Consider the following 51,923-nt stretch of genomic DNA (forward strand, 5'->3'; position numbering starts at 1 on the left):
AGACTGGATCAATCCCCGCTAGGCGTGAGCACCCTGGTCGGCCAAGTCGCCAACAGGCGCGTCTTCGAATGATTGGGCGAACGCTCCCTTATTCGGAAATGCCTGCTAAGCAGTTGATATCACTACAGGTGAATTCGGCCGTTTTTTCTAAACGCGGCTTGAAATCGTTGAATAATCAATCTGATTTTGATTCCGCCATTCGGAGGTTCGATCCCTCCCGCCCCAGCCAGCACTAAGCTGCTGAGTTCGTTAGGTAAGCGGTCTATTTCCGCCAAATTGTTGGGTGCGTTTGGAAATGGAGCTTGGCAAGCTCGGTCCAAAATCGAACTAAGCGACCTCGCGCATCAAATCCACCATGTTGGCTTATCTCCGTTGCTTTCATCCAACATACACCGCGCGAGCTACTCGGGCAGGTCTGTTACGCCCTCATCGAAGAATAGGATATTACGGCGAACAAATCGGATCACCAGTCGAAATGATGCAATCGTGCGCAATGGGCGCCGTGCTTCAGTTCGCCCAGCGGATAAGCTCGGGGGGCGAGTGGCTCCCCCGCTACCAAAGCTCCGATTTTGCACGCCAAACTACGATTTCGTACGATTTGCTCTCGAGTCAGGCGCGGGTCTGAACTTTACGCCACGGATGATTCTGTCGGTGCTCATGCGCCCATCGGCATAGGCTGCCTTCGATGACATCCGTGCTAGTCGCGGTGTCGCAGCGCATTTACCAACAGGTCGAACGCTGCCGATGATTGTCGGCTCAGCGGGTAATAGAGATGGTACCCCGACCAAGGGACGCACCAATCTTCAAGCACTCTCGTGAGATTTCCCTTTAAGATGTGGGGCAGTGCGACGTCCTCAGGCACGTAAGCAACGCCGAAGCCAGCCACCGCCGCGTCGCCCACTTCGAAGATGCTATTGAAGACCAGTTGGCCCTCGACGCGCACCTTCACTTCATGCCCATTGTTTTCGAGTTCCCATGCGTACAGCCCGCCATAGGTAGGAAGCCGAAGATTTATACATTTGTGGTCGACAAGATCACCAGGGACCACCGGTGCGGGATGATTTGCGAAGTATGACGGTGAGCCGACGACCGCAAAGCGAACGTCGGGGCTGATGCGGACAGCAATCATATCCTTCGCGACCTGTTCACCGAGACGCACACCGGCGTCGTAGCGCTCGTCGACGATGTCGACGTTTCGGTTGTCCAGCGCAATCTCTACGTTGATGTCCGGATACTTTGCCAGAAGCTTTGCCAGCTTTGGCCAGAGAAAGGATCGAACCGGATGGTCGCCCGCAGTGATCCGGATGATTCCGGCGGGTCTATCCTGGTGTTCGCTCAAGTTCGCGAGCTCCGTTTCCAATTCGTCGAGTCGGGGAGCAACCGTTCGCAGCAGGCGTTCCCCGGCTTCCGTTGGATTGACGCCTCTGGTGTTGCGGGCTAGGAGCCGAACCCCAAGGCGTCCTTCGAGTCCGCGGATCGTGTGACTGAGCGCAGATTGCGAGACGCCGAGCTTCGCCGCGGCCCTCGTGAAACTGCGTTCGCGACCGACTGTCTTAAAGGCCCTCAGATCGTCCAAGTAGCCTCGTTGCATGACCGCCTCAGAACTCGCCAGGCCGTTGAAGAAGACGGGGCGCCATGGGCGGCGCGCCGTCGGGGTTAACCCATGTCGCCGAATTTGAGTTTCGACAAAGGCAGACTTCGGACGCGCTGGCCAGTGAGGGCGGCGATTGCGTTCGCCACTGCCGGCGGCACGCCAGGCAAACCGGGCTCTCCGATGCCACCCATGGGAGCGCCGCTTTCGACGATGCGCACATGCACGCGCGGCATGCGGTCGGGCGGAAGGATGGGATAGGCATCAAAGTTGCGCGCCTGCGGCACGCCCTTGGCATAGACCACTTCTTCCAATAGCGCCGATGAGAGGCCAAGTGCGACGGCCGAGTTGACCTGCGCCTCGATGATGGCGGGATTGACGATCCGGCCGGGATCGATGGCCACCCAAACATCATGCACCGTGACCGCACCGCCCTTGAGCGAAACCTCCGCGATGGTGGCAACCTCGCTGCCAAAAGGCGAGGCCATGGCAACACCGCGCGCACGTTTGCTGCCATCCGTTGCGGCGAAAGGACCGCGCTTCCATCCGCCCGAGAGTTCACCGACGGCTTCAAGGAGCCGCTTGTGCCGCGGCTTCTCCGCGAGCAAGCGGAGCCGGAGCTGATACGGATCTTGCTGACCCGCATCGGCAAGCTCATCGAAGAACGTCTCGTAGAAGAAATCGTTCATGGAGTGGCCAACGGAGCGCCAGAAGCCGATCATGGCCGGATCATCCACGACGACGTGAGCAATCCGGCGGTTCGGGATGGCATAGGGTTTCTCGGCGATGCCCTCGACCGCAGAACGATCCGCAGCATCAGGTTTGCGGCCGAACCAGCGGCCTACTGGGCCTTCGCCGACAGCCTCCGCTTCAAGTGCTACGGGCAGCCCGCTCGCATCAAGGCCGCCCCGGAAACGCACAAAACCCATCGGCCGCAGCGCGTCGCGCAGGAATTCTTCCTCCCGGCTCCAGATGACCTTGATCGGTCTGCCGGCCGCCTTGGACAGCAGAATGGCCTGGGTAGAGGGGCTGGCCGCCTCGTAGAGAAAATGCCGGCCGAAGAAGCCGCCCAGCATCGGCGAATGGATTTTCACCTTCTCGGGCGCAAGACTGGCAAATTTCGCGATAGATGCCTGGAATAGTTCCGGCGCCTGGTTGGGAAACCAGAGTTCAAGCGTGCCGTCGTCGTTCCATCGGGCAAGTGCCGAGGGCGGCTCCAATTGGCCATGTGCCAAATAGGGCGCATCATATGTGGCCGAAATCACCCGCGCTGCGCCGCTCAGAGCCGCGGACGCATCACCTGCGGTTTCCGCGGAAATGCCAGGCCCTGGAGTGGCAGCAAGCAAGGCTTTCCGTCCCTCTGACGAGAATTCCGCGGGCATCGAGCGCCGTGTGCCCGAGGGCGACTCTGTCCAAGTCACCTGAAGTGTCTCGACGGCGCGCCGAGCATGCCACCACCGCTCAGCAAGCACGGCGACCGCGCCCGGCAGCCGGTGAATGGAATGCACCCCAGGCATCGCATTCACCTCCGCCTCGTTAGCGAAGGCGGCAGGCTCGAGCCCAAGGCGCGGCGCATGCTGGACTGCGCCATGCAGCATACCGTCGACTTTCACGTCGATGCCATAGGTGACCTTGCCGGTGGACTTGTCGCGCACGTCGATGCGCGCGACCGGCTTGCTGATCCAGCGGAAATCCTTCTCCGCTCGAAGCGTAACGTTTTGAGGCACCGGCAATGCGGCGGCGTCACTCGCCAGTGCGCCGTATGCGATCGTGCGGTTGGAAGCCGTGTGGCGCACGCGCCCCGGCTCGGTGGAGAGGCTCGCGAGTGGGACGCGAAGGCGTGCGGCCGCAGCCTGCAGCAGCATCTGTCGCGCCGATGCGCCAACCCGGCGCATCGTTTCATAGCTCGATCGCACCGAAAAACTCCCGCCGGTGAATCGGTTGCCGTTCACGAGCAGATAGTCGGCCCCGGGTGGCGCGCATTCCACGGTGAAGGTGGCGGGATCGGCATCGAGCTCCTCGCCGACGATCTGCGCCAATGCGGTGGAGACACCCTGGCCCCCTTCCACGAAGGGACTGCGCAACAAGACGGTGCTGTCGGCGCGAATCTCCAGGAAGGCTGACACGCGCGGAGCCGCTTTTGCCGCAGCGGCGGCGTTCTGCGCCACCGCCTTGGTGCCGGGCAGTGCCACGCCAAGTACCAGCGCGCCGACCGAGGCACGGAGGAAGCCGCGCCGGGAGAGATTCATCGGCCTGCCGACATCCGCCATAGGTCGGAAATCATGATGCATGCTGCTCATGGCGTGCTCCTCAACCCTGCGCAACCTGGCGGACCGCGGCAGAGATCGCGTTGTAAGTGCCGCAGCGGCACAGATTGACCATTGCGGCCGCAATGTCCTGATCGCTGGGTTTGGGGGTCTGCTTCAAGAGGGCGGTGGCCGCCATCACCTGACCGGATTGGCAATAGCCGCATTGCGGCACCTGGTTGGCAACCCACGCGTCCACGACGCGGCGGCCGACTGCGTCGTCAGTGACGGCTTCGATGGTGGTGATGGATTGGCCCGCAACGCTGCTGATGGGCGTAATGCAGGATCGAGTGGCCTGACCATCGATCAGCACGGTGCAGGCGCCACACTGGGCAATGCCACAACCGTACTTCGTTCCGGTCATGCCGAGCTCGTCGCGGATCACCCAGAGAAGAGGCGTGTCGGCCTCCATCTTCACCTGGTGAGTCTTGCCGTTGATGGTCACTTCCATGAAACTGCTCCTCAAATTATCCTCTTGAGACGCGACGTTTGCGGGCCTTCAGCGCAGGACAAGACGCGCGGTGAGGAGCAATGTCTAACCCGGGCGCCAGCCCTGAATTAGATGGCCGAGTTCGCATGAACTTATGAGCCGATTTGATCAATCAGTCGAAGGACTATCAGCCGCGGTAGCGCAGCGCATCCACCAGAAGAGAAAAGGCAGCCGACTGGTGCCGGCGGCTCGGATAGAAAAGGTGATAGCCCGAATAGGGTGGGCACCAATCCTCGAGAACCCGCTTGAGGCGGCCCTTTGTGAGATACGGTTTTGCCCAGCCCTCCGGCACGTAGGCAAGCCCCATTCCCGCCAGGGCGGCATTCAGGATCTGGGACGTCGTGTTGTAGGTCAGCTGGCCTTCGACGCGCACCCTCAGTTCGCGGCCGCCCCTCTCAAATTCCCAGGCGTAGAGCCCGCGATGGGTGGGCAGGCGCAACGTGATGCACTTGTGGCCGATCAAGTCCTGCGGTTTCTTCGGGAGTTGCCGGTTCTTGAAGTACGAGGGAGCGCCGACGACGGCCATTCGCATGTCAGGCGCAATGCGCACCGCGATCATGTCCCTTTCGACCTGCTCACCGCTTCTCACGCCGGCGTCAAAGCCTTGCGCGACGATATCTGTCAATCCGTAGTCGATAACGACCTCGACTTTGATGTCGGGATAGTTCGGTAGAAGTTTTGCCAGTTTCGGCAGCAGGATCGCATCTGCGGCATATTCGGTGGCCGTGATGCGAATCGTGCCCGCCGGCTTTTCGCGAAGCTCGCGGATGGCCGCAAGTTCGGACTCGATCTCCTCTAGCCGCGGAGCAGCCATTCGAAGCAGGCGTTGGCCCGTCTCCGTCGGCGCGACACTGCGCGTGGTGCGCGTCAGCAGCCGCACACCTAGGCGCGCCTCGAGTTCGCGGATGGTGTAGCTCAGTGCCGATTGTGACACACCGAGCTTGGCCGCTGCCCCTGTAAAACTACGCTCGCGCGCGACCGCCACAAACGCCAAGAGATCGTCTAGCTTCCCGCTCTGCATTTATCGAGCCTGTTTATAAGTCCATGCCGATTATAGCGGCTAGTCGCTGCCGTTGCGCGCGCTAAATCAGCGCGTGACGGCGTGCATCCCGGAACGGGGACCGCCATGACAGTGATGGAGAAGGCGCGACGAAAGCGTCGCGAGACCCGGTGACGACTGAAATTGCTTCCGAAAACCGCACGCTCTCATACCGACCGGCAGCTTGGGGGGCCGTACTTGCGCTGACGCTGTGCGTCTCGACGCTCATCGCGTCGGAATTCATGCCGGTCAGCATCCTGACCCCGATCGCTTCCGACCTCCATCTGACCGAAGGTGCGGCGGGCCAGGCGATCTCGGTTTCCGGCTTGTTCGCGGTCATAACCAGCCTCTGCATTGCGACGATCACCCGGGGGCTCGATCGTCGAGCGCTGCTGCTTGGACTGACCCTTCTGATGCTGTTGTCGGGCCTTCTGGTCGCCTTCGCGCACAATTTCGTCGTGCTCATGATGGGCCGTGCTCTGCTCGGCGTGGTCATCGGCGGTTTCTGGTCGATGTCGGCGGCGACGGTGATGCGGCTGGTGCCCGAGAATCAGGTGCCCCGCGCGCTCGCGACATTGAACGGGGGTAACGCGCTGGCTACCACCATCGCCGCGCCGCTGGGCAGCTTCCTCGGCCAGTACATCGGTTGGCGCGGCGCGTTCTTCCTGGTTGTGCCGCTTGCCGCGATCACCTTCGCCTGGCAATGGCTCACTCTGCCGTCCATGCTCTCCGACCGCGCCAATCGCCAGCCAAGCGCCCTGGGCGTCCTCGGCCGCCCGAATGTTCGCTTCGGAATGGCCTCGGTCGCGCTGCTGTTTGCGGGCCAATTCGCGCTTTTCACGTATCTGCGGCCGTTTCTGGAGAGCGTCACGCGCCTCGAAGTTTCCATGCTCTCGCTCGTGCTCCTCGCCATGGGGGGCGCGGGCATGGTCGGCACGTGGCTGATCGGCCACATGGTGTCGCGCAGCCTGTCGCTGACCTTGATCCTAGCGCCGGTGGCGCTCGCGGCGCTCGCATGCGGCCTGGTCGCGCTTGGAACGCTCGCCGGGCCTACGGCGCTATTTCTGACGCTTTGGGGGATGATCGGAACGGGCACGCCTGTCGCCTGGTGGACGTGGGTCGCGCGCCGCTTTCCGGCTGACGCCGAAGCCGGTGGAGGGCTCATGGTCGCGGTCGTTCAACTCGCAATCACGCTTGGCGCAGCCGGTGGCGGCCTCCTGTTTGATGCCGCCGGTTATCGAGTGACGTTCCTGGCAAGCGCCGGCGTGCTGGTCGCTGGCGCACTGTTCGCCGGTTTGGACGCCCGTGCCGCTCGAGTAAGCGAGCGAAGTCGCTTCACGAGCGACTCTGCCGCGCAATCCGACGCCGGAATGCGGTGCGCGCAACGGCAACGCTCGGCTTAGCCCGAAGGAGAGATACCATGGATTATTCACATCTCGGCAGGACCGGCCTCAAGGTAAGCCGGCTTGCACTTGGCACCATGAACTTCGGCGAGTTGACCGACGAGACAACCAGCTTCTCGATCATGGACGAAGCCCTGAACGCCGGCATCAACTTCTTCGACACGGCCGACGTGTATGGTGGGCCCCAGTCGCCGGAGATGGCGAAGGGGTTTGGTATATCCGAGGAGATCATTGGCCGGTGGCTGGCGCAAGGCGGTCGCCGCGAGAAAATTGTGCTGGCGACCAAGGTGTACCAGCCGATGGAGACTGGTCCGAACGACCGCCGTCTTTCAGCCTACCACATTCGACGCGCGTGCGAGGCGAGCCTGAAGCGGCTGCAGACCGATCACATCGACCTCTACCAGATGCACCACATCGACCGTGCGACCCCGTGGGAGGAGATCTGGCAGGCGATGGGGCAACTCGTCCGTGAAGGCAAGATCACCTATGTCGGCAGCAGCAACTTTGCGGGTTGGGATATCGCCACTGCTCAATGCGCGGCTGCCTCGCGCAACCTACTTGGTCTTGCTTCCGAGCAGAGCCTCTACAATCTCTCTCAGCGGACCATCGAATTGGAGGTGATCCCGGCGGTGCGGCACTTCGGTGTCGGCCTCATTCCTTGGAGCCCGATCGGCATGGGCATTCTAGGCGGTGTGCTGCGCAAGATAGCCGACGGTCGCCGGGCTTCGCCTCTGCTCCAGGCGCGCATCGATCAAATGCGTCCTCGATTGGAGGCCTACGAGGCTCTGTGCGGCGAGCTTGGCGAAACGCCCTCGGAGGTCGCGCTGGCCTGGGTGCTGCACAATCCGGTCGTCACCGCCGCGATCAGTGGACCGCGTACTGTGGAGCAACTTCGTCAGAATCTGAGTGCGCCTTCGCTGAAGCTCGGAGAAGAGACACTGGCTAGGCTGGACGAGATCTGGCCGGGACCGGGCGGCGAGGCCCCGGCTGCTTATGCCTGGTAGAGGCGGCTCAGTCATGGCCGTGGGCATCGAGCAGGGAAAGATCTCGGCAGTGGCGCCGATACTGCTGCCGATCATGGGTGTAGTGTTCGTCGCCTTCCTCATCATAGGCATTGCCATGCCGGTTCTTCCGCTCCATGTACACGATGCTCTGGAGCAAAGCACGTTTGTGGTTGGTCTGGTCGCCGGCAGCCAGTTCGCAGCCTCGTTGGTCTCGCGCCCCTGGGCTGGTCACTACTCGGATACGCGTGGAGCGAAGCGCGCAGTGATCGCGGGTTTACTGGCAGCCTCGGCAGCCGGATTATTGTACGCGCTGTCGCTTGGTTTCAGCGGCTCCCCCACTATTTCGGTTGCCATTCTTCTTCTGGGGCGCGGCGTGCTCGGCGGCGCCGAGAGCTTCATCATCACGGCTGCGGTCAGTTGGGGACTGGCGCTCGTCGATACCCGAAACACGGGCAAGGTCATCGCGTGGGTAGGCTCGGCGATGTTCGCGGCTATCGCCGTTGGGGCGCCGGCAGGATCGGCCCTCTACGACGCTTACGGTTTCGTTGCCGTAGCTGTCGCCACCACGGCAGCTCCGCTGGCCACGTTGCTCCTCGTTGTGCCCCGTCCGACGGTCGCGCCCGTCCAGCACGCCCGCTTCTCTTTCGCTCAAGTTCTAGGCGCTGTGTGGGTGCCCGGGCTGGGCTCCGCACTTGGCAGCGTGGGCTTCGGTGCGGTGACCACGTTCGTCGCGTTGCTATTCGCCAGCCGCGGCTGGGCGAACGGGTGGCTTGCCTATTCGGCTTATGCCGGCGCCTTCATCTTGGCTTGCGTTTTTTTCAGTCACTTGGCAGACGCAATCGGTGGGGCGAAGGTCGCGTTGTTCTGTGCATTGATCGAAGCGCTTGGCCAATCCCTGATCTGGCTGGCGGCTCGCCCTGAGATGGCGCTCGCCGGAGCCGCGCTGACGGGGTTCGGCTTCTCGCTGGTGTACCCGGGCTTCGGCGTCGAAGCGGTACACCGCGTGCCAGCACACAATCGAGGCCTGGCCATGGGAGCCTATACGGCTTTTCTGGATCTTGCCCAGGGTGTCGCAAGTCCGGCGCTTGGTCTGGTCGCGGCTGGGGCGGCGTTGAATGCCGTGTTCCTCACCAGCTCCGGCATGGTTCTATGTGCCGCGGTGGTCGCGGTCTGGCTGATGGCACACCCGACTGCAGACCGTTCAACTGCGAGACTTACGAAGGGAGACAGTGAATGCCCCACGTGATCGTGAAGATGCAACCCGGGAGATCGGAGAAGCTAAAGAGCGCCCTCGCCGAGGCGGTGACGCGGGCGGTCGTCGATACGCTGAAGATCGGCGATGAATCGGTATCGGTCGGCATCGAGGATGTTCAGTCGCAGGATTGGACCCGACAAGTCTACGAACCCGACATCCTCGCAAAACCCGATACCATCTATAAGAAGCCCGGATACGACCCCCGTTGACCTTGACAAGCCCATCGAAGGGCAGTGCGGACGACTTTGCCGCCGGCCTTCACCGGTTACCTCGTCGTCGCTTCGTCGCCGCGTTGACGGCGAGCGTCCTTGTGCTGCACGCAGCCTTCGCTCAGGCTGGCGCGAATGACCCACAAAACGGAGGAACGGCGCTGATGCGGATCCGTTGTCGCTTCGAACAACAGGTCTTCACGGTGACGCTGCTGGAGAATCCGACAGCTCGGGAGTTCGCAGCGATGCTACCTCTTGATCTCGCTATCGAGGATTTTTCGAACAACGAGAAGATCGCGTATTTGCCGCGCAGATTGGCAGAGCAGGGCGGCGGCGGTTCTTTCTCCAAGGAAGCTGCTGGCGACCTTTGTTACTACGTGCCGTGGGGCAATCTCGCTTTCTTTCACGGCGATTACAGATACTCGAGCGGTTCGATCAGGCTCGGCCGCCTGGACGGCGGTCCGCAGCCGCTACTCACGCGTGGCAAGTTCCAGCTGCGCATCGAGCATCTTTCAGCAGGTTAAGGCGACGAGGAGTAGCCATGTTTGCGACAGTCATGTACGGCGCCCGCGATGTCCGCTTCGAAAAGGTGGATGATCCCGAGATCATGAAACCGACCGATGCGATCATCAAATTGTCGGCGACTTGCATCTGCGGATCCGACCTATGGCCTTATCGCGGTTTGCAGCCGACCGATGCGCCTGCCTATATGGGTCACGAATACTGCGGCGTCGTCATCGAAGTCGGCAGCGAGGTCAGGACCGTTCGCCCCGGTCAATTCGTCGTCGGCTCTTTCTGCCTCTCCGACAACACGTGTCCGCACTGCAAATTCGGCTTCCATTCATCTTGCGTGCAGCGCGAATTCATGACGGGCGCTCAAGCGCCTTATGCGCGCGTTCCGCTGGCCGACGGAACGCTCGTCGGTTTGGCAGATATGCCTGGCGATGAACTCATTCCACACCTGCTGGCAACCTCGGATGTTCTGGGCACCGGTTGGTACGCTGCCGACGCAGCGGAAGTCCGGAAAGGTGGGACAGTCGCCGTTGTCGGTGACGGGGCGGTGGGATTGATGGGCGTGCTGGCGGCGAAAGAAATGGGCGCCGAACGCATCATCACGATGAGCCGGCACAAAAGCCGCCAAGAACTCGCCCGAGACTTCGGTGCCACGGACATCGTGGCCGAGCGTGGTGTGGCAGGCGCCGAGCGCGTGAAGGATCTGACCGGCGGCATCGGGGCTGATTCGGTTTTGGAGTGCGTGGGCACGCAAGAATCCATGACGCAGGCCATCGAGTCGGTACGGCCGGGCGGCTCCATCGGTTACGTTGGTGTCCCACACGGTGTGACCTTCGACGGTCAAGCCATGTTCTTTTCTCAACGGCGCATGTTGGGTGGCCCGGCGCCGGTCCGGCGGTTCTTGCCCGATCTGATGGACCGGGTCATGAAGGGAAGGATCCTTCCGGGCAAGGTTTTCGATCTGACGCTTCCGATCGCGGATGTCGCGGAAGGCTATCGCGCGATGGACGAGCGGCGCGCGATCAAGACCATGCTCAAGGTTTGAAGTCGACGATCACGGCGAGCGGAAAGGAAGACAGGATGCAAATCAAACGAAACGGCGAGCAGCCCTCTCAGAAGGGCCCTGAAGACTGGTTTATCGGCCGTGTGCGGATCGATCCGCTGCACACCGCTCCTGCTCCGGCGCGCGTCGCGGGTGCCTTGGTCACGTTTGAGCCCGGCGCCCGGACCGCGTGGCACACCCATCCGCTCGGTCAGACGCTGATCGTGACCTCCGGCTTTGGTTGGGTGCAGCGCGAGGGCGGACCGGTGGAGGAGATCCGGCCCGGCGACGTAATCTGGTTCGAGCCCGGCGAGAAACACTGGCACGGCGCCTCGCCCACAACGGCGATGAGTCACATCGCTATCCAGGAAGCGCTCAACGGCAGCCCGGTGGAATGGATGGAGAAGGTAAGCGAGGACCAGTATCGGAAGTGACGCGCGGCCCTGTCGAGTGCATCTGAAGCATCTGGAGGCAGCGTATGGCCATCGTATTCATCACTGGCAGCACGGACGGTCTCGGCCGGGCGGCGGCGCAATCGCTCCTTGATCAAGGTCACCGAGTAGTGCTGCACGCGCGATCGAGCGACCGCGCCGCAGCGCTCAGAGAACTCGCGTCGCGCGCTGAGGGAGTTGTGATCGGGGACCTGCAGAGCGGCACCGAGACGCGGAGCGTCGCGGATCAGGTCAACGCGATCGGGCGCATGGACGCGGTCATCCACAATGCCGGCATCTACATTGCCCCGAACCGCGGATCGACGCCCGAAGGACATCCCGTCGTTCTGGCTGTGAACACACTTGCTCCGTTCATGCTGACGGGCCTGATCGAGCGCCCCCGCCGATGGGTCTATCTCAGCAGCGGCCTTCACCGCGGAGGAGAAGGGTCTCTAGGCGACCTCGATTGGACGAAGCGCACCTGGAATCCGGCATGCGCCTATGCCGAAAGCAAGCTGCATGCTGTGGCGCTCGCTTTCCTCCTCGCCCGGCGGTGGCCGAAAGTCCGCAGCAACGCGGTCGATCCTGGCTGGGTGCGCACCCGGATGGGGGGTGCGAGCGCGCCGGTCGACATCGACACGGGGCAGCGCACGCAGAGCTGGCTCGCCGTCAGCACAGAACCCGCGGCCATGGTCAGCGGTCGCTACTGGCATCACCTCAAGCCGGAAGAGCCAGCGGCCGAAGCAACTGACGGGGCCTTCCAGAACGAGATGGTCGATCGCCTTCAAGAACTCACCGGCGTAGTGCTTCCCTGAAGGGGTGTCTCGGCGGGTGTGGGGAAAAGAGGTGCGCTCGCCGCTACCAACTCCCACGATGTCTATGGCATCCTGCGATTTGCTACCACTTCGCATCTGATGGTAGCTAGCACCAGACCCGAATCCGGGCGGATATCTGGTCGTCGATAGCTCTGGCTGAAGACCGAGGACCGTAGTACGAGGCGAGTCCGCCGAAGATCACCGTCCCGCGGTTATTAGTCGTTGGCTGCCCAAAGCGCCGCACAGAGGGCTTCAGTCACTTGCTTCGTCTTTGCCTTGCCGCCGAGATCGGGCGTGTGCAACTTTGGATCCATTGTCACGCGCTCTACGGCCCTTATCAGGCGGTCGGCTGCGGGCTTTTCGCCGAGGTGCTCTAGCATCATGGCCGCCGTCCAGAAGGTCGCGACCGGGTTGGCAATGCCCTTGCCGGTAATGTCAAACGCGGAGCCGTGGATCGGTTCAAACATCGAGGGCGCCTCGCGCTCGGGGTTGATGTTCGCGGTTGGCGCAATACCGAGAGAGCCAGCCAAGGCTGCGGCTAGATCTGAAAGGATATCAGCGTGGAGGTTGGTTGCCACGATCGTATCGAGGCTCTGCGGTTTCATCACCATGCGCATCGTCATGGCGTCCACTAGCATCTTGTCCCACGTCACGTCGGGGAATTCCTCGGCGACCTCCGTCGCGACCTCATCCCACATAACCATTGCGTGCCTTTGTGCGTTCGATTTGGTGACGACTGTCAGCAGCTTGCGAGGACGCGATTGCGCCAACTTGAAAGCGTACCGAATGATTCGTTGCACGCCTGGCCGCGTCATCACCGAAACATCCTGCGCAACTTCCATCGGAAGGCCCCTGTGTACACGGCCACCGACCCCGGAGTATTCGCCTTCCGAATTCTCGCGAACGATGACCCAGTCCAGCTCAGGCCCCGACACATGTCGTAGTGGGCTGGTGATACCTGGCAAAATGCGGGTCGGCCGCACGTTTGCGTATTGATCGAGCGGCTGGCAGATCGCCAACCGGAGGCCCCATAGCGTGGTGTGATCGGGGATATCCGGGGCGCCCACAGCGCCGAACAGGATGGCGTCAAACTTCCGAAGTTGGGCCGCGCCGCTTTCAGGCATCATGACACCGTGCCTCTTGTAATAGTCAGATCCCCAGTCGAATTCCGTGAAATTCAGCTGGAAGCCGCCATCCCGCTTGGCGCAAACCTTGAGCGCGTCAATCGCCGCGTCAACAACTTCAGGCCCGATACCGTCACCGGCTACTGCGGCGATGTTGTAGGTTTTCATAGTTTGTCTCTTGTTTGACTTGTCATTCCTCGAAGGGAACGTTGTTGGCTTCAATAACGCGCTTCCAGCGCGCGAGCTCGGTTTTCATCATGTTCGCTAGCTCCTGCGGATTGCGAATCTCGACATTGAACCCCAATGATTTTATTTGCTGTTGGAGGAGCGGATCGTCGGCCGCGTCGGCGAAACTTTTGTAGAGCTTCATAAGCCGGTTCGGATCTGTGTTTCGAGGAGCCAGGAATGCGTACCAGAGCTTTGCATCGACATTTGGAAGTCCAACATCCTTCATTGTGGGAACGTTAGGCATCGCGGCAACATGCGTGTTCGCCGTAACGGCCAGGAATTGCAGTTCCGCGGAGTCGATGAATGGTGCGGCATCGGCGACCGAAACGATGCCGAAATCGATGTGCGCTCCCAGAATGGCCTGCAGCACATCTGGATTCCCGCGGAACGGGACATGCGTGGCTTTGCCGTTGATATCGTTGAGGAGGAGGAGGGATGTCAGGTGGCCAATGGTGCCGACGCCGCCAGAGCCGAAGGTCAGATTTCCCTTTCTTGCACCTGCGATGAAGTCGTCCATCGAGCCGAATTTGAGCCCTGATCGGACAACGAGAACGAGCGGCACACTCCCAATTCCGGCGATCGGTCGAAAGTCGGTTTCGATGTTGTAGCGTGCCGTCTTTCTGATTGCGACTGCGCCGACAGCGGAGGAAGGCAACCCCACGATCGTGTAGCCGTCAGGCTCGGCTTTGGCCGCGGCCGTCATGCCGATCATGGTGCTGGCGCCGGGACGGTAGTCGTAGACAAATGGCTTGCCGACAATGCGGGCTGCCCTCTCGGTGAAGGCACGCGCGATCACGTCCCCTGGTCCTCCGGGTGGATTCGGGATGATGATTTTGATCGGCTGGACAGGATAGTCGTCGGCCAGGAGGGCTCCGGAGGCCGCGAGATAGCAAAGTAGCCAGATAGCCAATGAGAGCAGCCGGCTGATCCGCACGCAAGCACCCTTTTGGGAGGTAACAATTGAGCAGCTACTATTTCGACCGAGAAAAATTTACCTTCGTGCCGCCGCGGCCGCGCTAACGAAGCCGCAGCAGCATTATCTCTGAAATCGCATTCAGAAGGTCGGCAGAATGATTCTGAGGAATTCGGTCGGCTGAAGCGCCTTGATCGCGACTGGTCCTTCTCCCTTCTGAAATTCGAATGCGCTCCGCTCGCCGTGGTGGCTCTTTCCGTCAACCGTCACCGCGCCTTTGCTCAGGAAAAGGATCTCGATGGATGACTGCATGCCCGCGGAAAAGGTGGCGCCCTCATCCAGGCGGATCAGTCCGATACGGGTGTTGCGCTCGGTAAAGGTACCGAGGGTTTTCGTTGAGACACCTTTCTGCTCCGTCGGCATCCAGTCGTATGCCTCAGGATCCATAATGATGAAATTGTCATATCGAGGTTTGCTATACACGGACGGCTTTCCGGTCGCCTCCTCGTAACATGCTTCAGAGCCGTCCTTGTTGTGTCGCTGGCCCTTGTCGTCGACGTATGTATAGATGCCCTCCTTGAATGTGCCTTTCTTCGCAAGCGCCGCGTTGGCAGCTTCTCTTTGGGTGGGGCTGAGAAATCCTTGTCCGCTCGCACCGCCAAACTGGCAGACCATCATCTCCAGGCCTTCTGGTCGATCTTGGGGTCCATAGTGGACGCTTTCGGGGAAATAGCCCACCGAGCCTTCCTTCATCACGACACCCTTGGCGATCGGATACTGGCCCTTGAGGACGTAGCGGACCTGATCGAAGGTATGGCGGTGACGCGGAGTGGACCATCCTCCGCCGCCGGTGCGCCCAACGTTCAGGAGATAATTGTTTGGCGAGTTATCCTCGCCAAGCAGCAAGAATTTTTGGTCGAGAACACCTTCACGCATGCTGCCCACGCGGCTGCCCGGTGCGGTTGAGGCTTCACCTACTCTCATCACTTCCTCCTGTCGTGGTGGTCGACCACCTGTGTCTGTGTTCTGTACTACCCAACACGAGCGCAGGCGTCACGAGCCTGCAAGCCGGGGGTATAAGGCGAGGCTATCGCCTCGTACTGACGCGCCTTCATTTGCTGTTAGGATGCGCAGCGAAAACTCACTGACGACTCTCTGTTCGGCCTTCGGAAGGCCGTGTCCGAGTGTCCCGGTTGCAGGAGCACGCCAAGGCCCCGGCCCAGGCGGATGATGGAGGTCCAAGATGAAGGTTTGCGTATACGGGGCCGGCGCTGTTGGTGGACACCTCGCAGGCAGGTTGGCCAAAAGCGGTCTGGAGGTCTCACTTATCGCCAGGGGAGCGCATCTTGCTGCGATCGAGAAGAATGGGCTTCTAGTCGAAACGAGAGAGGACGTGCTTCACAGTCGGCCGATCGCCACGGACGATCCCAAGCGGCTTGGGACTCAGGATGTGGTGATCGTCACGCTCAAGGCGCCATCATTGCCTCAAGCGGTTGAGGGACTAGGTACATTGTTGCGAGAGGATACACTGGTCGTCTTTGCCATGAACGGAATTCCCTGGTGGTATTTTCACGCTCACGGTGGTCCGCTCGAGGGGACGAGATTGCCTCGCGTCGATCCCGGTGATGTCGTGTGGCGGACCGTCGGCCCCGAGCGGGCCGTTGGAGCCGTCGCGTATACTGCATGCACTGTAAAGGCTCCCGGAGTGATCCACGCCGAGAATCCGCGGAACCGCTTGATCATCGGACGTCCCGACGGCGCGGCCGATCCGCGCCTTCGATCTTTGGTCGATGCCATGATCTCTGGCGGCCTCGAAGCCGAAACGTCCGCAAGGATTCGAGATGCTATCTGGGCGAAGTTGCTCATGAACCTCACGGGCGGGGCGCTCGCTACCCTGACCGGGTTCCCAATGAAGGAGGCGCTCTCGGACCCCGCAATAGCAACGGCCGCAGCCGCCATGACGAACGAAGGCGCCGAAATCGCAAGAGCGCTTGGCTGCGATCCCGGGAATCCAGAGGGTGGTCTGGCTCGTCTCTCCGAGTCGACACATAAGCAAAGCATTCTGCAAGACTTGGAGCATGGTCGACCGATGGAGGTCGATGCGATGCTGCGAGTTCCGCTGGATCTCGCGCGTCTGGCTAACGTATCAACACCGACTTTGGATCTGATCATCGGCCTCGCTGTTCAACGCGCGCGATCGGCCGGTCTATATGCAGGTTAGGACCGTGAATAGCAGATTGCGTCTGGTCGTATCTACGGCCAGACCGTAGCTGCTGGACTGGCGAGCTCTCCGTCCTAATGACGGGCAAACGACGGCGTATCACCAGTCAAGGACCAACCGCCCTGTCATCGATTTTGAAACGCAGGCGGCCATCAGCCGGTTGGACTTGCGCTCATTTGGCAGAAGGAAGGAGTCTCGGTGGTCTGGCACGCCCTCCAAAACGGTTGACAGGCACGCACCGCAAGTGCCTTCGAAGCATGAGGAGGGAATGGTCACTCCTGCCTCAGCGCATGCATCGATGATCGACTGGCCTGGTAGCACTGTTACGTCGATGTTTGACCGCTGGCATCGGACCGTGAAAGCCTCGAACGACCCTTCAGCGCCCTGGCGAGCGCCAGGCTTCGGCGCGAACCATTCGGTGTGGAACGATCTTCCGGCGGCAGTTGCGAATTTCTCCAAATCCAGGAGAAATCCTTCTGACCCGCATGCGTAGACTGCTGCAGCCGTGCCACTCTCGTTGAGAAGAGCCGCGAGATTGGGACGTCCCGTCTCCGAAGTTAAGTAAACGTGTGCGTCACTGAGCTCCCGGAGATGGTCTACGTAAGCGAGATCATCGCGGTTGCGCCCCACATAGTCGAGGCGCCACGGTATTCGTTGGGTACGCGCCGCATCTATCATCGACAGGATCGGCGTGATTCCGATTCCGCTTGCAAAAAAGTGGTAGCTCTCGGCTGGTTTGAGAGGAAAGTTGTTCCGCGGCGATCGCACGCAAACCGTATCTCCTATCTTCATCCGATGAATTGTCTCGGACCCGCCGCGTCCAGCTACTTCATGCAGAACGGCAATGCGCCAGATCCCTTGGTCGCTTGAACCTCCGACCAACGAATACGATCTTATCACGTTACCGGGAAGAACGAGGTCGATGTGCGCACCCGCAGTCCATTCCGGCAGGCCCGCGCCGGTGGATGCACGAAATTCTAGTTCAATAATGCCTTTCGCTAGCCGCCGGATGGCACCAATCTCCAGCACGTGTTCTCCCCGACCCGCTGGGATGGGTGCACCTGCGGTCTCGATCGACCGGGCACGGAATTTTATAGGTAGTCTGGATGGTCCGAGATGCGTCCAAGTGCTCAATTCCGGTTGGCCGGCAAGCACAAAGTCGTCGGTCATCGCCAACAGTTCTTCAGTTGCAACGCGCAGCTGCGCGCGAGCCAGCGCAGCTCCGATGCACCGATGGATGCCATAACCCATCGCGATATGTTTGTTGGGCCTGCGGTCAAAGTTCACCGTGTCGGCGTCTTCGAAAACGGCGGGATCACGGTTAGCCGCTGAGAGCATGAAACCGACCCTTGACCCCTTTGGGATCATTGTGCCCCTGATCTCGACATCGCACGTGGTCCGGCGCCCGATGACCCGCGCCGGGGTCCAGACCCGGAGAATCTCCTCAATCGCTTGCGGAATCAATCTCGGCTCGGTTCTTAGTCGCCTCTGATCGGAAGGCGTTGAAGCTAGATGGCGAATCATACTGCCGAGGGCGTTCGTGGTCGTCCCATGACCTGCTTGAAGAAACAGTCGAATGGTTCCGGCGACATCTTCGTGTGTTAGGCTGCGGCCGCCGACGGGCTCATTCAGCAGGGCACTGATGATGTCGTTGGGGTCGTACGGTGTCTTACGCCGAGTGTTGATCACGCCGTCGATGTACGAATAGATCTCGTCGTTACCTTCCTTGTGGGAGGTTGCGTCTCCAGCCGCGCCTGCATCGATGATCCGGTTTATAGTCGTCTTGATCCTCTGGGCGTCCTCAATGGATAGGCCAAGAAAGATGCATTGCACTCGAATAGGCATGAAAAACGTAAAGGATTCGACGACATCGACTTCCCCCAACGAGACGCATCGTCCGAGCAAGTCGCGTGCACTCCGACGAATAACCGGCTCAAGCAAACGAATACGATCCGGTGTGAAGAACCGATTCAGCAGGTCGCGGAATTGATCGTGTACCGGAGGATCCACCTCGGCCGGAGCGCGTGGCGGACGATCAGGCCCGGTGGCCTCCGGGATTGGCGTCTTTTGGGCGCTTGTGAACGTGCGATAATCCAATGCCGCCTTGGTGATGTCCTCGTACCTGGTTAGGGCATAAAAGCCGCCAAATCGCTCGCTCCACGCGACTGGACATTTCTCGCGAAGGTGCGCGTGAATTTCTGTCGGATCGCCGTGGTGAGCGGGATCGAGGGGATCCCAATCGGGGATTGGCTTTGACATTGTTGTGCTACTTCTTCAGCTGAACTTGTGCAGATGTTCCGGGCTCGGGCGGCCCCCTAAGGCGAGCCTCCGAGCCTCCGTTGTTGATGGCGCGATGACAACTACTCCGCCGCACGGAGTATGGCGCCGGTACTGGTGTTCGGCGTCGTCTCGGGTTCCAGGGCCTCGAGCGACCGTTGATTGGTCTCGATGCCAAAGAGCGCAAAGATCAAAGCCACGGCGACGTACATTCCGGCAATCGCGCCGATCACACCCCCGACCCCGTATCGATCGAAGAGCGTGAGGATAATGAAGGGGGAGGCGATCAGCCCGGCACGTCCGAACATCTGCGCGACCCCCGCGCCGCGGAAACGGTACTCAGTCGGAAAGAACTCGGGTGCGATGCCCGAGCCTAGAAACAAGAATACCGCGGCGCCTGCTGTCAGCAGAAAACCGCACAGCATGATTAGCGGAGGCGAGGTCAAGAACGGATAGATAGAGCCGAGAATGGCGCAGATGATACCGAACATGACAATACCCCAGCGCCGCCCAATACGATCAGCGAGCAACACGACCAGCAGCGATCCAACTGCGAAGCCCGCCATCATGGTGGTGTTATAGGCCAGCGATTTTGTGACGGTCAGGCCCTGCTTCACAAGGAAAGTTGGCATCCAGCCGGTCATCGTATACGAGCCAAACAGACAGGTGATGCTCACGATGATCGCAAGGAGGGTGCGTCCGATTACGGGGCGCGTCAATAGTACGGCCGCGCTGACGTGCCGCGGAGGAGACGTCGGCGCCACGACTATCGGGGGGAGGGGGCCATTTTGCGCAGCTTCCTGCTCGATGCCTTGCAGGACTTTTTCGGCCTCCTCCGCGCGGCCAACCTTTTCGAGCCAACGCGGCGATTCCGGCAGCTTACGCCGTTCCCACCATACCCACATCGTTCCCACGCCGCCGATAAAGAACATCGCCCGCCAACCGAGCGTGGGAATCACGAGCAGAGCGGTCATAGCCGTGACGAAGACGCCGACGCCCGCAAACACCGCAAACCAGCCGATATAGCGACCGCGCTCCTTGGGGGGCACGAATTCGGTGATGAGACCGTATCCCATTACGTACTCAGCACCCATTCCGACGCTCATGATGGCTCGTATGCAGATGAGCGCTTGCATGGAGGGAGCAAATGCTGAAACCAAGGCACAGAGCCCGAAAATCGCCAGGTTAAACTGGTACGCAAAGCGTCGGCCAAAGCGATCGCTTAGCCAACCCGCCATCAGGGCGCCGACCATTAACCCGGCAAACGTGACGGACATAAAAAGCGAATTCAGCTCGAGTGTGGACCAGCCACTCTGCAGCAGCGCCGCGAGGACTGAACTTGAGAGCGTGTTGTCGAAGGAATCGAAGAACACACCCATGCTGACGAGCCACAGCATGCGTCGATGGAACGGCCCGATTGGTAGACGGTCCATTCGCGCGCCAGCGTTGACCGCGGCCGTGAAAGGTATGTCCTGATTGGTTATCATAGAAGTCATTGTCTATCCTCTCCTCGTTTAGGTGAGCGCGTTGGCTCATCTTCTTGTGTTTGCCTCTGATCCAGTCAGGAGTTCTGCTGAAGGAGGTCTTCGGTTCTGTCCACTTCCCGCCAATGTAGAATTTTCGGTGCTGTTCCATATTCCGGTTCTGCTCTCGTAAGCCTCCCATGGAGCGAGGGTTCAATTGCTGTGGGTCAAGCCGCCGTCTGCGGCGATGGTTTGTCCGGTGATGAAGCCTGCCGCTCGCGTCGCGAGAAACATGACGAGGCCGACCAGGTCCTCGGGCATCTGACCGCGCGGTAGGCACTGCTCGCCGAGCACCCGCTGACGGAATTCCGGACTGGGGTTGTGCGTCCGATCGACCTCCGTCGCGACCGCGCCTGGACGGATGCAATTGACCGTGATCCCGAACGGACCGAGTTCGCGGGCCAGCGAGTTGGTCATCCCGATGATCGCGGATTTCGACGTGACGTAGTGAAGATAGTTGGCGACGCCCCGCGGCACGGAATCGGAGGAGATGTTGACGATGCGGCCCCAGCCTGCCTTGCGCATCGACGATGCGACGGCGCATACGGAAAGATAGGTGCCGGTTATGTTGACGCGCATGACCCGCTCCCATTCGTCGAACGGGATTTGATCGAACGGGACCTTGTTGAGGGTTGCAAAGATGGCGGCGTTGTTGATGAGCACGTCGATCCCGCCATAGACGTCAGCCAGAGTGCGCACCATGTTGTCCACGGACGAGCGATCTGCGACGTCCACACGAATGGCCTCGGCCCTTCCTCCCGCAGCCTTGATCTCTCGTTGGACCGCTTCGGCATTTGCTAAATTGATGTCCGCGACTGCCGCAATGGCCCCAGCGGCGGCGAATTGTCTAGCCATCTCGCGCCCGAGACCTTGACCCGCGCCCGTGATGAGCACAACGCGATCGGCGACGCTGAAATCTCGAGCGTGAGCTGGAACGCCGGAATCGGCCGGGGCGCGAATGGAAGTCCTGGCATCCATATTTGAACTCTCTTGTGCTTCAGTTGTAAATTCGAGTGCGGTAGCGTCAGAATGACGAGTGCCTAGCCGAACTGTCTGCGCATCTGGGTCGCAGCGCCGATGAGAAAAGAAAGATCGTTCCCGGTCGACACGTAGCGTGCGCCGAGCGCGATGAGGTCTCTGATCAGATCAGGACGCGAGCCAAGGCCACCTACGCCGAGAGCCTTTTGATGAGTTCGGCAGGCAGCGAGGCAACTCGCGTAAGCATCGCGAACGAGCGGATGGTCGAGCTGCCCCGGGACGCCGAGCGCGCCGCAGAGATCGTTGGTCCCCACGAGGAGGATGTCCACGCCATCAACAGCTGCGATCTCCTCGGCGGCGGCCAGACCCGAGGGTGACTCGATCATCGCGATGATCATCGTCGCCTCGTTCAGTTGTCGGATGGTATCTGCCGCCGGACCTGCGCGGAAATGCAATTGGGGTAGAAGGCCAGCCAGCGACCTGGTTCCGATCGGTGGATACTTCACGGCGCGCACAATGGATCGTGCGTCTTCCGCCGATCCTAGATGGGGCGCGATAATGCCGAGCGCGCCGCAATCGAGTACGCGAGCGATAAGGCTGGCATCGATGCTCGGAACCCGAACGAAAGGCGCTACCCCCAGGCTTATACATGCCAGGCAGATCTGGCTCACGGTGTCGAGGGAGAAGCCATTGTGCTCCAGATCGATATAGACACTGTCAAATCCGGCGGTGCGAGCGATGCTGGCAATCTCAACGCCTCGAACCAGCCGGACCGTCATGGAATAGACGGTCTGCTCGCGCGCCAGCTTTTCTCTGACGCAGTTTCGAAGCTGATCGTGTTCTGAAGCCATTCTCTTTCCGTTCGCAAAGTCGCTCGCGAGGCGAAGCTAAGACGGTCAACGCAAACGCGGATCTTCCGCGCCCTTGAAATATACATGTCTCGGCGAGAGCTTTAAGCGACAGTTCGGAAATGGCGGTTCGGAGATATAGTACCAGCTTATATGGCTGCGATCGCCGATACTTCCGTGCTACGCGCCGGTAGCGCAAAATAGCGATAGCCCCTGGCCTAGGTCGGCGGGCGCATATCGACGCAAAACGCCGTTACATGCGGCAAATGCGCCAAATCGGAAAAATGGGAGGCGAGATGAGGCTGCGCGCCAGTGCTATATCGCGAAAATTCATGCACCGACCGATCTTCGCAGGCGAGCCGGCCCTGGGAGCTCCCTCCACCAAGGGCGTTCGGACGGCAACGATGGTAGAGGCGAGGCAGAACGATCAGGACATACGAGGATAGCGTAATGCGCGGCATCGTTTTTCGAGGAAACTGCACCGTCGAACTCGCGACAGTCCCGGATCCGACCCCGGGGCCAGGCGAAGTGGTCGTCGAGATCAAGGCGTCTGGAATGTGCGGTAGTGATCTTCATTTCTACCGGCGCTCGCCCGATCTCCTACCGCAGGAGCCGATCATCGCCGGGCACGAGCCATCTGGTATCGTTGCAGCAGTCGGTCCAGCGGTAACGGGTCCACATGCGCGCGTGGGCGCTCGCGTCATGGTTCACCACTATCATGGCTGCACCGACTGCGAGCATTGCAGGTCGGGATGGCCACAGATGTGCCAATCCGTTCCGGTGACGGTTTACGGCACGGATCAGCACGGTGCTCACGCACCCTACATGAAGGTGCCGGCGGACACGTTGGTGCCGCTCGACGACCGCCTGAGCTTTGCCGCGGGGGCCGCGATATCATGCGGGACGGGTACCGCGTGGGGCGCTTTCGAGCGGATGGGGCTGACAGGTCGCGATGTGATCGCGATCTTTGGTCAGGGGCCTGTGGGTCTATCCGCGACGCTTCTCGCCAAGGCGCAGGGAGCGCGCGTGATCGCTCTCGATATTGACGATACCCGACTTGCAACCGCCAAGGCGTTCGGCGCCGATTTCGTCGTGAACTCGCGGGAGCGAGATGTCCCCGATGCAATTCGAAGTCTGACCAACGGCCGCGGTGCGACGATGGCACTCGAGACTGCGGGTGCCGCTGCCGCCGGCCAGGATGCGCTTCGCTGCGTCCAACCCTGGGGCACGATAGGTCTCGTCGGGCTGGGGGCCGAGATCAAATTCTCACTGGCTCAGATGCTCCGCAGACAGCTTCGCATCGTCACCTCGTGGACTATGTCGATCCAGGCGCAACGGGCGTGCGCGGAATTCGTGATCGAACGCGGGATCGATCTCGACAAGCTCTTCACCGATCGGTGGAGGCTCGATCAGGCAGAGGACGCCTATCACAGCTTCAACCGTCAGAGCGCAGGCAAGGGCGTGTTCCTGATGTAGTAGTCACAGCAGTGGCCTGTGTATATGTCGCCGCGGCCCGACCGAAGTGTGCGCGACTTTTCCGGGAAAGATAGTTGATGAACCAGCAAATGCAGCCGTCCCAACTTTGCGCTGCCGCGCAGAAATTCCTCTCGCGCGGACAATATGGCCTTTTCATTGATGGGCATGAGATCGCGGCGGCGTCGAACAAGGTGTTCGACACGACAAATCCATCGACCGGCGCCTTGATCGGTTCGCTTGCGGAGGGAGATGAAGCCGACATTGATCTCGCCGTTCGTTCCGCCCGGCGCGCCTTTCATGGCCCATGGAGCCGCTGGACTCCTTATGAACGTCAAGCACTGCTCTACCGCGCGCACGAGGTGATCGACAGATATTTCGAGGAACTTGCCGAGATCGAGGCCGCCGACATGGGCGCGCCTATCTCCCGAGTAAGGGCGTCTAAGACCAGCGTGTTGAAGATGATCCTGTTCTTCGCGTCGCAGGCCGGAAATATCGTCGGCGAGACGCTTCCCAATGGTCTGCCGGGTGAGGTGACGACCTTGTCCTTCAAGGCCCCGGTGGGCGTCATCGGCGGCATCATTCCATGGAATGGTCCGCTGAACAGCCAGTTCTGGCTCATCGGCGCCGTGCTTGCGACCGGCTGCACGGCGGTGCTCAAGCCGGCAGAGGACGCGTCCCTCTCGGTGTTGCGCGTCACGGAGCTTCTTCACGAGGTCGGCCTGCCCTCCGGGGTCGTAAACGTCGTCACCGGATTCGGGGGCGCCGCTGGCGCTGCCCTTGCGCGACATCCCGATGTCGACCGTATCGCCTTCACGGGTTCGACGGCGACGGGACGGAAGATCATCGAAGCATCGACCGTCAACATCAAGAAGTTGCAGCTGGAGCTGGGCGGCAAATCGCCGGATATCATTTTTTCCGATGCGGATCTCGACAAGGCGGTGCCGGGCGCCGTAATGGGAGTGTTCGCGAACTCCGGTCAGATCTGTTTTGCGGGCACACGCGTATTCGTCCAGCGCCCAATCGTGCAGGAGTTCTGCGCACGTGCCGCCGACTTTGCGCGTGCTATCCGGGTGGGATCGGCGCTGGATGCCAACGCCCAGCTTGGGCCACTCATTTCGGGTCGGCAGCTGGATCGCGTCATGTCTTACATCGAGCTCGGACCAAGAGAAGGAGCACGTCTAGTTTGTGGCGGCGAGCGCCTGGGTGGCGCTCTGGCGGACGGCTATTTCGTCACGCCGGCGATTTTCGCTGAAGTCGACAACTCGATGCGCATAGCGCAGGAGGAGATCTTCGGTCCCGTGCTCTCGGTGATCCCCTTTGACACCTTGGAGGAGGCGATCGCGCTAGCCAACCAAACGGATTACGGCTTGGGAGGCGCGGTTTGGAGTCAGAATGTCTCCACCGCTCTCAAGGTCGTCAAAGGCGTGCACACCGGCGTCATGTGGGTGAATTGTTATGGACTGATTGATCCCCTAGTTGGCTTTGGCGGCACCAAGCAAAGCGGATACGGCGCCAAGGGCGGTCGTGCCCATCTGGACACGTATCTCTACTCCAAGAACGTTTACATCAACACCTGAATCAAAACGGTCGCGCACCGCGACCTAACTGTCAGAACCCTCGAAGGAAGTCGGATGCTTGAAAAAATCGCGAAGCCTCAACTAAAGGACCCAGATCTGCTGCGCAGCGAGAACTATATCGACGGCGAATGGGTTGTGGCCGACGGCGGCGCCGTGATGGAAATTCGCAATCCATCGACAGGCAGGCCGTTGGGGACAGTTCCCGCGATGGGACGTACCGAAACGCGTCGGGCCATCGATGCGGCAAGAGCGGCGTTCCCGAAGTGGCGGGCGATGGTCGCGAAGGAGCGAGGCGCGATCATCCGCAGGATTGCGGACCTGATGATCGCGAACGCGGATGATCTCGCGCTCATCATGACCGCCGAACAAGGTAAGCCCCTGGCCGAGTCGAAAGGCGAGATCGCCTATGCTGCCGGATTCCTGGAATGGTTCGCGGAAGAAGGGCGGCGCGTCTATGGGGAGACGATCCCCGCGCATGTCCCGGATCGGCGGGTCGTGGTAACGAAGGAGCCGATCGGCGTTTTCGCAGCGATCACGCCTTGGAACTTCCCTTCCGCGATGATCACACGCAAAGCTGGTCCGGGATGGGCCGCGGGTTGCACAGGAATTATCCGTCCCGCGAGCCAAACACCCTTCTCTGCACTCGCTCTAGCAGTCCTTGCCGAACGGAGCGGCATGCCCCGAGGTGTATGCAACGTCATCACCGGTCCATCCAGCGCCACCGGAAGGGAGCTCACGGAAAATCCATCCGTGCGCAAGCTCTCCTTCACTGGCTCAACCGAAGTAGGTCGCATGCTGCTCGAACAGTGCGCGAAGACAATCAAAAAGACCTCAATGGAGCTGGGCGGGAATGCACCGTTCATCGTGTTTGACGATGCCGATCTCGACGAAGCAGTGAAGGGCGTGATGGCGTCGAAATTTCGCAATACTGGCCAGACCTGTGTCTGTGCAAATCGGATTCTCGTGCAGGACGGTGTTTACGAGACGTTCACTGCCAAACTGAAAGCGGCTGTGGAGAAGCTTCAGGTGGGTGACGGCATGGAGGCTGGCGTAAGTCAAGGTCCGCTAATCAACCACGATGCGGTTCTCAAGGTCGAGGAACACATTGCCGACGCTCGCGCCAAGGGCGCCGCGATCGTAACGGGAGGGAAGCGGCATGCGCGGGGTGGCAACTTCTACGAGCCGACCGTGCTGGCGGATGTGTCACGCGATGCGCTGATCTTTCGCGAGGAGACCTTCGGTCCCGTTGCTCCTCTCTTTCGTTTCAGGACGGAAGACGAGGCGGTGCGATTGGCAAACGACACGCCATTCGGGTTGGCCAGCTACTTCTATGCACGCGACGTCGGTCGGATATTTCGCGTCGCGGAGGCTCTGGAATACGGCATCGTCGGGATCAACGAGGGACTGATTTCTACACCCGAGGTCCCGTTCGGTGGCGTCAAGCAAAGTGGGATCGGACGGGAAGGTAGCAGCCATGGGATCGACGAGTACCTTGAGATCAAATACATGGCCCTCGGTGGGGTCTAATTGACTCGCGTTTGGACAGGGCAATCCACAGCGTTCAGGGCTGACAGTTCAATTCAGGACCCAAGTCGATACCGGCGGCCGCAATCTGACCGACGAGACTGCGACTCGCCTCGGTCAGCGGATTCCGCTCGCGGAATATGACAGCGATATCGCGGTTGAGCAGCGGTCCAGTGATGTCGAGGGCCCTGATCCGCCCCGCCTGGACATCGGAATCTATGGCGGAGGCCGGCAGTAGCGCGAGACTGTCGCTCCCGGCGACAATGGCCTTGATGCAGTTCACCGTCCCGCACTCCGTCAATTGTACCGGAAGGTCAACGCTCTCTGACGCGAGCAGCTTCTCGAGCAGTGTTCTCTGCCTGCCGACCATCTGGATGATCCACGGAAATTTCGCGAGATGCAGCCATGAGGGATTTTCCAATGCAGAGACGGGATGATCCGGCCGGGAGATGACATACAGCCGGTCGCGGAAAAGGACTCTTTGCTTGAGTCCCTCGAGGTATCCGTAGTTTTCCGTCTGGGCGACGATGAAGTCCACTTCCCCGCGCATGAGGCTGAGCAGGAGTTCGAGCTGGATTTTCTCTGCGACGCGGAGAATTGTCGTTGGATGATTGTCTCGCCACTTGCAGATCGCTTGCGGTACGATGGAATTGGCAAGGCTCGGCAGGGTGCCGAAAGCGACGGCAGAGTGTGTTCGCTCATCCGATAGCTTCATCCTGCTTTCCGCGAGCTTCAATTCATCACGGATGAGCCGCGCGTGGGCGTAGAGAACCTCTCCCATCGGGGTGGGCTTGACCCCGATCGGGCTGCGCTCGAGAAGCGGACCGCCAACGCTCTCTTCCAAACGATCGATCGAAACGGACAATGCTGGCTGTGAAATCAGCAGCTCCTTGGCCGCCTTCTTGAGGCTCCCGCTCTCGATGACCGACGCGAAGTAAAGCAGTTTCTTGGGATCCAACTTCTACCTCCGATCCAACCGGACTCTCTTTTTGCTTTTTTGTCCGGAAAGGACACCCGCTCGGTGGCAAATTCCGATCGGCTTCTCCCGTCTGGCGGGGGTATAGCATAAATCTATATCCCCGATGAAGGGACACGTTGGTGAGATAGGGTCGCGGACCGAGCGGCCCCGGCCCCACGCCCCCCTTAAAGCGGCCGGGGCCTTTTGGTCCATCTAGCGCACGCGGGCTTCATCGCGCATCCTGGCGCCGTCTGCCTCGGGGCTGGCCTGAGCAGACCTTTCGCCCTGTGCTGCGGATTAGGTGCGCACCTCCAGACGGCACGGGGCCGACTGGTCCACTCAATGCGATCCTCGCCGTGGCTCAACAATCGCGCGTAAGTCCCGCTCTCGTGTAGCTCGAGCCAGCCGCGCTCGACCGCCATCTTGATGCCCGCACCGAACTCCGGGCCGGTGGCCTTCAGTGTGTAATCCCCCGACGCCCTCGGGCGTGTCGATGTGCTAATGGTGACGCTCTTAAGCGAGCAGCCCCGTGCACGGTCCTCGCTAGCAGCGGCGCTTCCTTATTTGGAAATGCCTGCTAAGCAATTGATATTACTAGAGGCGAATTCGACCATTTTTTCCAAACGCGGCTTGAAATCGTTGAATAATCAAACTGTTTTTGATTCCGCCATTCGGAGGTTCGATCCCTCCCGCCCCAGCCAGGGCAACGTCCTAAATTTCCTTCGATTTCCGCACCACGCTCGGCAATGCCAACGTCAAGACGCCCAAAGGGCAATTTCGACGGCGGGATGCGCTCAAACCGGACTATCGTTGAATGGCCTTGATCCATTTGGCCGATCTTAGCCCAGACTTCCCTACGATGGACTGGAGCGAGGGGTCAATGTTGTCAGTTGGTTAGAGGACCGCGTGTGCACGACGTGTGCACCGCGAGATCAAAGAAAATCTCACTCTAAGTAACATCAGCACACTCTTTCAGGCGTGTCTGAACGTCACTCCGAGTGATTTCTGGTGAAGCCGCACTTGCTGGGAGTTTGAGACACGGCGCGTTCGATCACTTGTGCCGGAATTTCGATCGAGGCTATCACGCTTCCTGTCGACGCATCACGGTAGCCAACCTGACGCGGTAAATGCGCGACGAATTTCCCGCAGTTGTTGAGCCATGGTCGCCTCCGGTACTCAACGTCCTTTGAAATATTCGTAACACCATCCGGGTGGGTGTCGAGAGCAAACCCGCCAGCGAGGATTCAACCAAGCGAGACCGCCTGCGCCACCATAAGGCCAGCACCCAGGATGCAGATTAGGCCGCCAAAAAGCTCAAAGACCGACGGCCCGGGGCGGCCCACCGCTAACAGCGCAAGGATGGTCGCAATGCCGAACCGAATGCCCTGTGGCGTGAGGCTATCCCACCCGATAATATCCCAGCCGATAACTGAAAGAAGAGTCATTTCCTGGCTCCTGTATTTGAAACCTTTGTTGCCCGGATTTCCGCGCACGCGTGGCGGGTGACAGCGTCGAAGGTGCGTCTGGCGGGGGCGACTGAGGCAGAGCGCGTCGAAAGATCGCAGCCGCCCGTGTAGGGCCCTATCGCCAGTCAAGGCTCGTTGACGATGCTCGGTGGAGAATACTTGGCATGGCTCTCGCCGTCCTCGGCGTAGCCACGCTCCCACGCGCCAGAGGCGAGAAAGCCCGCATAACTCAATCCTTCATCCCCGACAAGCCGAGTCGTCGGCCCGAGCCGCTGATTGAGAAGTAGCGTCGCAAAGCAGCGGAGCAGCTCTGATCTTGGCTCGTCCTGTTCAACCCACAGAAATTGCCCTATCTCGCTGACCTCGAGGAAGATATGTTGAAGCGCCGGCGCCGATATCACCGCAAGAAGCGCCGCCGGCGGCTGGCGGCACACCGCCGACGGTTGCGGTAGGACTGAAACAAAAGAGGCCGCCGACCAAGGCGGCCCAACTGCTGTCGCCACCGCTAGCAGGATAACGACTACGATGATGGCGATGCCTTCACCCCCAGGGTGCCCCTGAGCCGCAATAATTGGCCATTCCCTGACATGCAAATCTGCGAAACGCTTGAGCCCGACTTAACCGCAACCTTACGCCGGTGGACGATACGGATATGCGCACCGCGAACGGTCCGCCAGCTATGGGAAATTCTAATCCGAGCCATTTAACCTCCAAGGTTCAACGAACAGTAACGGTTGTCTCAGCAAGGTGTATTCCAACACACGCCCGGGATAGCCGATCCCAAGGTCAACGACCGTGATGCGCGTCACTGGAACTTCGGCCACATGACGAAGGTGCTTCTAAGCATCACCGCGGCGAGCAATGTGGCACCGAAGATCGCGACAGCAAGACATCCGCGCCGGGATTGAATGCGAATCGACGGTGGCGGGATAGGACGTCGCCGCCTTGCTCATTGCACCATATCTGGGGGCGCCATTGAGATCAGGCGGATAGGTGACCTTCATTGACAGCGGAAATTAGCCGCGGTCTTGCTGTAATGCTGATCGATTGGCTATAGAGATGAAGCACTAGACCGGTAAGGTAGCGGATGTGATCGGTCCTCTCGGTCCCGCACGCTCAGCTCCTCTATGCTGCACACGGCGACGCGTACAGGTTCTAGGGAATTCCGACGATTGCGAGCGATCAATAGGTCGAGCTGTGGTCGGTGCGGCTTCTCAACCACGAAAAGCCGGCGAACTATCGCGCCGCAAAGCAGCGAAGAACTACGCAGTTGTTTGATAAGAAACGAAAACGTTCCTGGCACTCGGCCGTTTATTTTGGGAACGAGCTCTGAAAGCTGAGGGTTGTTATGCGACGGAGGAAATTGCCATGCTTGTGTTTTGGTTGCCGATCATAATCTTCGAATCGATGCTTGAAGCAGACCTGAATCAGCGCAAAGCAGGCGATCCATCGGTGATCGAATAGTGAGGGTTCGAGTTACGCTCTGCAATATGTGATTGGGATCACGGCCCCAGCGCGTGACTTGTAAGAGTGTCTCGTCGAACAGTTGTTTGCGGTTCTTCGAGGAACACACTATGAGCATCGTGATTCAAAGACTTAATGGTTTGTGGCACCTCGTCGTCGGGTCGTGCCAGCTCCGAACTCCCTTCCTGGAGACTCAGGACCGGGAGCTGGTCGTTATGTACGCCCGCCGAGTTTACCCTGGCGCCAAAGTTTTCGAACGCGACTGATCCTAACAGCGACGCACTCGAGCGAATGTTGTCTCGTATTTGAGTGACCGGCAATTTCCCAGGAGAGGCCCCCTCTTGGCGGGGTTTGCGGGGCACAAATTTCAATCGGGAAATCTCATGGACACATCGCGAAGTGTCCAGACGAGATCAAGGAGCGACGCTCTCGCGCAATCGGCGGAGCTGGGACCGGAGCCGCTCGCAGCCCAATTCCTGCTCGAACTTGGTGATCGCCTCGAACGTAGGTTCAGCGCGCACGCTCAGCAACCGCGCCATGTCGCGGGTGCAAGCATCTTCCAAGCGGGCAGACTCGTTCAGTGCCTGCAGCTTCGGAGCGGCTTGCGGCGCCGCATTTCCGCCAGAAGGCGGAGCGGTATTGCTATCAATACTCTCAAACAGACGCTGTACTTGTGGACGGAGCCGCTTGCAGGTGACCTCGCGTTGGAAGTTGGTGATCTCGTCCGGCGCTGGATTGGCGCGCAGACGAGCCAGCCTCGCTTCGTCGCGGACACAGGGGTCCGTGATTTCGGGGGCGGGCTGCGCGGGAAGCGGCGGCTTGGGCAGGTCCGCCTTCGCAGCCGGTGGCGCGCTTGGCGGCGTTGGATTGATCACGGTCGGCTTCGGCGCGGCCGGCGCCAGAACTGGCGGAGGGGCCAGGGGCGGCGGTGCCGGCGCGACAATTGTTGCACCCAACTGCGGCACTAAGGAGATGGTTGCGCCGCCGAGAGAACCATAGATGAACGGCTCCTGCCGTCCACCGGTCATGGCGATAACCGCATCGCGGACACGACCAAGTGCGATACGAATGTCAACGCCGGGCTCGGCAAGGTATCTCAGCAGCGCGGTCGCATAGGGACTGTTCACGCCGTCGCCGTCGTAGGAAATCGAGCCGGCTTTTGCGGCGTAGGCCACCAGCGTATCGGCACTGACTTCATCAAGCCTCGCGAGCCCGCCTCTGGTCGGCGCGCGACTTGCGGATCGCAGCTTGGCCGCAAACGGGTTGTCGCGGCAGGCGTCGAGTAGTATCAAACGCAGGCGACGTACCGGTTGCAGCGCCCAGATGATGCGATCGATCGCGATAGCCTCGTCGTCGACGTCGTAGTCGTGGCTCAGCTTGGCATCCATCGGTATCAGATAATTCATGCCGCCGATCTCGATGCCGTGACCGGCGTAATAGACCACCGCCACATCGGCGTTCTCTGCAGTAATGAGAAACTCGCGCACAGTGCGCTTGAAGTCGACGACGCCGAGATCGTTGCGCGAAATGACGACGTCGAAACCGATAGATTTGAACAGCGCTGCGATCGCTTTGGAGTCGTTGCCGGTATTGGGTAGCGTCGGTGCGTTCGTATAGGCGGAGATTCCGACGACCAGCGCCACGCGACGCTCCGCTGCGGCCGCATCGGCGAACATCGCGCTGACGATGAGGCAGAGGACGTGGATCAAGAGCCGGCGCGGTTTCATTGCTGCATCAATATCCGTAACTCCGCGAGGGGCGATGGCGGTATTTGCGCTTTGCCGGCGGCTGGCCGTTCTCCGTCACGGTGACGTTGATGATGTCGGAGAACATCGCCGCATCGAGCGGCACGCGGGCGAAATCGGCGAACAGGAGGCGCAGTTTGTGCTGGCCGATCGGGAGCGTGATCTTCGCTTCGATCTGGCCAGCGCCGAAGTGCAGGTGGTTGAAGTAGTTCAGGAGCGGCTGGTCGAGCGAAGGCAACTCGGCATCGACAAGCAAACGATGATGGCAGGTGTTGGGTTTGTCGTAGCCCGCGGGCGCCACGCCCATGTTCAACAAACCGAATCGGATCACCGGTTCGGAGAAATATAGAAGCCGTTCTTGGGATAGATGAAACCGCGGCGCGACCGTCGCCTTGCCGGTCACGGCTGCTATGCAACATTGAATGTGACGTGTGCATACTCCCGATCGTTAGAGCCGACCGGAGATCACAAGATGAAATCCGCCGTCTTGTCTGTGAGTTTTCTCACAATCCGCAGATTCTTTAGAGAGGCCGCTGCACGATTCCGGGAGGCAAGAGCTTTACGTAGTCTTCCCAAATGTACCGTTTGGAGCAGCAGGCTGTTCAATTGTGTCCGGGCTGCGACGGAAGTCCCGTTGGACGAGTATCGCTCCGGCGAAGGCACGCCGGATGATTGCTGTCGTGATCGCATTCACCTCTGACGAAGAAGTATGAATGATGGCTCTGACAGCATGGCTGTCTCCCAGTGCGGCTTGCCGAGCACGAATGCGAACGGCAGAACGAAAATCTCGTCGCTGACATGCAGGGCCCACTGCCGCCATTCTTCCAGATTGGCGGCTACGACGAGGGATCGCATCCTGCGGGTGGCCTCCTCACACGCCTCGATCAGGTCGGATACGAATGTACCGCGACGATCCATCAGTACTCCCTTAGCGTTCGAGCAATGAAAATAGACCTGAGTCATGTACGCCTCCTTGCAACATCCGGGCGAGGAAGCTCGACCCTGCATGCCGGAGACATACTGCGCCGCAAAAGGGATTGTCCGTGATCATCCGCTACATGGTGCGGTTTGGGAGCCTCGCGGGGCTGTGATCGGTCCGGCCTCAACTCACATTCACGGACGAGGCATGGATCCAACGTCAGCGCTAGGCCGATGGCTGGGGCGTCAGCCGTGCTGCCCCGTCGTTAGCCGAACCTCGGCGGCAGCTGTCGTACCTGCGTCCCCTCGGCCGCGCCCGCCGTCGCTGGAACCGGGCGCATTGCCGTCGGAGATAGCAGCAAAACGCTGCATCATCTTGCAGTGCTTGGAAACGCGACATAGGGAAGAGGCTCGGAAGCCTGTCGATTAGTGGCGGGGCTGAATTGCCCCGCCAGTGACCTACAGAGGGCCGTACGAATTTCTATATTTATCGGCTAGTCTAGGTCGTTACTCCGCGGCCATAAATAGAGCCCACGGCCATTTCTGAGCGATGCAGCGGTGGCTTTAGGGTGGTTATGAACACCACGAAGCACAGCGCTCCGATTGCGAAGATGATAAGACTAAAAATGCAGTTTAGGTTCATCCGTGTTCCTCGCCGCCTTTTTGTCTGGGGCTGCATCATGCAGCCATGAACCCGATGATGAAGAGATTGACCCAAATCTTCCGTGACGGCGCTCACAATGTAGAGCCTCCTCTGCCTTCCCTGAGTCCCGCAGCGTCCATTTGCTTGGCTACTTCGCGATGGTGGCGCGGCTGCATGCCGTGTCGGACGGGATAGTGCTCTGCGACAGTCTTGGCAGCATGCGGGAAATGCCTTGTTACGCTCGACATCGGCGGCCCTCTGCGCTGGTCTTGGCTTACCCTTGCGCCTGCCGGCGGCGGCGGTCTTCGTTGCGTGCGATGGCCGCGAGTATGTCGAGCAGCATTCCCATCGAACACGTGGGCCGTGAGCAAGCCATTGCCGCCCGTGATTTCCGTCACAGATAGAAAAGCCACCCTTCAGTATGGTTCGAGCCACATGTTGTTGATTGCAACCCCTGAGGAGGAAATCTATGAGTGAAATGCGTGAACTGATCGATACGGACCTCGACGCTGTGTGTGGAGGGCATCACGGGCATCACGGGCATCATGGACATCACGGGCTTTTTAGCTTCGGCAATTTCGGCAATATCGTCAATTTCGGCAATATTTTCATACAGGAGAACATTGCCGTGCAGGTTGCTGTGGCTGTCGGCGCTAACGCCACCGCCGTCAATCTGCTCGGTGGTCAGCAGAACTCCGGCTTTATCAGCCGGGCAGCCGCAGTTTAGGCGAGTCGTGATCATGATTGATCTTGAAGAGATCGACTTGTCTGCGGCACCGGGCAGGGAAGACAGAGATTTGTGAGTGCCGTCACGGAAGATTCGGGTCGATCTCTTCATGGTGCGGTTCGCATGAACTAATGGAGCGAAGGTGACCCTGAACCACACTTTCAGTCTCATGACCTTCGCGCTCTTAGCGCTGTGCTTCGTTGCGTTCGTAGCCACCATAAAGCCGCAACCGTTGTATCACTCAGAAACGGCTATGGGTTCGATCTATGAGCGCGCCTTCAGCGCCGGAAGTTCTTGAATCGACCCGGCGGTCAGTCATGACGCCTCCAAGGCGCGCTGCACGGTGCTGGTGCCGACGCCGATCGTGCGGGTGATCGTGAGAATGCCCTTGCTTTCGCTGCGCAGCCGCCTGATGCGTCGTTGGAGCTCGACCCTGCTTCATCCCCCAGCGCTTCTCATCAGCGCTTCTGTGGCCGTCCTTGCGGCTGTCACGGCCTAGCTTCACGCCGTTTGCCTTGGCGCGTGCGAGGCCGGCGTTGACGCGCTCGACGACATGGCCTTCTCGACTTCGGCAAACAAGCCGCACATCTGGAACATCGTGCGCCCGAGGGGGGCGTGGTGTCGAGCGCCTGCTGGTGCAGGTACAGGTCGCACTTATTTCACGGCCTGGAGGTCGCCAGGAAGCCGACCAGATCCTGCAAGCTGCGGCCGAGGCGATCAACGCTCCAGGCCGTGATCATGTTGATCTAGCGGGCGGTGACATCCTTCAGCAGCCGATCGAAGCCAGGACGCTTGTTGTGGCCGTTGGAGCCGCTGACGTCGGCGTCCTCGTAGAGGCCGACGATCACCCAGCCCGAGCGCTTGGCGACCGCCTCCAGCTCGCGGCGCTGGTTCTCCGTGGTCTGTCCGTCAGTGCTGACACGCAGATAAATGCCGATACGCTTCATGGCTTGCTCCAACGTGGAGCTTTTTGATGCTCGCGAACAGCCCGTGAATTCAACGGGCGCCGGCGAAGTGGGGCGACTACGCCGAGCCATCGCCAATGGGGCCGGCAGCGGTCGCGCGGACGAAGAGGGTTGGGACAGCGGGACAGGCGCTGAGGAGGCCACCTGTCCCGCCGCGCTTACCGCGAACAGTAAACTGCTACGGTGCGCTAACTGCCGGATGACAACATATCGGCCTCTCCTCGACTGTGATGCACGGCACTGCGGCAAGTCAAGGCCGGAGCCGACTGTCGGTGATGGGATTCAGCGCCACGCGCTATGGGTCGAGCCCCCAACGCCCAGGGCAAGGACAATGACGACGTCGCGGCAACGCTGTCAGCGGTTGATGGGATCGAGGCTGCTGTCGTGGGTAGTAGGTCGGCGCAAGGGCTTAGGCGGAGGTTTGGGCGTTTGGGCTGCTTACGCGATGATTGAATTCCCGGTGACCGGGATGATGTAGGGCTGCCGGGCACGCGACCAGTTCGTTCGGTCCGGCGAACTGGTCGCGAACTACGAGGCAGAGGCGCAAGGAGGTATCAACCTGAGTGCCCCTGGTCACAGTCTGCGCTAGATTGAGTGCGGTAATGCAGCGTCAATGATCAGAAGTCCGGCGGATGTACCCGAGCCTGCTGATCCTCGAGAAGCCCCGACGTGCATCGTCGGGGCCTTTATTTTGGGTGCAATCATCAGCACGCAATGTCGGCTCTTGGACGCGAAGCATAATCATATGCTTGATCCGAGCCTTACCGGCAATGACCCGAACCTGGCATCTTGTGGCCGACTTCCAAGCGCTATCGGTGCCATTCGCAATCGTCGGATTTCCCTCGCTGTCGTTTGCAAATCCTGACGGGGCCGCTAGACATGTCGAAGTGCCAGCGACGGCATAGGTGCCTTTCAGATTGTCGCCAGCAAAAGCCGAAACCGACATATTGGCGAAGATCAATACCATTGCGATTTTGTAATCGTGTCTCATGGCATTCCCTCCTGTTGCGCGATTTCAATTCAGGCGATGGCCCCCTCAATTCGAGCAAGCGTTGCCCTAGGACAGTCCCCTGCGTCGGTGGGACACCCACGAAAGATGGCACAACAATCATACGTTGATGTCAGCTGAACAAGCGGCGGTAATGTGCGCACGCGCGTCATCACGCCACCTGTTGGGCTGACGGGCGCTGGTATTACGCAACTGGTAGCGGCATTTGCCGCATCGACATGCTTTCCGGCGGCGCGACAGGGACTGGATCAATCCCCGTTAGGCGTGAGCACCCTGGTCGGCCAAGTCGCCATAGGCGCGTCTTCGAATGATCCGGGATCAGCTTGTCGTCCGAGAGCCGCTGTAGGGCGCCACGTGAAAAATCCGTCCTCGGGCATCTACACGAGCAGTGAGGCACTGGCTCGCTTCGAGCCAGATGTTGTTCACAGATACAAAACTCTTTGGATAAATCATCATGATTCGTGAACTCATCGATACGGACCTCGAGGCGGTGGCTGGCGGTACTACCAACGTTGCTTCAATCTCGATCCCGACGTTGACCCAGACTCTTCTTCAGAATAACTCGCTCAACCAGACCGGTGTTGCTCTCGGCGGCTCCGTTGTCCAGGTGGCCGGCCCTCAGACGAACACCGGGGTCCAGGCTGGATCCATCAGCTAAGTCGGCAATGCCCGCGCACTCCACGGGCTGCTTCTCCCGAGGGGTGCGCGGATACTCTCAATCGAGAATTCTCACGGACACAAGAACCCTCGCGCAATGAACTACGGGAAGAGGTCTCGACACGGTGTCGATGCCCGGCAGCCACACAATTGATCTTGCTCTTTCAAGGACGCGCTTTCGTTCGCTACAATCCCAGTCGTAAGACTGTGATGCTGCACATGATGCTTGCGGATGATCGCCCGCCCCGCCGTTAGACTAGCGATGACCGGGTTCAAGCAACTGCCGCTTGGCAAAATCCGCAAACGGACCCGGAACGCTCATGAGCTCTGCGTAGCTTCCAGTTTGCACGACTTTGCCGCGCGAGAGCATGACAATACGATCTGCATTGCGCACGGTGCTGAGGCGATGCGCAATCACAATCCGCGTGATGCTCAATCGTTCCAGCGAGGTGCCGATGATGCTCTGGGTTTGGTTGTCGAGCGCGCTGGTTGCCTCATCAAACAGAAGAATCCGTGGTGAGCGCGCAAGAGCCCGGGCGATCAATAGCCGCTGCCGCTGACCGCCCGACAGCGTATTCACGCCTTCCGCAACCAGCGTATGCATTCCCATCGGCATCTGCGCGATGTCGGCATCCAGCGCCGCCAATCGGGCGGCCTCCCACGCCTTCTCCAGCGGCAAATCAACGCCGCCGCAAATGTTTTCGTAAAGGCTTCCGGTTGCGAGCTTGGTATCTTGCAGCACCACCCCAAGCTGCCGGCGCACGGCGCTGATGTCGAGCGTGTTGAGCGCCTTGCCGTCGAAAAACACCGTGCCGGCTTCTGCGCGCTCAAAACCGAGCAGCAAACGAAAGAGCGACGATTTCCCGCTACCTGAGGGACCGACGACTGCGACGTAGTCACCCGTCGCAATGCTTAGGCTGACGTCATCCAGGACCTTCGGCCCGCCTTGCATATAGCGGAAGACGACGCCGGAAAGTTCGATCTCTCCGGATAGCTCTCCGGGCGATCGCCGTTCCTCAGAGATCTCGGCAGGGGTCGAAATTACGGGCTTCAGTCGGCTGAGGTGAGGAATCGTCACCAGTGATTCGCTGACGCTTGAGGCCCAACTACCTATCGCGGCCGTGGCCTGTCCGAACGCTGCCAGAAAGGCGAGGAATGCGCCGAGATCGAGCAGGACGTGACTGTTTGTGTAGGAGGCAAGCGCATAGATGCTCAAGGTCGCCAGCATCGAAAAGGCGGTATCAAAGGTGCTCAGCGCGTTGGCCGCTTGCTGCGAGGCGATGAAATAGCGCCTCTGTACGGCAAATTGTTGCGACCATCGCGCTAACGCGCGCGCCGTTGCGCCGGCCACGCGCAGCTTGCCGACGCCCGCAATCAATTGTAGCACAAAGCCGCTGGCCTTGCCTTGCAGGTTGAAATGTTTAGTTTCGTAGTAGAGCCGCACGGCGCTCGTGGCAAGAATTGCAGCCGCTCTGATCAGCGTGAGCAGCAGTGCAATGCTGCCCAGTCGGAGGTCATAGTAGAGCATCAGCCCAATGCTGAAGAAAGAAAAGAACGAGGCCGTAAAGCCGCCCAGCACACGTCCGGTGAAGATCCGGCGAGTGGCGTCGATGCCCATGGCGCGATCGACCAAATCGCCGCTTGTATATTCGCGAAACAGAGAGGTGGGCAGGCGCAGCAATCGGTCGATCACCGCGGCCTGCAGCTTATAGTCGAGCAGACCTTCGAGCCTTAACGTGACCCGTCCTAGCATCATCTGCAAACTTGCCATCGCCACAGCGGTGACCGTCAGCGCTAGCGCACAAACAGCGAGCTGATCGATCTCGGTGCGAGGGATAACCGAATTGACCAGGACATTGGTGAGCAGTGGCGGGATCAGCGACAGTAGCCCGATTGCCATAACAGCCAACGCGATGCGCGCGATGCTGCTGGAAACGCCTCGCATCGCAAAGGCGAGCAGATCGCGATATTGGAGCGGGCGGAACGGCAACACTGGATAGAAAGTGATGGCCTCCGGCTTGAGCTCGCCGGCAACGGAGCGATCGACCAAGCGATGTCTTCCGCCCTTTGGGTCGAACACCGTGTAGGTGTTCGCCCGCTTGCGCACCAGAGCCACTGGACTACGTTCCTCTCCATGCCAACCGAGGAGCGGTCCAGCATCGGTCTTCCACCAGACATCGCGCAGGAGCACACGGCGGATCCGCAATTGGGCTGTGCGAGCGATCTCCAGAATGTCGCTGAAGGCCTGTCTTGTAGGTTGAGCGCGCTGCGAAAGCCTAACCGGTATTCCCAGTTCTTCTCCGACAACGCGGCAACTGCGAAGCAGCGGGTCTGTCGGGTCCCATTCGGATTGCGTACGATCGGCTTTTCTGACCACGACATCAGAGAGCCGCTCAAACGAGTCGAGCGTTTGCGACACAATGAGTTCGCCACGGCGGACCAAGCGTTCCCGCTCTCGAATGACGCCCTCTGCGAGGCCGCGCTCGAGATGGGCAATAACAGCCACCTGGAATCGATCAATCGCGGACCAGAGAACCAAGGAATCTGGCGGGTTCGGGTCGAGACGCAATTTGCACCCTTGCTCGCCGGCTTCCACCCACATCCCACCAGTCAAAGGGAAGGGTGGCTGTCCGGGAGCGAAGCTCGAGCCGACGTTCATGACCTTTGCTGTCCCGGTTTCGAGGTGTGCCCACAGGAGGTCCCGCATCGGACCGCGACGGCGCTCGCCCGAGTGCAGTTCAATCGCCTCACCGCTCACCAGCTCGGAAATGGCTTCGTTTGGCGCCGAGCGGACCATGAACGTCGCCAATTGGGCAATCCAGCCAGACACAGGACCAAAGGACGCCGCCCTGCGCGGCACCTCCAAAAGCTCAGTTCCGGGGGGGCCGACGGCGATGATTTGCAACCGGCTACCCGAGGTCTCGCAGGCATTGTGGAGGTCCAGAATGCATTCGCCGTTTTCGACTCGAAACAAATGCTGGCGCGTGCCTGACGGCTGGACTGCAAACAAATCGACGTGACCGGCTGCCACTTGAAGAACGTGCTCTTGGTCGCTGAGAAGCATCGGGCGCCGCGCATCGAGCGCGGTCCGGTGTAACAGACCGATCGGCACCTCGCGTTGATGCCCAACGAAATCCTCCGTGACAAATCGATCGGTCATTCGCGCGCCACCAACTTGGCATAGGAGGCCTGAAGCGCAAGAAGCTCTTCATGCGTTCCGCGCTCAACGATGCGCCCGCGTTCGAGCACGATGATTTCGTCGCAATCGCGTATCGTGCTCAAGCGGTGGGCGATGATGATGCAGCTGCAACCTCTGCGCCGCAGGTTGTCGTCGATGGATTTTTCCGTGATCGGATCGAGTGCAGCAGTTGCTTCATCCAGGACAAGGATCGAGGGATTGCAAACCAGAGCTCGGGCGATTTCGATGCGCTGACGCTGGCCGCCGCTGAAGTTCGTACCGCCTTCGTTGACGTGGCAGTCATAATTGCCTGGTCTGATCGCAAGGTCTTGATGAATCAGCGCGTCCTTGGCCGCCGTCAACAGATGGCGCTCGTCGGTTGTTGAATCCCAGAGCGTCAAATTGTCTCGCGCGGTTCCCTCAAACAGAAAGACGTCCTGGTCGACGTAGGCGACGGAGTTCGCAAAAACGTCCGCAGGGACGTCCGTCAGCCTACATCCGTCAAAACGAATCTCGCCGGACCAGGGTTTGTACAATCCGCAGATCAGCTTGCCGAGGGTTGATTTTCCGCTGCCCGACACGCCAACGAGTGCCACGCGTGAACCGGCAGGGATCACCAGCGAAAGATCCGCCAAAAGCGGCGGCTCGAGCACCGAATAGCCGAAGCTGATGTTGTGAAGTTCGAGTCGGCCGGTAAGCTTGGGCGGCAAGGCATCCGCATGTGCCGGCGGTTGCGGCGCTAGCGGGTACCGGTAGACATCCTCGAGCCGTTCGAGCGCTCCCTTGATGGTTTGCAGGCCGCCGAAATAATTAACGAGGTTGACGAAAGGCTCGGAGAAACTCAATGCTAAGGATTGGAAGGCCACGAGGCTTCCCAGTGTCAGGGAGCCCTGAATAACCCGCAAGCCTCCGACACCAAGAATCGCTGCGATCATGAGGCCCGAGAGCAGGGTCGGGACCATGTCCAATATGATGGCGGAGGCGCCGATCCTCTGTTCGGCGTTGAGGGTTTTGGCTTGAAGACCGGCCCACCGGCCGAAGGCGTCGTCCTCCAATCCACTTGCTTTGATGGTTTCGATGGTCCGCACCATGCTCACGGTCGCCCCGAGCAGCTTTCCCTGATCGAGCGCCAGCCGATAGCTCAGTTCCTGGCGGCGTGAAGCGACAAGCCGCAGGAGAAGAACATTTACCAAAGAGATTGCGACGCAAAGCGCGGTCAGGCTAACGTCGTAGACGGCCATGGCCGCGGCGAACAAGACCACCGACATCAGGCTGAGCGCATTGGCGGCAATGCCGCTTGAAAGCAGCCGGGCGATCTGTTCGTTGGCTGCAATACGGCCTGCAATGTCGCCGGCGTGGCGTTGGGTGAAGAATTCCAGCGGCAGCGTCATAAGACGCCATAGAAAGCGGCTGGTCATCACGACGGCGAGCTTGGTCTGCAGCCGCAATAGCAGCGATTGGCGTATGGTGGTCAGAACGGCCCGGAAGGCGGCCGTCAGCGCCATGCCGATCAGGAGCGGCACAAGCCAGCTGCGCGTGTGCTGGATCAAAATTTCATCAACAAATATTTTTGAAAATCCTGCGGCAACAATATTGGGCAGGACCGCGACGATGCTGACAACAACTAGCAGGGCCACCGCCTCCTTTGATTGGCGCAGCTCCCGCATGAGCAGGCTTATGCCCTTCGGTTTGCTGCCAACCTTCTCGAAGCTTTCGCCCCGTTCAAACACCAGGACAACGCCGGTGAACGCGAGATCAAGCTCGACCAGATCGATCCGCCGACGCCCGCTCGCGGGGTCATTTATGTAGGCGCGCTTTCTATCAATTCCTTCCAGGACCACGAAATGGTTGAAGTTCCAGTGAATGATGCAAGGCGTCGGAAGCTCGGCAAGTGCCGGAGGTTCGACGCTGTAGCCCTTCGCCGTCAGGCCGTATCGGCGCGCCGCTCTGATGATATTGCTCGCCTTGCTGCCGTCGCGCGATACGCCGCATGCGACACGAAGCTGCTCCAACGGAATCCACGCACCGTAGTAGCCGAGAATGATGCCAAGCGCCGCCGCACCGCATTCGACGGCTTCCATCTGCAGGATCATCGGTGTCCGCCGGGTGCGTCGGCGTGGCAACCAGCTCGCCATGCGGCTGACGTAAGATTTGGGCCGACCGCGCTCGCTGATTGGCTGCTTTGGAGAAGGCTTATCCATCAATTCCCGTGAGGTGCTTGAGCAGGGGTATCACCAGATCGAGGGGGCGCTGCCGGCGTGTTGTGATCTCGGCCCGCGCCAACGTTCCGCTCGTGAGATGAATGTTCGGCCCGTTGCCAACGGCCCATCGATAACCGGTTGGAGTGGAGGCGTCTTCATAGAGCGCAACCGTCGCGGCGTAGGGTGCACCGTCGTGCGAGAAGCGTGAAACCAGGCTTTCGTTATGCAGCAGCGCGGCCATGCCTTGCGGCGTCATCGGGAAATCAGAGATGCTGATCACGTTGCCCAGCATCATGCCAAATTCCTCGCGCTTCACCGTGCTCGGCTCGAGTTGCACCTGCATGCCAGGCTTAACTTGTTTGCCCCGTTCCGCGGGAACATAGACGACGGCTTGGAGCTTGGCGCCTTCGCTTTCGATCGCAATCACCGGTGTGCCGATGGCTAGCACCGAACCGGGCGAAATCTTCACTTCCAAAACCCGCCCGTCCATCGGGCTGATCACTTGGGTGTTCTGGCTCAGCTGTTCGGCTGCGGCATTCATTTGCCGCCGGGCCTCGTTGAGGGCAAACTCGGACTGCTGAATTTCACGCCCGCGATCCGTTTCCAGATCCGTCTTCTGCGACCGCAACTTTAAAATCTCGTTTTGGGCGTCAGTAAGACGCTGTTGCGCATCGGTCAGCTCCTGGCGTCGCTCTTCCAGATTGCGCCGCGTCGTGTATCCCTTGGCCAGCAGATCCTCCAGGTTCTTGACGTCGACGGTGAGATACCCGATGCGCTGGCTCGTTGCCTTGATCACCTGTTGCAAGGCGATTTCAAGTTTTGCAAAGTTCTGGCTCTTGGCGGCGAGTTCGCTTTCAGCTTTCGACACCCGGTCGGCGTGCTCCCGCTCGCGTTCATGAAAGACCTCGGTGGCTGCGTTGTGCTTTTGCTGAATCTCGGTTTGAACGATCTGGGCGATGGGCTGATCCTTACTGACGTGATCGCCCACCGTGACTGCGACCGACTGCAGCCGTCCGGCAGCGGCCGATACGGCGTCGACGACCTTACCGCCACTGCCGATCAGGATTCCGTCGCCCGAGACGCGAGTGGGCACGCGCCCGAAAATGCCCCACAGCACGGCCGCCACAAGCGCAATGCACAGCACAAGGGTAAGAATCCAGTCAGCGGGCTTGGTGATAACAACGAGATGATCGAGCTGCTCGGGAGACGCAGCCCGGTCTAGGGCCGCGGTGCGAAACGCCCGTTGCGGCCCGTCGGTCATGCTCGTATGCTCCGGCTTTGGGAGCGGTTCAGACGCCGACATGTCTGCACGCAAAGCAAGTGTGAACTGAAGTCGACGATGGCCGATCTTTGCACAGAAACAATCATCTAACAATAAGGGGTGGCAGGGAAGGACCAATTGGGATGCACGGCCTGATCACGAGATTTTCGTTCCCAGCGCGAGCGCACCGAAAGATGCTGGCGGCAAGCTTGGGGCTTGGGCTGTTCCTACCCAGTGTGTGCTGTGCGGGCGTCCTGTCCGAGAGCGATTTCAGGCAGGCGGAGAGCCTTAGGCCGCTCTTTGCCAACCTCATGAATGACCTTGTCGCAACCGTAAAGCGCCCCGATGTTTCCAGCGAGGACGCCGACTGTGTCAACTCGACTCTCCGGGAACTTCTTCAGATCTCCGACGAACTAGCAAGCTACGAGTACCTGATCACGATGGAGAAAGATCTGACCGACTTTGGCGACAAAAATCCAATGCGGGATATCGTCAAGTTTGCCGTCGACACGAGCAGCACGATCCTGATCAGCGAAAGAAGACGGTTAGTTCAGATATCCGAGCGGTGTACCAAATATCCGTTGGGGCAAGGCAAGACTCAGCAGGCCCTAACCATCATCGACACGACGACAGGCATATTGGCCTCCATTCGAGCTCGCCTTTGACATGGGCGAATAAAGCCGCCGCGCAGTAAGCGACTCCCGCGTCCGGAGATGACAGCGAAGGACTATTTGCTGATCCTAGTGGACGACGGAGCGCGCCCAGATCAGCGAGTGAGTAGCAGAGCACCATCGAGAACACCTTGGTGGCGCTTTTGTAAACCGGCGGCTCCTGACCGACAGACCTTGGCGATCAAAATCCAGGATCGTGACAGGTTCCCCAAGTTTGATCACCGCGCTCTCCCTCCGGCCTGCGGCGTCAACGTCTCGGCGCTGGCCGACCATCCCGGGTATGCCGTGGACGGTCGGTCGTCACGAAAATTGGAATTTCAAACGTCACAAGTGGGGAGAATTACTCCACAATGATCAGGCCGGTCTGCCTGCTTTGATCGGCGGCCCCGGGCTCCCGCGCGATACTTATTGGAGATGTTCCGTCGGGTTTGGCCCGCTTGCCACCACTGGGAGCGGGAGTATATTTTCTCGATGGCTGTCAGCTCGCCCGATCTGAAAGCGTTTTTGCTTGCCACACCTTTCTTCGGTGGACTCTCAGACGGGAGTTGCGATCTCTTGGTCTCAATGCTGGTCGAGCGCCGCTTCGACGTCGGTGCCACTATCGTGGCGGAAGGAGAACCGGGCCGCTCAATGTTCGTTGTTCACTCCGGCGAGCTCGTGGTGAGCAAGCTCGGCGGCTCGGGGCGCATAATTCGCATGGCGAGTCTTGGGCCGGGTGACTTTTTTGGCGAAATGACGCTTATCGAGATGCAGAACAGATCAGCGACCATCGTCGCGCAGAGCCCAACCCTCCTGTACGAGCTCACGGCTCGACAACTCTACGCGTACTACAAGGCCGACATCTACGCGTATGTGATGGTGATGCAGAATATCAACCGCGAGCTTTGTCGGCGGCTTCGCCGCGCCGACAATCGCATTGCGGAGCTGCAGAGCTTCACGCGAGTCAATGACGAAGTGACGTTTATGTCCGGTTTCGGTGCGCGGGGGACTTCAATGTGAGCCGGCTGCCCACCATCGGATCAACAACAGCGACAGCAACAACATGATCTGGGCGCCGGCGGCGGTGAATGTGACGAAGCGCTCAAACGATAAGGGGCCCCTTTTCGAGGACCCCCTATCTCCGACACTCTCGTAGCGGCTACCGGTCCGGTCAGGACAACCCGAGACTTGACGCCTTTCCCGCAGAACGTTGACCACTATTGGGCGACCACAAGAAAGGTCTTACTCGGGTCCAAAAGGAACTGCCCCCGGACTGCCAGCGTTATTCGCCACCTCTGGCTGGGCGTGAACAGGTGTACAACTTTGATGATGCAATGCCAAAGCGAAATCCAACGGCCGCGTCGCGGTTGCGGTTCCTTTCATTTGGCTGGCGAGACCATCCAGCCTTGCGTGGTGAGAGGCGTACCGCTGAAGCTTGGCCTCTCGCTGTGATCTCCGTCACTCAAATCTGGGCGCAATCAACGGGCTCTCCGGCGGCTGCTGCGTTTCCTCAGTCGGGTCGTCGTCCTCGCGTTCGCATTCGTCCATTTCGAGGTCTCACCGCTACCCATTGCCCGGCGCACCTGATCAAGCATGCGATCTAACTGCCGAGGCTCGGCCCATCCGGTAACTGTGCATACCCGGCAGTTTGGGACCAAATTTGGGGCCAAAAAAGCCCGCCGACAACATTACCAGCGGGCTCAGTTGGCGGGGATGATCCAACTTGTGCAACCGGGCATCGAGCCAAATTGCCGAATGACCAAGTCTGCCGTGAACGGACATCAGGCTCACCCAGCAGAGGGACCGCCAAGGCATAATCAACGCGTCTGCCGAGCTTGCACAGCGCGCAGAGCGGATGGTTTGCAGGCTTGGCTGGCTTTAGACCCAGCCGCGCTCCTGGCTGAACTTGTACCAGCGCTTGGCGGATCATAAAAATCGGAATTGGCGCCGAGCGTCGCCAGGAACGCGGCCTTGTAGTCCGGCGCCCGTCCCAGCCAGCCATAGGTGATTTTGGCCCATTCGGCGATCGCCTCGCGTCCGGCAATCATGTCGTCCACGGTTTTCGGCGCTTTGAAGAAGGCGTGTGTCATGCCGCCATTGCCGGTTCCGGTCGGCAGCAGCAGCTTGTGCTTGCGCTTGTCGTCGTGCAGCGCGTCGTAGAGGCGCACGACCATGCGTGCGGTGTTGCGGAAGGCCGGGTGCGTGGTGACGTCCTTCACCCGCTCGCCATAGATGTAGACGGTGCGGTCGTCGCGCAGCAAGTCCCGGTACTCCGCACCGGTTTGCGGGCGGGTGACTTTGACGTTGCCGATGTGCTCCGGCGCAATGTCCAACGCCGCATGAGTGGTGGCGCGTCAACCACTTCGAGTTAAAGTTTGCAATTTGCGCACGCGCATTCCCTTACGCAGTGTGCGGAAGTCCATGAAACCATGCTGTCCGCCTGGCGCGCAAGCCTCGATACCCACCAAGCAGGGCGGCAGCTTCTGGAAAAATGCCACGACCTGCTGGCGCCTTAACTGACGGCGGATGACCACCTGGCCGGCTGTATCAACGCCATGCACTTGAAAGAGCGGCTTGGCGATATTCAGGCCGATTATCGAAATTGACCGCATAGGCTGCTCCTCCGAATCGTGGAAGCCTCAAACGGCGCCCACTCCTTGGCACTCTCGAGCCGTCCACAGCATCAGAAGCGGACGTCAGCACCAAGTATTGAGGTCCACCTTTCTCGACGAACGCAACCCAATTAACTCTCGAGAACCAAATTCTTGGTGACGAGCTGGGGTTGCAGGCGTTTTTGTACCAATCTAAACGCGCTACAAGTATCGGCCGTGAATGTCGATGGTCGAACGCACACCGATATGACAATAATTTGCGGCTAACCACTCCTCAGCGCAGGTACGGCCCACGTCGCGCAGATAGGTGAGAAACTCCCAGTCTGCATTAAACTTGGAGGCGACGCCGAGGTCCTTCATGAACGATTCCGCCTCTATGGCATGAATCAGCATCGTCTTTATCTCGTCGCGCAGCGCGCCTCTGCTGACGAGCTTGTTGGCGAAGGCAATTGCTCGCATCTCGCGCATCAAAGACGAATTGAAGCTAATTTCGTTCAATCGGTTTAATATATCGCTCGCCGTGCGAGGAATCTCCCCACGCACAATTGGATTGATGTGAATAACGATGACGTCTGTGGATTGGCAGCCATAGATCAGCGGGAAGATAGCTGGGTTGCCCATGTAGCCGCCATCCCAATAGGGTTCGCCATCGATTTCAATAGCCTGAAAGAGCTGCGGAAGGCACCCGGAAGCGAGAACGGCCGAGACGGTGAGCTCATGGTTCTCAAAGATCTTCACCTTTCCAGTACGGACGTTTGTCGCACAAAGGAACAGCTTGACGACATTCTCCCTGCGCAGTCGCTCGAAATCGACGGTCTTCTCGAGCACGTCACGCAATGGGTTGTAGTTCAACGGGTTAAACTGATAGGGTGACAACAGTCGTGTCATCATGTCGAAGAACATGAAGGCTGGCGATCTCTCGATCCAACGATTTTGCGACAGACGATCGAGAATGGAGGGCTGCAGCGGTCCCCAGGCCGCAGCTTCGCTGATCCGGCGCCAATATTCGGCGAGAGTGAGTTTTGCGCCTTCGCGACCGCCTATCGTCAGGCCGTAAGCCAAGATCGTGCCGTTCATAGCGCCAGCGCTGGTAGCGCAGATCCCTTCGAACGACACCCGGTCATCTTCGAGCAGGCGATCCAAAACGCCCCAGGTGAAGGCGCCGTGCGCACCGCCACCCTGTAAGGCAAGGTTGACCGTCTTGCTTGCCGTACGCATCAGCGCTTACCGACCACGCTGTGCGCCACCGCTACTCCGCCTAGCAGCGTAATGAACTCGCGGCGTTTCACTGCGCATTCCCTCCACTTCGTGCGAGTGAAAGGATATCACACGTCGATACGGCAGGAGACGGTCCGGTGCGAGATTTCGGGCCGGGCTATGACGCTCTGGGTCATTCTCGACCGAGTCAGCCGGTCTTGCCTGCTAGTTGATGTCCGCTTTACCTGAAAACGACCTTACGCGCTCGCGAAACAACGCGAAGGGACACAAGCGAAAGCGGGCACCAAGGTTGCAGCGTCGCAATGGCAGGATAGGTTCGCGATCTATGTTGCAGTGCTTCTATGAATGCAGTGCGAAGAGCTGGTGCGCTGACCCTTATATTCTAGCCGACAGGGCGACCCGGCATTAACATTGGAGGTGCAGTCGAACCGGATGTCGCCAATGAATGAAGCGAGCGCGACATTTGCATGGTGGAACGTATCTGAGGACTTCGCTCTGTTCAGAACGCTCAGTTCAGAACAGCGGATGACGGCTCTGAACGCAATGGTTCGCCTGGATCTGGTGCGGGGAGAAAGGCTGGTTGCCCAAGGTGGCCCCTCGGACTCGTTGTTTTTGGTGCTGCACGGTGCGCTAGCCGTGTGCCGAAATGGCGAACTCGAACCTCTCGCCGAGCTCCGTTCCGGTGAATTGGTTGGTGAAATCGGCTTCTTCGCAAATGTCCCGCGCACTGCCAATGTAATTGCAATCCGCGACACCAGCGTGCTCGTGTTGACACGTACGGCCTACCAGAAGCTTGCCAGGGACGCCCCTGCCATTGTTGAGGCAGTACTTGCAGCGCTCGCGCTCCGCTTTGGCAAGGAGACCGCGCGCCTCGCGCCGCTTCGCGCGTCGCCAAAGGCCAGAACGGTGGCCCTAATCGAAGGTGGACGCGAGCTGTTGCCTGGCGCCTTTGATCGTCGAATCCGCGATGGGCTCGCCGCCACCGATGCGGAGGTCGTTGATGCCGCCCGCATCAACTCCAAGTTTCCCGGTCGAGCCCCGGATGCGCCCGATGTCGCTGAATGGCTTAACAGACTCGAACACACCGCGCCACTCGTAGTTTACCTCGGAGATCACGATGACAATGCCTGGACACGCAAGGCTATCCGTCAGGCCGACATGGTTGTGTTCGGGTGCCGTGGCGATGCGCCGGTCGGACCCTTGACGGATGTCGAGGCTTTTGCCTGCGAGGTTCACCCAAGGTCGGCGCGACGCCTCGTTCGCGTTCATGATCGACGGAGCAGTCAGGTCAGCGGAACCACGGCCTGGCTTGCTCGGCTGCCCTCCTTCATGCATCACCATGTCGCGCTGGAAGATCAGGTTGATTTCGACAGTCTGATCCGCTTCCTGTCGGGTCGCGCGATTGGATACGTCGCCGGCGGCGGCGGAAGCCTTGGATCGGCGCATGTGGGGGTCTACAAGGCCTTCTGCGAGCTTGGCGTAGTATTCGATATCTTTATCGGCACTAGTGTCGGCTCTGCCATGGCGGCCGGATTTGCGAAAAACCTCGAAGCCGAGGATCTTGAGCGCGGCACGCACGATATTTTCGTCAAGAGTCGCAGCTTCCGGCGGCCAACCTGGCCGCGTTACGCCTTGCTGGATCATAAGGCGTTCGATCGGGCGCTCGCCCGTCAATTGGGCCACGACTGCCGGATCGAGGATTGTTGGCGACCTTTCGCGGCAGTCGCAACCAATCTTTCGACCCATAATTTGGAATTAATTCGCTCGGGACCGCTGTGGCAGGCGGTGCGTGCCTCGAGCGCAATTCCTGGATTATTGTCGCCGTTCTACACGCCGGAAGGTGCGATGCTTGTCGATGGATGCCTGATCGATAATGTTCCGCTGGCACCGATGCATCAACTAAAGAGTGGCCCCAATCTGGTTGTGCATTTCGGCGAGCCGGCTGCTGAGCTGTTTGATGTCGCGTATGATGCGTTGCCGGGACGACTTGAGCTGGTCGCGGCAATGCTGATGCCGTTTCGTAAGAAGCTGCTTCCTGCCGCGCCGAGTGCCGTCAATGTGCTGTGGCGAAGCCTCGTGGCGCATCAGCGCTACGATACGTTGCCGACGGGACCACTCGATCTGGTAATACGCCCGCCCTGTCCGATCGGGGTAGATGTGACGGACTTCGACCGCCATACTGAGATTTTTCAGGCGTCTTACCTTTGGGCTCGACAAGCTATCGTGGCGCTGCAAGCAGAGGGCAACCCGGCAATGGCCGCCATCCTCGCTGCCGGAAAACCGGCAATGCGAGGTGCGGTGCTCGTCGAGTCTCGTCAGTAGCGCTCATCCAGTTGAGCTACGGGTGCGTTTCGCTGTTCATTTCGCCGATTGGCCGCGCCTCGGGATTGACCTGAGATATTGATCAGGCCCAATGTCCGGGTCAGGGACAATCGCGTCGTTATGACACTGTGACCGCGACTTCCGGTCTAGCCTAATGAGCAGACATTGTCGACGCTCGGGGTATGTCTCAAACGGGGCGACTTCCGGACTCGTGCTCCGCAAACAAGAACTTACTCGATGCTGGCCATTGAACGGTCCCAGTCAGTAACCGCAGCGGTCGTGGTTAAGCGGTTCAAAGCGTCTAGGGAGGCTGCTTTCCACCCTAAGCTCCCCTGCGATCCTGGTTACCAATCACGCAGCGCCATGCCGCCAGGCACTCTGCCGGACGCTGGTTCATCTACTCGGCGAGCTGTGGCGCGCCCATCAGACAGGACTGCATCGAAATGTGGGCGAAGTCCGAGGTGGTGACGATCTGTTCGTGGCAATCTATCGGAGAAGAGAGACTGCAGAGCACGGCGATGACCTTGATCACGACAGGGGACCCCCGTCGCTGCGATGGGCTTTTGTGCCGCTGACCGTATGACTTATCGATGCCTTGTCATGCTGCTCCCTGACCGGATCAGCCGCCGGGAAGATGCTGTCATATATCGCGAGGGCTTCTCGAACTAAGCGGGCTTGCTCGCGCTCAGACTTTGAGACAAATCGAATAATCTCGCCCATATTGAATGCTCCTGCTACTATCAAGAGGGACCATACCCTTTATGCGAAGAATAGGCGCGGCCTTGCTATTCAATCTGTGCTGCGTCTCACCATCCGCAGCGTGCTTTGAAAGACTTCGGGGAACTTCAATTTACTAAACGAGCTTACTGATCGCGAACGCAGCAACGAGAAACACGCCGATAATCAATGCTGGCATGACGTGATCTTCCTCCCCTCTCATGTGAACAACATCTGGCTCGAAGCGAGCCAGTGCCTCACTGCTCGTGTAGATGCCTGAGGACGGATTTTTTATCTGTGAGAGAAATCACGTGGCGCCCTACAGCGGCGTCGGACGTCAAGCTGATCCCGGATCATTCGAAGACGCGCCTGTGGGCGACTTGGCCGACCAGGGTGCTCACGCCTAACGGGGATTGATCCAGTCC

At 59.8% G+C, this 51,923-nt stretch carries 41 protein-coding genes and 2 pseudogenes; 16 read left to right on the top strand and 27 right to left on the bottom strand.

All coding sequences use genetic code 11. The annotated features are described in order from the left end of the window. Positions 1-697 precede the first annotated feature (697 nt). The 4 genes from SO180_RS29520 to SO180_RS29535 form a co-directional block, all read right to left on the bottom strand. The gene (locus tag SO180_RS29520; protein ID WP_449382347.1) at positions 698-1,591 is read right to left on the bottom strand and encodes a LysR family transcriptional regulator; all 894 of its coding nucleotides are present in this window, start codon (positions 1,589-1,591) and stop codon (positions 698-700) included. Between the two features lie 65 nt (positions 1,592-1,656). Then, entirely contained in the window at positions 1,657-3,891 is a 2,235-nt protein-coding gene (locus SO180_RS29525; RefSeq protein ID WP_449382348.1) for a xanthine dehydrogenase family protein molybdopterin-binding subunit, read from the bottom strand. A gap of 10 nt (positions 3,892-3,901) precedes the next feature. After that, positions 3,902-4,348 (bottom strand): (2Fe-2S)-binding protein, encoded by a 447-nt coding sequence (locus SO180_RS29530; RefSeq protein WP_449382349.1) that lies wholly within the window; start codon positions 4,346-4,348, stop codon positions 3,902-3,904. A 166-nt stretch (positions 4,349-4,514) separates the two neighbouring features. Further along, the gene (locus tag SO180_RS29535; RefSeq protein ID WP_449382350.1) at positions 4,515-5,408 is read right to left on the bottom strand and encodes a LysR family transcriptional regulator; all 894 of its coding nucleotides are present in this window, start codon (positions 5,406-5,408) and stop codon (positions 4,515-4,517) included. A gap of 149 nt (positions 5,409-5,557) precedes the next feature. Between SO180_RS29535 and SO180_RS29540 the strand changes: the two genes are divergently transcribed. Genes SO180_RS29540 through SO180_RS29575 form a run of 8 tightly spaced genes read left to right on the top strand, consistent with a single transcriptional unit; the run spans position 5,558 to position 12,098 of the window. Next, on the top strand, positions 5,558-6,829 hold the full coding sequence (locus tag SO180_RS29540; protein ID WP_449382351.1) for an MFS transporter: 1,272 nt from the start codon (positions 5,558-5,560) through the stop codon (positions 6,827-6,829). A 17-nt stretch (positions 6,830-6,846) separates the two neighbouring features. Continuing rightward, a complete protein-coding gene (locus tag SO180_RS29545) occupies positions 6,847-7,833 on the top strand; it encodes an aldo/keto reductase (RefSeq protein WP_449382352.1) in 987 nt (328 codons plus the stop codon). A 13-nt stretch (positions 7,834-7,846) separates the two neighbouring features. Continuing rightward, on the top strand, positions 7,847-9,079 hold the full coding sequence (locus SO180_RS29550; protein ID WP_449382353.1) for an arabinose transporter: 1,233 nt from the start codon (positions 7,847-7,849) through the stop codon (positions 9,077-9,079). Further along, entirely contained in the window at positions 9,067-9,297 is a 231-nt protein-coding gene (locus tag SO180_RS29555) for a tautomerase family protein (protein ID WP_449382354.1), read from the top strand. Before SO180_RS29550 ends, SO180_RS29555 begins: the two co-directional genes overlap by 13 nt. Continuing rightward, complete coding sequence (locus tag SO180_RS29560) at positions 9,294-9,821, top strand: cyclophilin-like fold protein (RefSeq protein WP_449382355.1); 528 nt, start codon at positions 9,294-9,296, stop codon at positions 9,819-9,821. Before SO180_RS29555 ends, SO180_RS29560 begins: the two co-directional genes overlap by 4 nt. A 17-nt stretch (positions 9,822-9,838) precedes the next feature. Beyond that, positions 9,839-10,855 carry a zinc-dependent alcohol dehydrogenase family protein gene (locus SO180_RS29565; protein ID WP_449382356.1) on the top strand — a complete coding sequence of 339 codons (1,017 nt, stop codon included), beginning with the start codon at positions 9,839-9,841 and terminating at the stop codon, positions 10,853-10,855. A gap of 35 nt (positions 10,856-10,890) precedes the next feature. Next, the gene (locus SO180_RS29570; protein ID WP_449382357.1) at positions 10,891-11,286 is read left to right on the top strand and encodes a (R)-mandelonitrile lyase; all 396 of its coding nucleotides are present in this window, start codon (positions 10,891-10,893) and stop codon (positions 11,284-11,286) included. A gap of 44 nt (positions 11,287-11,330) precedes the next feature. Beyond that, the gene (locus tag SO180_RS29575) at positions 11,331-12,098 is read left to right on the top strand and encodes an SDR family NAD(P)-dependent oxidoreductase (RefSeq protein ID WP_449382358.1); all 768 of its coding nucleotides are present in this window, start codon (positions 11,331-11,333) and stop codon (positions 12,096-12,098) included. A gap of 215 nt (positions 12,099-12,313) precedes the next feature. Here SO180_RS29575 and SO180_RS29580 read toward each other — a convergent pair whose 3' ends face one another. The 3 genes from SO180_RS29580 to SO180_RS29590 form a co-directional block, all read right to left on the bottom strand. Then, the gene (locus SO180_RS29580; RefSeq protein ID WP_449382359.1) at positions 12,314-13,390 is read right to left on the bottom strand and encodes a tartrate dehydrogenase; all 1,077 of its coding nucleotides are present in this window, start codon (positions 13,388-13,390) and stop codon (positions 12,314-12,316) included. A gap of 22 nt (positions 13,391-13,412) precedes the next feature. After that, positions 13,413-14,384 carry a Bug family tripartite tricarboxylate transporter substrate binding protein gene (locus SO180_RS29585; protein ID WP_449382360.1) on the bottom strand — a complete coding sequence of 324 codons (972 nt, stop codon included), beginning with the start codon at positions 14,382-14,384 and terminating at the stop codon, positions 13,413-13,415. 120 nt (positions 14,385-14,504) lie between these two features. Next, on the bottom strand, positions 14,505-15,347 hold the full coding sequence (locus tag SO180_RS29590; protein WP_449382361.1) for a hypothetical protein: 843 nt from the start codon (positions 15,345-15,347) through the stop codon (positions 14,505-14,507). 259 nt (positions 15,348-15,606) lie between these two features. Between SO180_RS29590 and SO180_RS29595 the strand changes: the two genes are divergently transcribed. After that, positions 15,607-16,584 carry a ketopantoate reductase family protein gene (locus SO180_RS29595; protein WP_449382362.1) on the top strand — a complete coding sequence of 326 codons (978 nt, stop codon included), beginning with the start codon at positions 15,607-15,609 and terminating at the stop codon, positions 16,582-16,584. Positions 16,585-16,683: 99 nt separating this feature from the next. Here SO180_RS29595 and SO180_RS29600 read toward each other — a convergent pair whose 3' ends face one another. The 4 genes from SO180_RS29600 to SO180_RS29615 form a co-directional block, all read right to left on the bottom strand. Next, on the bottom strand, positions 16,684-18,843 hold the full coding sequence (locus SO180_RS29600) for a cytochrome P450/oxidoreductase (RefSeq protein ID WP_449382363.1): 2,160 nt from the start codon (positions 18,841-18,843) through the stop codon (positions 16,684-16,686). Positions 18,844-18,944: 101 nt separating this feature from the next. Next, on the bottom strand, positions 18,945-20,357 hold the full coding sequence (locus tag SO180_RS29605; RefSeq protein ID WP_449382364.1) for an MFS transporter: 1,413 nt from the start codon (positions 20,355-20,357) through the stop codon (positions 18,945-18,947). A 180-nt stretch (positions 20,358-20,537) separates the two neighbouring features. Further along, complete coding sequence (locus SO180_RS29610) at positions 20,538-21,362, bottom strand: SDR family NAD(P)-dependent oxidoreductase (RefSeq protein WP_449382365.1); 825 nt, start codon at positions 21,360-21,362, stop codon at positions 20,538-20,540. A gap of 62 nt (positions 21,363-21,424) precedes the next feature. After that, complete coding sequence (locus SO180_RS29615) at positions 21,425-22,213, bottom strand: HpcH/HpaI aldolase family protein (RefSeq protein ID WP_449382366.1); 789 nt, start codon at positions 22,211-22,213, stop codon at positions 21,425-21,427. A 447-nt stretch (positions 22,214-22,660) separates the two neighbouring features. On the opposite strand from SO180_RS29615, the gene SO180_RS29620 reads away from it, so the two are divergent. From SO180_RS29620 to SO180_RS29630, 3 genes are all read left to right on the top strand, one after another. After that, positions 22,661-23,686, top strand: coding sequence for a zinc-dependent alcohol dehydrogenase family protein (locus tag SO180_RS29620; RefSeq protein ID WP_449382367.1), 1,026 nt, complete (start codon positions 22,661-22,663; stop codon positions 23,684-23,686). An 89-nt stretch (positions 23,687-23,775) separates the two neighbouring features. After that, positions 23,776-25,263 (top strand): aldehyde dehydrogenase family protein, encoded by a 1,488-nt coding sequence (locus tag SO180_RS29625; protein WP_449382386.1) that lies wholly within the window; start codon positions 23,776-23,778, stop codon positions 25,261-25,263. A 54-nt stretch (positions 25,264-25,317) separates the two neighbouring features. Then, complete coding sequence (locus tag SO180_RS29630) at positions 25,318-26,790, top strand: NAD-dependent succinate-semialdehyde dehydrogenase (RefSeq protein ID WP_449382368.1); 1,473 nt, start codon at positions 25,318-25,320, stop codon at positions 26,788-26,790. 34 nt (positions 26,791-26,824) lie between these two features. Here the strand turns inward: SO180_RS29630 and SO180_RS29635 are convergent, their stop codons facing one another. The 8 genes from SO180_RS29635 to SO180_RS29670 all read right to left on the bottom strand — a co-directional run bounded on the left by SO180_RS29635 (position 26,825) and on the right by SO180_RS29670 (position 36,664). After that, complete coding sequence (locus tag SO180_RS29635) at positions 26,825-27,745, bottom strand: LysR family transcriptional regulator (protein WP_449382369.1); 921 nt, start codon at positions 27,743-27,745, stop codon at positions 26,825-26,827. A 1,244-nt stretch (positions 27,746-28,989) separates the two neighbouring features. Beyond that, entirely contained in the window at positions 28,990-29,190 is a 201-nt protein-coding gene (locus SO180_RS29640; protein WP_449382370.1) for a hypothetical protein, read from the bottom strand. A gap of 1,898 nt (positions 29,191-31,088) precedes the next feature. Continuing rightward, complete coding sequence (locus SO180_RS29645; RefSeq protein WP_449382371.1) at positions 31,089-32,384, bottom strand: caspase family protein; 1,296 nt, start codon at positions 32,382-32,384, stop codon at positions 31,089-31,091. Positions 32,385-32,409: 25 nt separating this feature from the next. Further along, entirely contained in the window at positions 32,410-32,727 is a 318-nt protein-coding gene (locus SO180_RS29650) for a DUF4399 domain-containing protein (RefSeq protein ID WP_449382372.1), read from the bottom strand. Between the two features lie 383 nt (positions 32,728-33,110). Beyond that, positions 33,111-33,383 (bottom strand): DUF6894 family protein, encoded by a 273-nt coding sequence (locus SO180_RS29655; protein ID WP_449382373.1) that lies wholly within the window; start codon positions 33,381-33,383, stop codon positions 33,111-33,113. Between the two features lie 992 nt (positions 33,384-34,375). Further along, positions 34,376-34,879 carry a hypothetical protein gene (locus tag SO180_RS29660; protein ID WP_449382374.1) on the bottom strand — a complete coding sequence of 168 codons (504 nt, stop codon included), beginning with the start codon at positions 34,877-34,879 and terminating at the stop codon, positions 34,376-34,378. A 575-nt stretch (positions 34,880-35,454) separates the two neighbouring features. After that, complete coding sequence (locus tag SO180_RS29665) at positions 35,455-35,655, bottom strand: recombinase family protein (protein ID WP_449382375.1); 201 nt, start codon at positions 35,653-35,655, stop codon at positions 35,455-35,457. 628 nt (positions 35,656-36,283) lie between these two features. After that, a complete protein-coding gene (locus tag SO180_RS29670) occupies positions 36,284-36,664 on the bottom strand; it encodes a hypothetical protein (protein ID WP_449382376.1) in 381 nt (126 codons plus the stop codon). 472 nt (positions 36,665-37,136) lie between these two features. On the opposite strand from SO180_RS29670, the gene SO180_RS29675 reads away from it, so the two are divergent. Next, positions 37,137-37,340 (top strand): hypothetical protein, encoded by a 204-nt coding sequence (locus tag SO180_RS29675; RefSeq protein ID WP_449382377.1) that lies wholly within the window; start codon positions 37,137-37,139, stop codon positions 37,338-37,340. A 255-nt stretch (positions 37,341-37,595) separates the two neighbouring features. Here SO180_RS29675 and SO180_RS29680 read toward each other — a convergent pair whose 3' ends face one another. The 3 genes from SO180_RS29680 to SO180_RS29690 all read right to left on the bottom strand — a co-directional run bounded on the left by SO180_RS29680 (position 37,596) and on the right by SO180_RS29690 (position 43,979). After that, positions 37,596-40,499, bottom strand: a complete 2,904-nt coding sequence (locus SO180_RS29680; protein WP_449382378.1) for an NHLP bacteriocin export ABC transporter permease/ATPase subunit — start codon at positions 40,497-40,499, stop codon at positions 37,596-37,598. Then, on the bottom strand, positions 40,496-42,610 hold the full coding sequence (locus SO180_RS29685) for an NHLP family bacteriocin export ABC transporter peptidase/permease/ATPase subunit (RefSeq protein WP_449382379.1): 2,115 nt from the start codon (positions 42,608-42,610) through the stop codon (positions 40,496-40,498). The genes SO180_RS29680 and SO180_RS29685 overlap by 4 nt, the downstream gene beginning before the upstream one ends. Positions 42,611-42,710: 100 nt before the next feature. Beyond that, positions 42,711-43,979 (bottom strand): NHLP bacteriocin system secretion protein, encoded by a 1,269-nt coding sequence (locus tag SO180_RS29690; protein WP_449382380.1) that lies wholly within the window; start codon positions 43,977-43,979, stop codon positions 42,711-42,713. 143 nt (positions 43,980-44,122) lie between these two features. On the opposite strand from SO180_RS29690, the gene SO180_RS29695 reads away from it, so the two are divergent. Then, positions 44,123-44,644, top strand: coding sequence for a hypothetical protein (locus tag SO180_RS29695; protein WP_449382381.1), 522 nt, complete (start codon positions 44,123-44,125; stop codon positions 44,642-44,644). Positions 44,645-45,121: 477 nt separating this feature from the next. Next, positions 45,122-45,649, top strand: coding sequence for a Crp/Fnr family transcriptional regulator (locus SO180_RS29700; protein WP_449382382.1), 528 nt, complete (start codon positions 45,122-45,124; stop codon positions 45,647-45,649). A 797-nt stretch (positions 45,650-46,446) separates the two neighbouring features. Here the strand turns inward: SO180_RS29700 and SO180_RS29705 are convergent. From SO180_RS29705 to SO180_RS29715, 3 genes and pseudogenes are all read right to left on the bottom strand, one after another. After that, positions 46,447-46,962, bottom strand: coding sequence for a 4-hydroxyphenylacetate 3-hydroxylase N-terminal domain-containing protein (locus SO180_RS29705; RefSeq protein ID WP_449382383.1), 516 nt, complete (start codon positions 46,960-46,962; stop codon positions 46,447-46,449). A gap of 96 nt (positions 46,963-47,058) precedes the next feature. Further along, positions 47,059-47,241 (bottom strand): annotated as a pseudogene (locus SO180_RS29710) (IS110 family transposase); the annotation flags it as partial. Positions 47,242-47,442: 201 nt separating this feature from the next. Next, positions 47,443-48,459 carry a patatin-like phospholipase family protein gene (locus tag SO180_RS29715; protein WP_449382384.1) on the bottom strand — a complete coding sequence of 339 codons (1,017 nt, stop codon included), beginning with the start codon at positions 48,457-48,459 and terminating at the stop codon, positions 47,443-47,445. 441 nt (positions 48,460-48,900) lie between these two features. On the opposite strand from SO180_RS29715, the gene SO180_RS29720 reads away from it, so the two are divergent. Next, positions 48,901-50,781, top strand: a complete 1,881-nt coding sequence (locus tag SO180_RS29720; RefSeq protein ID WP_449382385.1) for a patatin-like phospholipase family protein — start codon at positions 48,901-48,903, stop codon at positions 50,779-50,781. A gap of 322 nt (positions 50,782-51,103) precedes the next feature. On the opposite strand, the pseudogene SO180_RS29725 reads toward SO180_RS29720, so the two are convergent. Together SO180_RS29725 and SO180_RS29730 are read right to left on the bottom strand one after the other, a co-directional pair. Beyond that, positions 51,104-51,313 (bottom strand): annotated as a pseudogene (locus SO180_RS29725) (hypothetical protein). Next, positions 51,310-51,501, bottom strand: a complete 192-nt coding sequence (locus SO180_RS29730; protein WP_084801440.1) for a hypothetical protein — start codon at positions 51,499-51,501, stop codon at positions 51,310-51,312. Before SO180_RS29730 ends, SO180_RS29725 begins: the two are co-directional and overlap by 4 nt. Positions 51,502-51,923: the final 422 nt, after the last annotated feature.

The sequence above is a fragment of the Bradyrhizobium sp. UFLA05-112 genome (assembly GCF_053572325.1).

Bases quoted from the DNA above. Each gene is read 5' to 3' on its own strand.
- SO180_RS29715 (WP_449382384.1), bottom strand. From the start codon at position 48,459: ATGCGTACGGCAAGCAAGACGGTCAACCTTGCCTTACAGGGTGGCGGT.
- SO180_RS29595 (WP_449382362.1), top strand. From the start codon at position 15,607: ATGAAGGTTTGCGTATACGGGGCCGGCGCTGTTGGTGGACACCTCGCA.
- SO180_RS29620 (WP_449382367.1), top strand. From the start codon at position 22,661: ATGCGCGGCATCGTTTTTCGAGGAAACTGCACCGTCGAACTCGCGACA.
- SO180_RS29630 (WP_449382368.1), top strand. From the start codon at position 25,318: ATGCTTGAAAAAATCGCGAAGCCTCAACTAAAGGACCCAGATCTGCTG.
- SO180_RS29700 (WP_449382382.1), top strand. From the start codon at position 45,122: ATGGCTGTCAGCTCGCCCGATCTGAAAGCGTTTTTGCTTGCCACACCT.
- SO180_RS29520 (WP_449382347.1), bottom strand. From the start codon at position 1,591: ATGCAACGAGGCTACTTGGACGATCTGAGGGCCTTTAAGACAGTCGGT.
- SO180_RS29575 (WP_449382358.1), top strand. From the start codon at position 11,331: ATGGCCATCGTATTCATCACTGGCAGCACGGACGGTCTCGGCCGGGCG.
- SO180_RS29720 (WP_449382385.1), top strand. From the start codon at position 48,901: ATGAATGAAGCGAGCGCGACATTTGCATGGTGGAACGTATCTGAGGAC.
- SO180_RS29550 (WP_449382353.1), top strand. From the start codon at position 7,847: ATGGCCGTGGGCATCGAGCAGGGAAAGATCTCGGCAGTGGCGCCGATA.
- SO180_RS29525 (WP_449382348.1), bottom strand. From the start codon at position 3,891: ATGAGCAGCATGCATCATGATTTCCGACCTATGGCGGATGTCGGCAGG.
- SO180_RS29605 (WP_449382364.1), bottom strand. From the start codon at position 20,357: ATGACTTCTATGATAACCAATCAGGACATACCTTTCACGGCCGCGGTC.
- SO180_RS29625 (WP_449382386.1), top strand. From the start codon at position 23,776: ATGCAGCCGTCCCAACTTTGCGCTGCCGCGCAGAAATTCCTCTCGCGC.
- SO180_RS29600 (WP_449382363.1), bottom strand. From the start codon at position 18,843: ATGTCAAAGCCAATCCCCGATTGGGATCCCCTCGATCCCGCTCACCAC.
- SO180_RS29670 (WP_449382376.1), bottom strand. From the start codon at position 36,664: ATGAGACACGATTACAAAATCGCAATGGTATTGATCTTCGCCAATATG.
- SO180_RS29570 (WP_449382357.1), top strand. From the start codon at position 10,891: ATGCAAATCAAACGAAACGGCGAGCAGCCCTCTCAGAAGGGCCCTGAA.
- SO180_RS29660 (WP_449382374.1), bottom strand. From the start codon at position 34,879: ATGAGACTGAAAGTGTGGTTCAGGGTCACCTTCGCTCCATTAGTTCAT.
- SO180_RS29590 (WP_449382361.1), bottom strand. From the start codon at position 15,347: ATGAGAGTAGGTGAAGCCTCAACCGCACCGGGCAGCCGCGTGGGCAGC.
- SO180_RS29685 (WP_449382379.1), bottom strand. From the start codon at position 42,610: ATGATCCTGCAGATGGAAGCCGTCGAATGCGGTGCGGCGGCGCTTGGC.
- SO180_RS29545 (WP_449382352.1), top strand. From the start codon at position 6,847: ATGGATTATTCACATCTCGGCAGGACCGGCCTCAAGGTAAGCCGGCTT.
- SO180_RS29530 (WP_449382349.1), bottom strand. From the start codon at position 4,348: ATGGAAGTGACCATCAACGGCAAGACTCACCAGGTGAAGATGGAGGCC.
- SO180_RS29695 (WP_449382381.1), top strand. From the start codon at position 44,123: ATGCACGGCCTGATCACGAGATTTTCGTTCCCAGCGCGAGCGCACCGA.
- SO180_RS29730 (WP_084801440.1), bottom strand. From the start codon at position 51,501: ATGGGCGAGATTATTCGATTTGTCTCAAAGTCTGAGCGCGAGCAAGCC.
- SO180_RS29690 (WP_449382380.1), bottom strand. From the start codon at position 43,979: ATGACCGACGGGCCGCAACGGGCGTTTCGCACCGCGGCCCTAGACCGG.
- SO180_RS29665 (WP_449382375.1), bottom strand. From the start codon at position 35,655: ATGAAGCGTATCGGCATTTATCTGCGTGTCAGCACTGACGGACAGACC.
- SO180_RS29655 (WP_449382373.1), bottom strand. From the start codon at position 33,383: ATGACTCAGGTCTATTTTCATTGCTCGAACGCTAAGGGAGTACTGATG.
- SO180_RS29675 (WP_449382377.1), top strand. From the start codon at position 37,137: ATGATTCGTGAACTCATCGATACGGACCTCGAGGCGGTGGCTGGCGGT.
- SO180_RS29680 (WP_449382378.1), bottom strand. From the start codon at position 40,499: ATGACCGATCGATTTGTCACGGAGGATTTCGTTGGGCATCAACGCGAG.
- SO180_RS29615 (WP_449382366.1), bottom strand. From the start codon at position 22,213: ATGGCTTCAGAACACGATCAGCTTCGAAACTGCGTCAGAGAAAAGCTG.
- SO180_RS29565 (WP_449382356.1), top strand. From the start codon at position 9,839: ATGTTTGCGACAGTCATGTACGGCGCCCGCGATGTCCGCTTCGAAAAG.
- SO180_RS29580 (WP_449382359.1), bottom strand. From the start codon at position 13,390: ATGAAAACCTACAACATCGCCGCAGTAGCCGGTGACGGTATCGGGCCT.
- SO180_RS29555 (WP_449382354.1), top strand. From the start codon at position 9,067: ATGCCCCACGTGATCGTGAAGATGCAACCCGGGAGATCGGAGAAGCTA.
- SO180_RS29610 (WP_449382365.1), bottom strand. From the start codon at position 21,362: ATGGATGCCAGGACTTCCATTCGCGCCCCGGCCGATTCCGGCGTTCCA.
- SO180_RS29650 (WP_449382372.1), bottom strand. From the start codon at position 32,727: ATGGGCGTGGCGCCCGCGGGCTACGACAAACCCAACACCTGCCATCAT.
- SO180_RS29535 (WP_449382350.1), bottom strand. From the start codon at position 5,408: ATGCAGAGCGGGAAGCTAGACGATCTCTTGGCGTTTGTGGCGGTCGCG.
- SO180_RS29640 (WP_449382370.1), bottom strand. From the start codon at position 29,190: ATGACTCTTCTTTCAGTTATCGGCTGGGATATTATCGGGTGGGATAGC.